This is a genomic window from Ignavibacteria bacterium, assembly GCA_025612375.1.
Lineage (GTDB): Bacteria > Bacteroidota > Ignavibacteria > Ignavibacteriales > SURF-24 > JAAXKN01.
This window is the reverse complement of the sequence record JAAXKN010000008.1, coordinates 57,672-115,342: the sequence shown is the minus strand read 5'-3', so window position 1 is coordinate 115,342 and position 57,671 is coordinate 57,672. Positions and strand designations below refer to the sequence as shown.

Genomic DNA, 57,671 nt, shown 5'->3' with positions numbered 1-57,671 from the left:
AGTCAGTAAATCCTTTTTCAATTATAAATACATAATTAGGGGTATTACATGTCAAAACTGATACTTTCCATATTTACTTTCTTTATCTTATCTGCCGTCTGCCTGGCGCAGACAACAAGCGAAAGTCCTTTCGGAAAAACTCCTGATGGAGTGAATGTTTCCTTATACACTTTAAGCAACAGCAAGGGTATGAAAGCCGATATCACGAATTACGGGGGCATAGTTGTAAGGCTTGTTGTGCCGGACAATAATAATAACTTTTCAGACGTTGTGCTTGGTTTTAACTCCATTGAGGGGTACACGCAGGATGAATACATAAAGAATTGCCCGTATTTCGGCGCAATCATCGGGCGCTACGGCAACCGCATTGCATACGGGACTTTTAAGATTGGGACAGAAGAATACAAGCTTGCAATTAACAACACTCCGGGCGGTATACCGTGCTCTCTTCACGGCGGAATTAAAGGCTTCGACAAGGTTGTCTGGCAGGCCGAGGCGTCCGTTCAGAACAACGTTCCGCAGTTAAAGCTTCACTATTTAAGCCGTGACGGTGAGGAGCACTACCCGGGAAACCTGGATGTTACTGTAACTTACTCTCTTACGGATGACAACGCACTTAAGGTAGAATACCTTGCAACTACAGACAAGGCAACTCCCGTAAACCTTACAAACCATTCCTATTTCAATCTGAAGGGCGAGGGCTCGGGCGACATCCTGGATCATGAGCTGATGATAAATGCAGACAAATTTACTCCTGTAAACAAGGGACTTATACCGACTGGTGAGCTTAAGGAAGTAAAAAATACTCCTTTTGACTTTACAACGGCGCACAAAGTTGGCGAAAGGATAAATGATAAGGACGAGCAATTGGAGTTTGGAAGAGGCTACGACCACAACTGGGTTCTCAGCACCACAAATGACGGCGAGTTAAAAACAGCGGCAACGGTTTACGAGTCAACAACAGGGCGTTTTATGGAAGTACTGACCACAGAGCCGGGCGTTCAGTTTTACTCGGGCAATTTCCTGGACGGCACACTTAAGGGTAAAAGCGGCAGCGCCTACGGATTCCGCAACGCGTTGTGTCTTGAGACGCAGCACTTCCCCGATTCCCCGAATCATCCTGAATTCCCAAGTACAATTCTTGAGCCCGGGAAAGAGTACAAGTCGACCACAATGTACCGTTTCAGCGTGAAATAAGCTGTTAAACAGAATGATCAGAGCATCTGGCAAAGTATGAACAGGAAAGCCCCGGATTTTTAATTCGGGGCTTTTTGTTTTACTTCATATGGCTTTATTCTCCTACTGATACCGGTTATGGATTCCTCAGAGAGGGAATTTAAAGAGTGTTGACAAAAACAACTATTTATGCTAAATTGTCAACATAAGGGAGGTTATATGTTTGAAGAATTATTTGGAAATCGTCTGAAATCGGCCAGAATAATGGCCGGGCTGTCTTTGGAGGATCTGGCAGCTTCAATAGGCAGAAAAGTAACCAAACAGGCTCTGCAGAATTACGAGAAGGGCCTGAGGAAACCGGATAGTACTACTTTAATTGCATTGTCAAGGGCGCTTAATGTTAAAACTGATTACTTTTTCAGAAGAATTGATGCTCCGGTAAATGAATTTGAGTTTAGGAAAAAGTCTAAACTGACGGTTAAAGAGGAAAAATCGATCAAGGAAATTGCCAAAGATTATCTGGAAAGATACCTGGAATTGGAATGTTTGCTGGGTATGGATAAAAAATTTGTAAACCCGTTAAAGGACATTAAAATAAAAAGTCTGGCCGATGCAGAAGCTGCTGCAGTTAAACTCCGTGAAGAATGGAAGCTGGGGTTAGATTCCATGCCAAACCTGATTGAAACGCTTGAGGATAATGAATTAAAAGTTTATGAAGCTGATGCTCCTGAGACTTTTGACGGCCTTGCAGCAAGGACGGAAGATTATTCTTTAATAGTTGTAAATAAAAATATTCAGGACCTGACGCGCAAAAGGTTTACGGCAGCACATGAGCTGGCCCATATTTTATTAAATATTGAATCCGGTGATGCAAAAGAAAAAGAACGGCTTTGCCATAGTTTTTCAGGTGCGCTGCTGCTTCCAAAGGAAGTATTATTCAGGGAATTTGGACAGAAAAGAAATTATTTCCGCCTGGACGAACTGTGTGCCATAAAGGAAGAATATGGCATCTCACTACAGGCAATAATCAGGCGGGCATATGAGCTGGAGATTATAACTGCCTCCAAATATAAGGAGGTATGTATAAAATTCTCAAAGCACGGATGGACTAAAAATGAACCCGGTAAGTATGCAGGAGAGGAAAATCCCAAAAGGTTTAAAAAACTATTGTCCAGAGCACTTGCTGAAGGCATAATCACTATAAGTAAAGCCGCCGTTTTAGCAAATGTTGGAATAGATAAATTTGATCTGGAGCATAATCCGATATTATGAGAATAATAGTTAAAGATGCCAATATAATTTTCAGCTTATTGGATTCTGAACTGATGGATTTATGCCTAAAGCTGGATTATGAATTCTGGACAAGTGATTTTGTTATTAATGAGATTGAGGATACAGGGCAAAAAAGAAAAATCGGCAAGTACGTCAAGGATAAAAGGATAAATATCTATTCATACAACGGCGAGGAAGTTGCCCAAATATTTGAACTCTCTGAGAACAGGTCACTTTCTGATGCCGATTGTTCAGTATTTTTACTGACCCAAATAAAAAATGGAATATTATTAAGCAGTGACAGGGCCTTAAGAGCGTTTGCTACGAGGAATGGGATTGAGGTAAAAGGAATGATCTGGATACTGGATGAACTGGTAAAGAATAAAATTATGGATCCGTCTGCTGCTGCTGAAAAGCTGGAGTTTATAGCTGAAAATAGTATGTGGCTGCCGGCTTCTGAAGTTGAAAGCAGGATAAATAGATGGAAGGGGATGAGCAAATAATATCGGGGAAAAGGCCAGGTAAACATTTTACTTAACAGCTTACGCGCGAAGGAATTTTGATTATTTTATTATAACCGGAAAGAGGCTGTCTTACCCCTTCCCGGTTAAACACATTTCTCTGTCTCTTAGTAGTTCAGCCAGTAGGCGAACTTGAGGAGGAATATGTTGTCGGGCTGGGCATTCAGGAGGTTTGTAAAGTCGCGCCTGAAGGACATATCGCCCGGGTTGTCTTCGTTTAATTTCGACTGCGTCCATACGAGGTATAATGACGATCCCGCCATGAATTCCCACCTTAGGACCACGTTGCCCCTTAAGGACTTAAAGTTAAAGTCGGGGTTATCGAACGTGAATGCCTCGGCATTCTTATCCGGCTTTACAGTATACTGATTATTCTCTTTATCGTAGCTTACCTGTGAGGCTTCATAGGTTCTGTAGCTTAATGATCTTGGGGCCGAGAGCTCCTTGAAATCAGTAAATTTTCCCGTTGATATCAAAGGCTGCATGAACACCTGCAGGCTGAGCGTTGGGGTAAACGTCCAGTTGAGCCTGATGTTGGCTGAAATGGTTGTCTGCTTCATCTTTCCGAACACGTATCGCGTGCCGTATGTATTTACGGCCACGGGGTCGCTGAAGTTATCTATCCACTGCAGGTTCTCACTTACCGTGCTTACAGAAGGACCTATGCTGAAGGTTGCCTGCGTGGCGGGCCTCCACTCAATATCGGCCGATACGTTGCGGTAGAGGCTTTTCATTTCATCGCCCGAATAAGAGCCGGAAACGTTAAGCACCACATTTTTCCTGCTGTCTGTCGATCCGCTCAGATCTATTTCATAGCCCGCGGGGTTACTTACAATGGGGCCTCCCCGCGTAAGAGTGTTGTGATAGCCCCGCTGGAAATAGATGGCCTGCACATTCATTCCGTAGTAATTCAGGAACTGCAGGTCTGACATTACAAAATAACCCGATACAAGGGCATCGCCGTCAAAATTATAGCTTCTGAAGTGTGCCGCATAGAGCTGTTTATTTCTAAACATAAAATTGTCGGGATCAAACCACCTGTAGCCCACAACAACGTGTGAGTTTATAACGTCAGCCCTCCACTGGTAGCCGAGGTCATTTACCTCAAAGCCCGGGGACACGGCGCCAAAGGCCGCATTTACATAGAAATTTCCTTTCTGCTTATTCAGCGTTACCCTGCCCAGAAAGCCCGCCATGGAATTTATATTGCTGTCCAGAACCGCGTACTTTGCGTCGGGCCTCTGCATATAGCGTACGGGGGATTCCTGCATGCTTATCATATAGTCTTTTGTTCCGTGCACGTATGAGCCTGCCATATAGCCTGTAAGGACGTATGTATTATTCTCATCCAGCATTGTCCAGCCGTCCAGCCCGAACACATATGAATGATCGCTTAAGCGTTCTTTGAGACCTTCATCCTTAAGGCTGCGCATGACTGAGGTAAACATAAATCCAAGGGCCTGGTTTCCTGAATTAAATTCCTTCTGAGATCTTAAAGCCGTATAGTTGGTAAGGGGTTCAACTTCCTGCTGTGTTCTTACCCCGCCTAAGTCCAGTTCGGCAAATGTCCTTTGTGTTACGGCATTTACCGCGCCTACCGACCAGCCGCTTCCGATTTTGCCCGTAAGCTTAGCCGCGCCAATAATTCTTGTCTCATTCGGAAAGTCGGAGTAGTCGTTATCATTTGCCTCGCCCTGCGGGGTGCGGCCTATCCGGCGTGAGTAGAAAAGGTTCGGGTTTCCCCAGTTGAAGCCCCAGTTATTGTTTGATCCGCCAGATCCGAAGCTGAATATGTTGGATCCCTCTATAAAGAAGGGGCGTTTTTCGTCATAAAAAGTTTCAAAGGCGCTAAGGTTAACTACCGCGGGATCCACTTCCACCTGACCGAAGTCCGGGTTAAATGTTGCATCCAGCGTAAGGTTGCTCCCCAGGCCCACCTTCATGTCGCCTCCCAAAGAAACCTTGTACTGGTTTTGTTTATAGAAGGGGTCCTGTGCATCGTGCACGAGATACTGAGCTCTTGAGACCACATAGGGGAGGATTTCGAGCCTCTGCTTTTTTTCCACTCCCGAAAGTCCTATAAGCTCAGGGAAGTGGGAAACGAAGCCGCTTTCCTTTTTAGATACCATCTGGAAGTAGTCTTCTTCGTTTTTCCGCTGTATGTTCCTGTAGAGGTTAATTCCCCAGGTCATCTGTTCAGAGTATTTATACCTCAGCTGTGAAAAAGGAATTTTCATCTCCACGTTCCAGCCCTGGTCATCTCTTCTTGCGGCATAGTACCACACGCCATCCCAGGAGTTATCCTGCCAGCTGTCGTTATAGAACACCCCGTCGACGACGGTTTCAGAAGGATTGATGAGGAAGAAATAGCCTGTTCTTTTATCCAGATAGGGGTCGAGCCCAACGCCGAACCAGTCGGAATCTATCTGGTTATCACGTCTTGCCAGGCGGCCTACAATGGAATCGGGATGTGAGTCGTAAAGTTTTGCAGCTATATAAAGATAGGATTCGTCGTAAGCTATCCAGGCATGAGTTACTTCCGAGGCCTTTTCCCCTTCTTTAGGATTTTTTTGTGTAAAATCCTGAATGGCCTGGTTCTGCCATATCTGTTCGTTCAGGTATCCGTCAATTACAATTTCTCTGGCTGCCTTAAAAGCCCTGACCTGCTTTGGTGTTCCCGGCAGGGCGCTGAGGCCGGATTGGTACAAAAAACAGAACAATAACAGAACCGTAAATTTTTTCATGCCTATTCCCTTCTTCCTTCTGAAAATTTAGACGGCGAAAAATAAGAAAGGTTCTGTTAAGTAAGTACCAATTTTCTTCCCCGGCGAAGAAAATATTATACTCTCAGCCAAACAGCGCAGTATTTTTACTTAAAGCAACTATCAAAGCAATGAGTAAAAGAATGCCCATGAAGGTGCCGGATAATAAAGTTATCTTCCTGCGGCTTTTCTTCTTCAGATTTCTTTGTTCGATGAGGGTGCTTTTAATATAGTCGCCCTTTGAAGGATTCCAGTTTGTGTAGTTGGCGTAATCTTTCATTTATTTGTCCTCAAGAGAGCTTAATTTGAAATATTCTTTAATGGGAAAGTAAATTTCTTCCAGAGGTATTCGGCGCTGAGTTTAATTGTCAGCTTATTTTCCTTTTCGATATCAGGAAGGGATTTCAGGAACAGTCTTCCTTTTTCCTCCTCCGCGGCAAGAAAATCGCAATGAGAGCCCTCCGGCACAGAGCATTCGGTCAGGAAAGTTATTCTGTTATTTCCTCCGAACCAGATCCTGCAGCTGCTTACAGCAGTACCGTTCAAATATACAGATGCCATAAAGTGGCTTTCGTCAAGGGAGCAAAAGGCGGTTTCAATTTGGGGAAATTCCAGGTGCAGTTTTCTTAATGAGTCGTTAAAATAGTCGGCAGCATATATGTATGCAGCGCGGATAAAATCGTTTTTGTTCTTCTTACTGAATATTATGCTCATGCCCGGCCTGAAGCCGGCGGAGCTTATAAGGTACTGATCTTTTATAATCATTGTTTTTTAAGCCTCTCCTGCGAGTTTCAGTTCAGGAAGTGACGAGCCTCTAATTTCCTCTACCGCGGCACAGATTGCAGAGGTTATTTCACGAAATATGTCGCCGTTGGCCTCAGGATTTCCGGGGAACAGTTCAAGCATCGTTTCACCGGTTGGTGTCCCCTGCCAGTGTCCGGGATCCAGAATAACAGGTATCACCCTGGCCTCGCCGTTTTCATGCTTTCTCATGGCTCTTTCCATTTCATAGTTGTACCTGCTGTCGGAAGCAACAAAATAAGGTCTTACCAGAAGCAGTATTATATCGGCAGTTTCAAAGTAGAGGTTAGTTGCTTCATTATTTGCGCTGCAGGCAGGGTCGCGGCTGTCGAACCACTCATCAATAATTCCCTGGCTTTTGAGTTCCGAGAGGCGGATTTCCATTTCATCTCTGAGGAGGTGGTCTTTATGCGAATAAGAAAAATACAAGCTTACCATTGAGGCACCTGTTTATTTTACAGTTTCATGTTTAATTTTTTAAGACGGGAAGCCTGATTTCCTTAGAAAAAGAAGGGGGAAACCGTCTTTTAATTACCTGTGGCAAAGATAAGCTATTACTTAAGGTCTGTCAATCAGTATAAATACTGATTTTTAAGGGGGGTGACTCAGTATTTTTACTGAGTTTAAAAGTATACACTTTTAAAAAGCGCAATAAATTTGTGTGAATTCAGCTTGTTTTCAAAGCTTTTTAAAGAACTCAGTATTTTTACTGAGTCACCCAATCCTGAAAAAAAATTTTTCACTTTTTTCAGGCCCGGCAGCAAGAAAAAGCAGTAAACCTATAAAGGATAATCAAAGAGAATCAGATTTTTCCGCCAGTCAGTAAAAAATACTGATTTAAGAAATAACGTTGGGAAAAGGGCTAAATTCGCACAAAGCAAGTAAAAGTGTATACTTTTAAACTCAGTAGAATTACTGACCCTCAGTAATTCTACCGATTGATTTTCTCACAGGAAACTGTATGTTTGCATTCTGATATTGGAATGTTTTGATGAATAAGCAGAAAATGAAAAAAGCCCTGCGCGAAATCCTTGAAGGACAGTACTTCGACTGTGCACAGTATCAGGACAAGTACTATCTGTCAAAAGAAATTCAGGAAAAAATCCCTGAACTGGACGAGGTTTCCGTATATGAGGCAATCGACTACGCCGGCCAAAATGCAGATACGTCAAAAAAAATCAACAAGTTCATTGACGCTTTCGTTGAAAAGGTGGTAAGTTAAACTCAAATGAAGTTAGCTTTTTACATTTTGCAAAGTAATATTTTTGACGAGGTAAAGGAGTATCTTAAGCTCCTGCAGGATTACCGCAACCCCGTCAACTTTTCACTGCTGATTACAGTCCTGGTGCTGGTAATACTCTATCTTACCGCCCGGTATGTAGTTATACCACAGCAGAGAAATTACTCCAATATGGAAAAAAGGCTGAAGATGCAGAATGTACGCCTTATGGCGCTTTTTGCAGACCTTGACCCCGACCCACTTTTGAGGATTGATTCCACGGGCGAAATAATTTTCACCAATCCCGCGGCAAACAGCAAAGGCTTTAATGAGTTTACCGGAAAACATATAAGCACCATACTTCCATCTTTTCATCCTGAACTGAAAAATTTTATTGAAAAAAATGAAAGCTTCCTGTTCTATGAAGAAACCATGGGAAAACACTACTCCGTCCAGATAAATGGTATTGGCTACTTAAATATCGCACAGATCTATCTGCACGACATCACACAGCTTAAGACTCAGCAGGAGGAGCTGGAAAAATCTCAGAAGGAGCTGGAGGAGTTCTCAAATCACCTGCAGAATAAAATTGAAGAAGAACGCCAAAGGATCTCACGCGAACTGCACGACGGCGTAGGACAGAACCTTATTCTCCTGAGGCTCTATCTTCAGAAAAGACTCACGGACCTTACGGGAAATGAAAATTCACCCGAATACCTGGAAATCTCACGCATATTAGGACAGATTACAAACGACCTGAAGGAAATTTCACATTCCCTGAAACCGATTATACTGGTGGAAATAGGACTTATACCGGCTTTAATAACGCTTGTGGACAACATAAAGCGGAAGAGCAATATGCAGGGAAACATAAACTTTATAGATATGGAAGAAAGGCTGGACTCGGGCCTTGAAACCACGATCTTCAGGATAGTACAGGAAGCCTTAAGTAATATTATCAAATATTCAGGCGCCCGCGAATTTAATATTCAGCTCCTTAAAAAAAACTCTTCAATCCGGCTCATTATTTCCGATGATGGTATAGGGTTTGACCTGAATAAACCCCGCAATAAAAAAGGGATGGGAATCAGGAATATGCAGGAGAGGGCAAAAAGCCACAACGGAACTTTCAGAATAACTTCTTCTCCTGAGGACGGAACAATTATATTTGCGGATTTCCCGCTGGGAGCGAATTGAAATGAGTGAAGGACCTGTAAGAGTACTTATTGCAGATGATCACAACCTGGTCAGGGGCGGAATAGTAAGCCTGCTGGACAGCATTGACGATATTTATGTCGTCGGCGAGGCGGATAACGGGCGTGATCTTATTAATAAATACACCGAGATACATCCCGACGTAGTTCTGACGGATATTTCAATGCCTGTAATGTCAGGTATTGAGGCTGTAAAACAGATAACAAAAAAAGATCCTGCAGCAAAAGTACTCTTTGTATCAGTTTATGAGGGTGATGAATATGTCTATCAGGTGCTTAATGCAGGTGGAAAAGGACTTGTGCATAAAAGTATTGTAAAAGGCGAACTGGTGCTCGCCATTAAGTCTGTCTACCAGGGGGACCAGTATTTCGGAAAGGGTTACACCGAAAGCAGGCTGGATGAAATTGTTAAAAAGTATTCTGCAGCAAATAACACAGAAACCGTTAGCCGTGAGGATGTGCAGTTGAGTCCCAGGGAGCTGGAAGTCCTCAGGTATGTCTGTGAAGGCCTTAGCAGTGCTGAAATAGGTTCAATACTCGGTATCAGCAGGAAAACTGTTGAAACGCACAGAGGCAGTCTTATGAAAAAGCTGAAAGTATCGTCTTCCTCCCAGATGATTAAATATGCTATTTTAAATAAGATTATTTAGCCTAAATATTTTAACTTAAGGACAGGATTTTTTAGATTTATTTTGCTTATTAATTCTTTTATGCGTTTTTTCGACGCTCCGCATTAAAGTGATGCGGCAAATAGTTCCGTATTTTTTCGTACTAAAATCTGGAAAAGAGATGAAAACCCCAATACTTAAAACTTTATTATTTTTCTCATTTTTTATGTTTTTTGTCCCAAACCTTCTTTCCGCACAGGAAGTCATTGGAAAAATATTCACAAAGGCCGAGGCCGACCAGATGTTCGGTCCCGTGCTTAAGAAGTTCGATATTGACGTTAATGCAGTAAAGGCTCTTCTTGATCAGGCAGGCGACTATGTTATGTTTAATTACGACAGCGACGACCTTTACATTGCTAACGGCAAAAAAAAGGTGATATTTAATTATGGGCAGATGAAAAATTCTTTTCCTACCGAAATATTCAGGAAATTCAGTGTCTCGGTAGTAAGGGACCTGCTCAGCAGAGGAAGCGAGGATAAGGTACACATTGAAAAAAGAGCGGACGTAGTTACTCTTACATACGCCGAAAGCACCATGGATATGGCCAAATTGTGTCCTCCTAATTGCTTCTAAATATGATTATTGCAAAACTGATAACTTATTTATCTGTAATTATCTGGATTTTCCCGCCCCTGAGGCAGTTCAGGGGCAGGTTTTTTTATTACTTCCTGATACTTGGCCTTTCTGACCCGGTCACAATGGCATTGGGCTATTTTAACCTGGAATGGTCAATTCCACTGTTTATTTTATTCTCGGCAGGTCTTTTTTTATCTCTACCTCAGCAAAACAGGTATTTAAGACTCCTTTATCTCATTCCTGCTTTTATACTTTACATAGCTGCAATATCTTTCCTGCGGGCTTCAGACCTGATAATCTTAATAGGTATCATCCACCTCATGATCGTCTTTGTTCTTTTCAAGTACACGGTAAGTTACGTTTATAAAAACGGAATGATTCAGGTTTTTCATCTGTTGCTGCTTACATATGAAACATCCATGATGCTTAAGTTTATCAATGTTATATTTGAATGGAATAGCGGAATAGTTTATTTTAATTTTATTACCGGCTTCCAGATAATACTGGGCATACTGTTCTGCTTCATCAGAGAAGACAACCCCAGGCTGGCACTTAAATTCAGGTAATCACTCCTTCTGCCCTCTGGTGCAAAATGAAAGCCACCAGAATTGTTTCATTGATATTATGCGGCATTTTAATTATATTTAATGTCAGAATTTTGCATAAATTTTAACCGGCAGTAAGGATATTGGAAATTACTTTTTATAGAAATACAAAGGAATTTAATACAGGAAACTTTCCAGAAGCTTATTTTTCCCCTTTCAAAAAGGGGCCCGGGGTAAATACTTCACAGGATGAAGGAAAAATAGTTTTTTAAAGAAGCCACTTTTTGAAGTGGCTTTTTTTTTGGCAATTTGCATAATTATACAATCTGCGGCCGGATTTAAACAGATTGTATAATAAAGGAACTAAATTGGCGGATTTTGGCTTAATATTTTTTAGCTCTGTTTTGTACTTTAAGATTTTAATAACCAGGCAATCATATAAATGAAAAATAAAGTTAAACTTGTACTTCAGGACGGATCGGAATTCAGCGGGTATTCCTTCGGGAGCCTTAAGAATGCCACGGGCGAAGTGGTCTTTAATACCGGTATGGTAGGTTACCCTGAGACCATGACAGATCCCTCCTACCGCGGACAGATTCTCGTCTGCACCTATCCCCTCATAGGCAACTACGGCGTGCCGGATGACACGAGGGAAAACAACCTCTTAAAGCATTTTGAATCTGAACAGATTCACGTAAGGGGACTAATCGTATCCGACTACTCGGAAAACTATTCGCACTGGAACGCCTCGCGCTCACTATCCGACTGGATGTGCCAGCAGGACATTCCCGGCATCTACGGCATAGATACGAGAATGCTCACCAGGAAACTCCGTGAAAAAGGAACCATGCTGGGCAAGATTGTAACTGAAACGGGCGAAGAACAGGATTTTGAGGATCCGAACCAGACAGACCTCGTAGGTGAAGTAAGCGTAAAAGAACCCGTCTTTTATGCAAAAAGCCAGAAGAAAATTGTGGTTGTCGACTGCGGGGCCAAGAACAACATCTTCCAGGCATTCCTCAAAAGGGATATCTCCGTTATGAGGGTGCCTTACGATTATGATTTTACAAGGGAAGCCGCAGACGGCGTGGTGATCTCAAACGGACCGGGAGATCCCAAGATGTGCAAAGTTACAATTGAAAATACAAAGAAAGAAATTCAGAGCGGACGCCCTATCTTAGGCATCTGCCTGGGAAGCCAGATACTTGCCCTTGCAGCAGGAGCCGATACATACAAGCTTAAATACGGCCACCGCGGCCATAACCAGCCCTGCAATGAAGCCGGCACAAGAAGATGCTATATAACGAGCCAGAACCACGGCTACGCAATTAACACAGAGACACTGCCCGAGGACTGGAGAGAATGGTTCAACAACGATAACGACGGCACTAACGAGGGTATTATTCACATTTCCAAACCGATATTCGGCGCCCAGTTCCACCCCGAGGCTTCGCCGGGACCGGATGATTCGGAATTCATTTTTGATATGTTTGTGAGGTCACTTAAATGATTATAAAAAGAAAAGCAAATAAAGTTTTAATTCTAGGCTCCGGGGCCCTTCAGATAGGCCAGGCAGGAGAATTCGATTACTCGGGAAGCCAGGCCATTAAGGCCCTTAAAGAAGACGGCGTACAGACTGTCCTCATAAACCCGAACATAGCAACCATACAGACCTCCGAGCAGTTTGCAGACAAGGTTTATTTCCTTCCGATCAAGTCTGAATTTGTGGAAAAGATCATACAGAAGGAACAGCCCGACAGCATTCTTTTGGGCTTCGGAGGGCAGACGGCCTTAAACGTGGGCGTGGAACTTTATGAAAAAGGGATACTGGATAAGTATAACGTGAAGGTACTGGGAACCCAGGTAGAGGCGATAAAAAATACAGAAGACCGCCTGCTCTTTGCAAACAAGGTAACTGAAATTGGCCTTAAGGTAGCCAAAAGCCGCACCGTAAATTCATATGAGGAGACTTTTACCGCTGCTGAGGAGATCGGATACCCCTTGATGGTCAGAATCGCTTACGCTCTTGGCGGGCTGGGTTCAGGCATAGTAAAAAATAAAGAGGAACTGGCCGAGAAAGCAAAAAGGGCTTTTTCATTCACAAACCAGATACTTTTAGAAGAATCCCTCTACGGCTGGAAGGAAGTTGAATACGAGATTGTACGCGACCGCTACAACAACTGTATTACAATCTGCTCCATGGAAAACGTCGACCCGATGGGTATTCACACCGGAGACAGCATTGTTGTTGCTCCCGTTCAGACGCTTTCGGCCAAGGAGAACTTCAAGCTCCGCTCAATCGGAATTAAGCTCATACGCCACCTTGGAATTATCGGCGAATGCAACATACAGTACGCGCTTGATCCCAATTCGGATGACTACAGAATTATTGAAGTAAATGCCCGCCTCAGCCGCTCAAGCGCCCTGGCCAGCAAGGCAACGGGATACCCCCTGGCATTCATTGCAACAAAGCTTGCATTGGGCTACGCGCTTAATGAGGTTGAAAATATTATTACACAGGAAACAAGCGCATGCTTTGAACCGGCCCTGGACTATATTACGCTTAAATTCCCGAGGTGGGACCTTCAGAAGTTCAGCCAGGTGTCTACACTTTTAGGAAGCGAAATGAAGTCTGTGGGTGAGGTAATGTCCATCGGGCGCAGCTTTGAAGAGGTGCTTCAGAAAGCCATACGCATGCTGGACGTGGGTATGAACGGCTTTGTATGCAACGAAATTGAATTAGGCGACCTGGATAAGGCAATTGAAGCTCCGACAGATAAAAGAATGTTTGCAATTGCACGGGCACTGCAGGAAGGATATTCTGTAGAAAAAATTCATGAGCTTTCAAAGATCACCCCGTGGTTCCTCTACAAGATGAAGAACATTGTGGAGGTTGAAAAGGAACTCTCAAAGAAAAAGCTTTCAAAAGTTTCCGGAGACCTTTTAAGGGATGCCAAGCAGAAAGGCTTCTCTGACAAGCAGATTGCTCTTATATTGAAAGAAGAAGAGCTTTCTGTGCGCAAGAAAAGAAAAGACCTTAACATTATTCCTGTTGTAAAACAGATTGACACTCTTGCAGCAGAATACCCGGCAAAGACAAACTACCTTTATATGACTTATAACGGTCAGGAAGATGACATTAAAACGGGTGAGAAAGAACAGATCGTTGTCCTTGGAAGCGGAGCCTACAGAATCGGCTCCTCGGTTGAGTTCGACTGGTGCTGCGTCAACTCGGTACAGACATTAAACAAGCTCGACTACCGCACAATTATGATAAACTGCAATCCCGAGACTGTAAGCACGGATTATGACATCTGCGACAAGCTTTATTTTGAAGAGCTTACCTTTGAACGCGTGCTCGATATATATGAAAAGGAAAATCCTGATGGCATCATCGTCTCCATGGGAGGCCAGATTCCAAATAACCTTGCAGTAAAACTGCACGAAACGGGAGTTAAGATTCTTGGCACTTCCCCAAGCCAGATCGATAACGCCGAGAACAGGCATAAGTTCTCGCAGATACTGGATGAACTTAAAGTGGATCAGCCGCAGTGGAGTGAGCTTACAGACCTTAAGGAAGCAAAGGAATTTGCCTCAAGAGTAGAATACCCTGTACTCATCAGGCCCAGCTACGTCTTAAGCGGCGCTGCAATGAGTATAGTGCTTGATGAAGATGAGCTTGAGTTCTATCTCGACAAGGCTTCCGAGATCAGCAAAGAGCACCCTGTTGTAATAAGCAAATTCATCACAGGCGCTCGTGAAATTGAAGCCGATGCCGTTGCCGACCAGGGAGAAGTTTTCTGCTACGCAATTTCAGAGCACGTGGAGAATGCCGGTGTGCACTCCGGGGACGCCACACTGGTGCTTCCGCCGCAGAGGACTTACCTTGAAACGATGCGCCGCGTAAAGATAATTACAAAACAGATTGCCGAGGCGCTTGAGATAACGGGACCGTTCAACATTCAGTTCATAGCAAAGGATAACGACGTAAAGGTTATTGAATGCAACCTGAGGGCATCCAGAAGCTTCCCCTTTGTATCCAAAGTGCTGAAAATAAACTTTATAGATATTGCCACAAAGCTCATTATGGGCGAAAGGGTCAACAGAATTGACCGCTCGTCCTTCGATCTGGATTACGTGGGTGTTAAGGCCTCGCAGTTCTCATTTACGCGTCTTAAAGGCTCGGATCCGGTCTTAGGCGTTGAAATGTCCTCGACAGGAGAAGTTGCCTGCCTGGGAGACGACTTTAACGAAGCCTTCTTAAAGAGCTCACTTTCCACCGGGCACCGCGAGCCGAAGAAAGCCGTAATGCTTTCAACCGGAACCTTAAAGGATAAGGCTGAACTTCTTGACAGCATAAAGATGCTCCATGAACGCGGCCTAAAATTCTATGCAACAAAAGGTACGGCTGACTTCCTGAAGGAAAACGGCATGGAGGCCGAAGTGTTATACAGGCCTTATGACAACGTTGAACCGAATATTGTCACCTACCTTTCAGAAGGCAAGATAGACCTAGTTATAAATATCCCGAAGACAAATGAGAAAAACGAGCTTGACAGCGATTACGTCATAAGAAGGAAAGCTGTTGATATGAATGTACCGCTTATAACAAACACGCAGTTTGCAAAGCGCTACATTAAATCTCTAAGAATGTACTCCCCGGCAACCCTTGAAATAAAGAGCTGGGACGAATACAACTGAAAAATAAATAAATGAAACGGAATAAGGGGCAGAGGAATTAAAAACTTCTGTCCCTTTTTCTTTTTAATCCCTTACAATCCCGCCTGAATTACCTTGTCGTATTCCGACTTAAAAGATTTTATGGCCTTAAAGATCGATTCAGCAATATTGCCCTGCCCCTGTTTGCTCTTTAAGTATGAGGCGTCTTTTCTGTTTGAAAGAAATCCCGTCTCCACCAGAACGCTCGGCATGGATGCCCCAACAAGCACGTAGAAGCCCGCCTGCTTGACGCCGTTGGATGAGACTTCAAGGTCATGGTTAAACTGTTTATTTAACATATCCGAGAACTGTTCTGAATAGCGCATATACGAGGAGTGAGCCATTGTAACAAGTATAAAGTTCTCGTCCGTCAGTTTCTGGTAGTGCGAGCGGTTGTCCTCATACTGAATTACGCTGTTTTCCCTTTCGGCTATCGATATGGCCTCTTTTGTTCTTCCGGGTCTTAAAAGGTAAATCTCAAAGCCGTTTGCGCCTGAAGGTTTCTGAGGCGTGGCATTGCAGTGGATTGAGATAAAAAGGTTTCCGTTATTCTCGTTTGCTATTTTACCGCGCTTGTAAAGCTCAACAAAGTTATCCTTCGAGCGTGTATAGACCACCTTAACGTCTTCCATGTTCTCCTGGATCATTTTCCCGAGCCTGAGTGCAATTGCAAGATTGATCTCCTTTTCCTTTACGCCGTCAACGCCAATTGTACCGGGATCTTTTCCGCCGTGGCCGGCATCAATTACAACAGTGTTAAGAGTCCATCTCTCCTTCTGCTTTTCCTGCGTGGAAGACATTTTGGAGAGAAGTTTGTTGTGAATTGTAATAAGGAGTGCCTGGCCGTTCTCACCGGGGAATGTTTCCGACTTTGAATACCCGTCGGCTAAAGAGAACTCCATCTGTGTGTTTGATCCGACTTTTTTTACATTGATCTTTTTTACGAGCCCTTCCGGTTTCAGGCTTTCAATTTTATTTTCATCGGCGCTCAAGCCAAGTATATTCAGATACAACGTGCCGTCTTTTATTGTGCTGCTGTAGCGTCCGATCTTTTTCTTCGATTTTATATTTATTAAAGTTCCGTTTGATTTAGTCTCTATAGAGACCATCTGAATATCGTATTTTGAATCTAAACTTTCTGTTTCAGTCTTCTTTTCAGTCTCAGTTTTCTTTTCAGTTTTGGTTTTCTTTTCAGTCTCAGACTTCTTTTCAGGCGTTTCTTTTTTAGTTTCTTCTTTTTTAATCTCTTCCTTCTTTTCATTCTCGTTTTTTACAAGAAGAGGTTTTTCTGTTTCTTTGTACTCAGACCCCTTACTCCCCTCGGTAATTTCACTAAGCTTTGTATTGAAGGTCAGATTGTCCTTGCTTGCAGATGAGAAGATAGCGCTGCAGAATTCAAAGGGAACGAACAAGTCGTTATTTTCCTGAATGACGGGAAGAGGGATCTGTTTTACTTCCTGGCTGCCGTCTGATTTATTAATCAGCACAATGAACTTGCTGCCGGAGGTCAGTTTTAGTGTAGAGCTGCCGAACCCGACTTCAATTTTTCCGTTTGAGGGATTAAAGAAAACCGTGGCTTTAAGTGCCGAGGCAAGATCACGGACAGAAATAAATTCAACGCCTTTTTTATTAATTGATTTAAGGTCTTTTACCTGTCCCTGGCGGGAACTGAAGGTAATACTTCCCTGCGCGAGTATGCTCTGGGCAGCAATAAGGATAGAAAATAACAAAAGCCTCATTCTCATCGGTACGTATTCCTCATTTTATCCAATAAAAGGAAGCAGAAATCCTGTCTTTTTTCTGTAGTCATCATATTTTTCCTTAAAGTGTTTAGCAAGCAGCCTGTCTTCTTCTCTTGCCCTTAGTATAAGAAGGGGGACCTCCAGAAAAAGCACCAGCGGCAGAACAATATAGCTCAGAAGTGCAAGGGCTGCCCCCAGGTCCGTAAGTATCTGTCCCAGATACTGCGGGTGTCTTACAACCTTAAAAGGGCCTTTGGTTACGAGCTCATGATTTTTAGTAATTAAAATATCCTGTGAATAGCTTTCACCCATCGACTTATAAGCCCATACCTGGAACCATGAGAATGCCACGTTAAAAAACAGGCCGAAAAGGCGAAGCGAGTTAAGCGTGGGGTACTTTCCGTAAGAAAGCGTTCCGATCTGAAAAATTGAGACGATTGTAAAGACGAGCACAATGAGCGAAACGTTCGGAGGCAAGTTCTGAAGGAATGTCTTCGGGCGTTCCTTTACAACCGTAATGGCGCTTCTGAAGCCTTTTTTTGCCCCGCCCATATTTGCCCCTAAAGTGGCAATTAAATTCAGTCCCAGGAGTATATTTATTGGATCCATCCGTCTATCTCTTAAGATATTAATACATCATAAAATCAAACCTGAATATAATGAAGAGCAGTCAATTAGCCAAACGCATATAAGCTTCTCAATGGAGCCCGGGGTGGATTCGCGCACATTTTTATTTCATTAATTTATGGATTGTAAGCGTCGATTAGATTATTTTACTATGGAACGTTATTAATAGTTTGCCGCATGCTACGACACAAAAAGCCATGAAACCTAATTTAATTTTATGATAATTCCAGAGCACAAGATAGAGGAAGTCCGTTCCTCTATAAGCATAGTAGACGTAATTTCAGAATTTGTTCAGTTAAAGAAGAGGGGTAAAAACTATCTGGGCCTCTGCCCTTTTCATCAGGAAAAAACCCCGTCCTTTATTGTCAGCAGCGAAAAGCAGATATACCACTGTTTCGGGTGCCATGCCGGCGGCAACGTATTTAAGTTCCTCATGGATTATGAAAGCATCTCCTTCGTCGAAGCCGTGCAGGAGATTGCCAAACGCTCAGGAATTATACTCGATACCAATGAAAATGTCCATACCGAAAAGCAATCGGAAATGGAGGTGCTTTATGACATCAACACCCTGGCGGCAAAGTTTTTCTCCGGTAACCTCCTTCATAGCCCTCTGGGTGAAGCCGCAAGGAAGTACTTTGCGGGAAGAAAGATAAATTTACAGACTCAGCGTGCCTTCGGCCTCGGTTACGCCCTGCCAGAATGGGACGGATTCCTTAGGCATGCAAAGAGCAATAATGTTGAGCTGGAAAAAGCGCAGCAGCTGGGACTTATAGATAAAAAAGACGGGAGCAACTATTACGATAAGTTCCGTGACAGAATAATATTCCCGATATTTTCTCCCAACGGGCGCGTAATAGCATTCGGCGGGCGCATTATGGAGAAAAACCCCAACCTGGCCAAATACCTCAATTCTCCTGAATCCCCCGTTTATTTTAAGAGGAAAACGCTCTACGGGCTCTATCATTCCAAAGACGAGATTAGAAAGCTCGACAAGGCAATCCTGGTGGAAGGCTACCTGGATTTGATCTCCCTTTTCCAGCACGGGGTTAAAAACGTTGTGGCTTCCTGCGGCACGGCCCTTACAGAAGAGCAGGCACAGATGCTCTCACGCTACACGAAAAACATCGTTGTTTTCTACGACTCGGATCCCGCAGGCGTAAAGGCCTCCCTTAGAAGTATTGAAATCCTGCTAAAACAGAATTTTGAGGTCAAAATAGCCGAGCTTCCCGACGGAGAGGATCCCGATTCCTATATTCACAATATGGGGCGTCAGGCTTTTGAAGAGCAAATGAAAAGAGCGCTGAACTTTCTTGAGTACCAGACTCTTCAGTATGAAAAAAAAGGGATGTTCAATGATCCCGAAGAGCAGACAAAAGCCCTCCGGGAGCTCGTTCAGTCGGCTTCTTACGTCAACGACGAGCTGAAGAGAAACCTCCTTATTAAATCCATAGCAAAGAAATTCAACCTGCGTGAAAAACTCCTGGAATCAGAGCTGGAAAAGCTGAAAAAAAGCTCTTCCTCGCCTTCAAGAGTTCATCAGGCCTCAAGGCAGGCTCCGCAGGATAGTTTTCAGCATAATAATTCCACGCAGGAGAGTTTTCCCGAGAGTTATTTTTCACAGGGTGAGTTTTCCCAGGATGATTACTCTCCCGCGGATAATTTCCCTCAGAGCAGCCTGCCGGAGGCCCTAAGGAAAAAGCAGGAACCGGCAGCTCCCGAGGCCTCACCCGTGGAAAAAGAGATCATAGGGCTATTGTTTGAGGGAGAAAAGAAGATAATTAAGTATATTTTTAACCATCTTACACCTGAAGATTTTACCGAACCAATGTCGCAATACCTGGCAGAGCTGGTCTACGACACCTTCCAGAGCGGTGAGGATGTACTTCCGGGCGCCCTGATTGACAAGATTGAGGACGAGAAGACAAAACAGTTCGTAATTAATATGTCCATGGAAAAGCATTCTATAAGCAGAACCTGGGAGGAAATCAACCCTGGGGACGATGAAAGCCAGAACCTCATACGTTACGCCAGGGATACTATAAAACAGTTCCGTCTTTTCAGGATAGATAAAGAACTTAAAATAAATTATAATAACATTAAGAACTCTGCCGATGAAAATGAAATTCTGCGCCTGATGAAAGCCAGGAATTACCTGCTTGAAGAAAAAAAGCTGATTCAGAAAGAAAGCACATAACTAAGGCAGAGTGTTTTAGACCGATAGCGTGAATAATCGGGCTTTTCTTAAAGTCAGATTACTTAATTGAGAGGAATACAAGAGATTTGCATAATCCTAAACTTTACGAAATAAATACTCGCGTTTGGATTAAAAAGTTTAACGGCCAGGAAGGGAAAGCCCCCTTAGAGAGCATTCCCGAAGAGGTGTGGAGTAACCTTTCCGAAAAGGGAATGGACATAGTATGGCTGATGGGTGTATGGAAAACCTGCCCCTCGTTAATCCCCAGGTGCTGCTTTAAGGATTTTCTCATCCGGAACTACGACAAGGGTCTCAGAAACTGGAAAGAAAGTGACGTCATAGGCTCGCCATATGCACTTGACGATTATACCATAAGCCCTGAACTTGGACGTGAGGACGCCCTCATAAATTTAAGGAAAAAGCTGAACAATATGGGCTTAAAGCTCTTTCTGGACTTTATTCCAAACCACTTCAGCGCAGATTCGCACCTTCTGGACACGAACCCGGAAATTTTCCTGCAGGCCGACGAGGATATTTTCGGGCGCGACAGCCACACCTACTTTAAGCCCGAGGGGAAAGACAGGATATTTGCACACGGGCGCGACCCGTTCTTCCCGGCATGGGAAGATACGGCACAGGTCAACTATTTCAGTCCCGAGGCAGTTGAATTTATGACGGAACGGCTCTTGAAAATTGCCGGCCTGTGCGACGGCGTCCGGTGCGACATGGCAATGCTCCCACTGGAGAATGTTTTCTATAATACCTGGCGCGGCACACTGAGTAAAATGGGGTTTCAAAAACCTGCCCGGAAGTTCTGGAAGTATGCAATTGAAAAAGTAAAGGAAAAGTACCCCGATTTCATCTTTATGGCTGAGGCCTACTGGGATCTTGAATGGGAGCTTCAGCAGCTGGGCTTTGATTATACTTACGATAAGAAGCTCACAGACCGCATTTTGTCGGGAAATGTGCCGGAGATAAAGCTGCACCTTATGGCTGAACCAGATTACCAGGCAAAATCGGTAAGGTTTATTGAAAATCACGATGAAGAACGTTCCTACGCTGTAATGGGCAAGCACAAAGCTCAGGCAGCCGCCATAATTATAAGCACAATTCAGGGAATGAGGTTTTATTTTGACGGCCAGTTTGAAGGCAGAAGAATTAAACTCCCGGTCCAGCTAGGGCGCGAGCAACAGGAGCGCCCGGTAGAGTGCATAGTGGACTTTTACGATAAGCTCCTCACAATTACAAAGTCAGAAATATTCCAGGAAGGCCAATGGAAGCTTCTGGATGTGCTTCCGGCCTGGAGCGAGAACGATACCTGCAGGAATATACTTGCCTGGCAGTGGACCATGGGGGAAGAAAAGCGCCTTGTTGTCATAAACTTCTCTGAATTCCACTCCCAGTCAAGAATAAAGCTGGACGTAAGAGGCTACGAAGATCACTTTGAGATTACGGACCTCCTGCACGACATGGAGTACTGGAGAAGTGCCGAGGAGGTCTTCCACACAGGATTATTTATAGACTTAAATCCGTGGCAGAGCCACATATTCAGCTACTAAGCTTCTGCTGCCAGACTTCAGATGCAAGACTACAGATAGCTTATCGTCCAGTTTCCCGGTGCCCAGAGAACAACAGGATATCCCAGAGTTATAAAAAGCCCGTCACCCGGGGCAGCCAGAACGCTTTTGAAAGAATACGTTGAGGTTGAAGCGCCCCCGAAATCCAGAGGTATCAGCTGGTAATTTGAATCGAAAATGGACACACCCGTGCCGCAGGTTCCGGCAAATCTTTTCCCGTCATTTGAGAATGTAACAGTAAGTGCTGCATTACTGCCGGAAGAAATGCTTCTGAGCTTATTGCCCGTAGAAGTCTCAAACTGGTAGTAGTTCATTCCTGCCGCGGCGGCAATTATCTGACCGTCGGGGCTGAATGTAAGACACTTTACGTTACTTTCACCCGTAGAAAATGTCCTTACGGCCGTCCAGTCGGAAGTATTCCAGAGGATAACCATTCCGTCGGCGCTCCCGCTGGCCATGAGCAAACCGTCGGGACTGAAGCAAAGCGCGTTAACGTTGCTTGAATGCCGGCTCAGAGTATATGAAAGGGTCCAGGAGCTTGTGTTATATATCAGAATATCACGGCTCAGTAATGCCACGGCCAGGAATTTTCCATCCGGACTGAAGCCGATTGACGTAATTCCGCCCGTAATTCCTTTTATTGAATTATGAAGTGTCTTGGAGTTCATGTCGTAGATATAGACGGTGTAGTCATCAGGGCTGCCGCAGGCAAGCAGTTTGTCGTTGGGACTGAAGGACATCGTTTTTATAGGTTTCCCAGTATAGCTGATAAAATTATCGACTGTATACTGCGGCGCTTTCCAGAAAACGATCTGACCGGATTTATTGTTGTAATATGTGGCCAGAAAATTCTGGTTGTGTGAGAAAACCCCGGTGTTATAGGTTGAGCTTGAAATCGGTTTCATTCTTAATGCGCCTTTAAGCGGTGCCTGCAGCATTGCAACTCTGGAATATTTGCTTTCTGAGATGTCTGAAAACCTCTTTACCCTGTAGGAGTAGTTTTTAGTCGTGTCGAGTCCGGAATCGACGTACTCAGTTGAAAATGCCGGCAGATCGGCAATCTTTTCAAACGATCCGCCATTGATGGATCTTTCCACAATGCATCCCTTTTCATAAGTCCATACAGAGCCCCATTCCAGGACCACTTCCGTAGAGCTGCGGAGAGAGGCCATAAGAGCAGAAGGTACAGGCACAGGATAAGAAGCCAAGAGTGGATCGCTGGCGTTATTAAATTCAGGCGGAGTAATTTCAGTGCAGCCCGAGACTGCAAAGGTCAAAATTAAAACTGCTGCAGTAAAAAAATGTTTTCTTTCCATAGTTGTTTTTTCAGCTTATATAAAAATCTTTTTTTAATGTTAAAGCGCCATGCTCAGGCCGATATTAAACAAATTTCCCTGGGGTTTTTCCTGTGTTATTATCAAGCGCTGCCCACTGGAATGAAAAATGAGTGCATCGAGAACGTTATACGCATATACGGCAATAAAAGCGCCCATTGTAATATTTTTCATGTTGTTTGACTTTTTTACGGCATCGTAAGTGCTTAAGAGCCTGTAATGAGCATCAGCGGTTTTTGCCGTGGAATTTGACTTTGAATATTCATCCCTGGTGTCATTATACTCTTTCAGCTTTTTCGAATTGGAAAGCTCTGAACTGAGCCACAGCATACCGGAAAGGAGTGTTCCGGAAAAGACTGAAATTCCCTTAAGCTTTGCGTTATCCTTATACTGCCCTAATCCCGGCAGTAAAAGCGATCTGAAGAATGCTTTTAATGAAAAATAGCCGGATTCAATTTTCACGTTGTTTCTTGTCTCGCTGCCGACAAGAAAATCTTCTTCTGCGGGAATCCTGAAGGAGGAGTGGTTAACTTCAATTTTGTGCTCACCCATTCCGAGCTTATAATTGTTAAGCTCTGAGGCGTCCACTTTCTTGCCGTCAATAGATACCTGAGCTCCCTCCAGGCTTTTGTCCAGCGACAGGTACCCATACATATAATTCATGACTGCCTTGAAATTGTACTGTGTGGGGGAAGCATTTATCTCCGCGGTCCAGTCGAAATAATCTTTTGTTTTAGCCCGAATAGCATGCCTGCCCAAGGGAATGCGCACGTTCAAGAGGGGTGCCGTGCCGAGGAGTGAGTCCCCCAGGAAAATTTCGGCACCCGAGACTGATGATTCCAGGTTTAATAGGGCATATTTCCCGCTGAGGACGCTGAACACCTCTTTGTAGCCCAAAGCGGGGCATTCCACTTTCTGTGTAAAAGTGCTAAACGGCTCTTTTTTGATCCGGACTTCATATGTACCAGGCGCAAGCCCCTTGACGCTTAAGGGTGTAAGGCCGTATAACTTGCCGTCGACATAAACCTCTGCATCAGCAGGATCGGAATCAACTATCAGTTTAACTTCTGAAGACTTGTCTTCGGTTATTAAGTCCTGCGCATAAGCAGGGACTAGGGATAAAATAGAAATGATAAAAAGAAGCGCTCTCATAAATGGACCCGGATTTTAGTTTTTTTTTAATTCGGACATCTTTCTGAAAAACAGAAGAACAAAAAAAAGGCCTCTGCGGGGCGTAAAAAGCAGACGCGTAAATATATCAGATTTTCCGGATGCTTCCAATATTATTGTCCGGTAAAAACATTGCAGATGGAATTTTATGCAGTCAGAGCGCCGATGCCCTGCCGGCAATAAAGCCGGTGGACCAGGCCCACTGGAAGTTGTAGCCCCCGATAAAGCCGTCGACGTCCAGTATCTCGCCTGCAAGATAGAGCCCATTCTGAATGCGCGACTCCATAGTCTGAAACCGCACTTCCTCAAGCGGGACGCCGCCTGCAGTTACCTCCGCCTGCTTAAAGCCCTTGACGCCGGTAAATTTCAGTTCGTATGCTGTAAATGTATTGCTGAGTTTCCTGATCTCTTCTTTTGTTAAAGAGTAGAATCTTTTGTCCAGCGGGATTTTTGACATGCCAAATAAAACATTACAGAGGTTTACAGGGAGCATTTCCCTGAAAACGTTGAGGACGGATTTTTCAGAATTCTGCCTGATCTGGTTTTTCAGAATGGCGCTAAGGCTTTCTTCATTATAAGTGGGAATAAAATTAAGCTTCAGCTTTATGTTTTCATTCTGAAGCCTTACAACCTCCCGGCTGATGTTTAAGGCCGCGGGACCGCTTATGCCGAAGTGAGTAATAAGAAGCGAGTTTTCAACTTCCATGTGCTTCTTTTCATTCAGCGTAAGCGTCAGACGTGCAGGAATTGTAATGCCCGAAAGAGAGGTAAGCGCGGGCTCATTTAGAAGAACAGGAGTAAGTGCCGGCATGGGTTCTTTTACCGTGTGGCCGAATTTCTTTACGAGCCTGTAGCCCGTTCCGTCACTTCCTGTTGAAGGATATGATTTCCCTCCTGTAGTTACTATTACCTTCTCAGCCTCAAACTGACCTTTCCTTGTTGAGAGAATAAAACTTGTCCCGTTAAAATCAATGTCTTCAACTTTGGATGAAAGGTAAATTTTAACGTTTTGTTCACCTGCTTTTCTTAAGAGCGCATTCAGGACTGAAGCGGCACTGTCATCCTCAGGAAAATATTTTCCTCCCTGCTCCAGTTTCAGTCCTACTCCAAGCCGCCTGAAGAAAGCAAGGGCATCCTTATCGCTGAAGGCCCTCAAGACATTCTTTATAAAATTTCTGCTTCCGCCGAAAAAGTTTTCGGGCCTTACAGATTCATTTGTAACGTTGCAGCGTGAACCGCCCGACATAAGGATTTTGGTTCCGCACCTCGGGTTTCCTTCTAGAATGGCTGCACTCTTCATACCGGCCCCGGAGGCAGAAATTGCCGCCATAAGTCCTGCTGCCCCGCCGCCTACTATCACTAATTTATATTTTTCCATTTTTAAAAATTCTTTTTTACAGAAGCCGCACAATTCAAATAAGTTATAAAAATAATTTGATTAAATTATCAATTTATCGTAAGATTTACATTAAATATTCTTTAACAAATTTTATTAAGTAAGATGAAACAGATCAACGGCCTTCAGGTCTTTGAAGACGGCCATAAGAATAACAAACCCGTAATATTTATTCACGGCTTCCCTTTTGACCATACGATGTGGCAAAACCAGGTTGAATTCCTGAAACAGAACTATTACTGCATAACTTACGACGTGCGCGGACTTGGGAAAAGTGAAGCGGGCGACGGACAGTACACAATTGAAAGCTTTACAGACGACATGTTCCAGATAATTGATGAGCTGAAGCTGATGAAACCGGTCATTTGCGGGCTTTCAATGGGAGGCTACATTGCCTTAAGGGCCGTGGAACGAGATCAGGAACGCTTCAGCGGACTGGTGCTTATGAATACAAAAGCCGCAGCTGATGACAACGAAGGAAAGCTTAAACGTGCCGAAGGGATTAAAAAAATCAATGCGCAGGGAATTGAAAAGTTTATCCGGGGCTTCGTGCCCAACTGCTTTAGCGACATGGCGCTTAGCGAAATGAAAGATATGTATGAGGACACGCTTAATAAATCAATAAGATCAAACCCCACGGGTGTAAAAGGCTGCCTGCTTGCAATGGCAGGAAGGACAGATATGGATCTTTTCTTAGAGAAAATTAAAATCCCAACGCTTGTCCTTTGCGGATCGCTGGACAAACTAATTCCCCCTCCCGTAATGCGTGCAATGGCAGAAAAAATCAAGGATTCGGAATTTGCCGCAACACCAAGAGCCGGGCACCTGACGCCCCTTGAAAATGCGGAATTTGTTAACGACGTCTTAGCGGGATTTTTAAGCAGAAGGATCAAATAGGTTCGACGTTCAACGTTCGACGTTATTAAAGGATATTGGCGGCACAAGTGCAGCCATTTATTAGAACATATTAGTCTAATCCTTTGATATATCTTTTCCTGACGTTGAACGTTGAACGTTTTAGTGGAACACGACGCTGTAATCCGTGAGGTGACCTTCTTTGTAGCTGAATTTTGCACTGAAGAACCTGCCCTCAAGCATCCACCCGATGAAGGTTTTATCCCCTTCCCAGAGGTTCAGATTAAAAAGCTCATTGTCGGGAATCCATTTCAGGACGCCTTCGTTTGAATCTATCAAATCCCCTTCAAAACTGTCTGTACTGTAGACAAAAACGTACCAGTCTTCAACTCCGTCAAAGAGAGGGAATGTTATAAATCCGTGCAGCCTGGGGGAATTGATCTTAAGACCCGACTCCTCCTGAACCTCACGAATGACGCATTCCTCGGGGGTTTCTCCTTTTTCAAGCTTGCCGCCCAGGCCGTTCCATTTGCCTTCATGCATGTCGTTTTTTTTCTTGATCCTGTGCAGCATCAGTGTGCTGCCGTTACGCTTAACGTAACACAAAGTAGCAAGTTTCATCTTTCACCGGTTTTGCTGAAGGGATAATGCCTTATCCCCTTTTTAACAATTTTCTTACCTGGTCAGGTCGTTACCCAGATACTTACCTTCCTTCAGGTAATTAATTACGTAATCCTTAACCCCGTCTTCAAGCGAAGTCAGAGGCTTATTATAGCCTGCTTCAGTTATTTTACTGAGATTAGCCTCTGTAAAATACTGATATTTATTTCTTAAGACTTCCGGCATATCGATGTATTCAATCTCGGGCTTCATATTAAGCGCGCTGAAGATGGCGTTGACAAGGTCATTCCATGTTCTTGCCCCGCCTGAACCAACGTTATAAATTCCGTTTTTGTCCCTGTTCTCAAGGAAGAAAAGCGTCATGTCAACAACGTCCTTAACATAAACAAAGTCGCGCATCTGTTCGCCGTCTTTGTACTTTTCATTGTATGATTTGAACAGTTTTACTTTTCCGGTTTGGAGTATCTGCCCGTAAGCCTTATGTATAACGCTTCTCATATCGGCTTTATGGTATTCATTGGGGCCGTAGACGTTAAAGAACTTCATGCCCGCTATTTTGTCCAGCACCTTCATCCTCTTTGCCCAGAGGTCGAACATGTGCTTGGAGTATCCGTACATATTAAGCGGCTCGAGCCTTTCAAGTTCATTTTCATTATCGTTATAGCCGTGGCTTCCCTCGCCATATGTTGCGGCAGATGAGGCATAAATAAATCTTGCCTTACGGGGAAGTGAGTACTTCACCAGTTCAGTAGTATATCTGTAGTTATTTTCCAGGAGGTAATCGGCATCTTTTTCCGTAGTGGAACTGCACGCCCCCATGTGTATAATAGCTTCTATATTAAAGGGAACGTTTTCCTCCATTACCCTGTGCAGGAAATCATTTTTATTAAAAAAATCGCGGTACTTTAAGCCCACAAGGTTCTTCCACTTCTCCCCTGTTCCAAGGGAGTCCACAATAATTATATCTTCATTACCCATCTGGTTCAGGCGCCATACGATTGCGCTTCCGATAAAGCCGGCACCGCCCGTTACAACTATCATAATAATCTCTCCGACGTTAAAATTCCGGATAATCTTTTCCGGAACACAATTGAACTTCCTGCCGGCCTTGTATATACCGGCTATTCCAAAATTCTGGTTTTTAATTGAGGTCTAATTTAACTATATTATTACACCTTTTCAAAAAAGATATATATTTTCACATTTAATTTAAGAAAGATAAATAAGAGCCTGATGCCTAATAATTTCAAGTATATTTCAGAACTGCTTAAGAAAAGAATACTTGTACTGGACGGGGCAATGGGAACAATGATCCAGCGTCATAAACTGGAAGAATCTGACTTCAGAGGAGAAAGATTTAAGGACCATCCCCACGACCTGAAAGGAAACAATGACCTGCTCTGTCTCACACAGCCTGAAATAATAAAAAATATACACAGGGCCTACTTTGAAGCAGGTTCCGATATTGTTGAGACCAATACATTTAACAGCACTTCAATTTCGCAAAGCGATTACAAAACAGAACACCTGGTCTATGAACTGAACTACGCCGCGGCCAGGCTGGCCAGGGAAGCAGCAGATGAATTTACACGGAAGGACCCTTCCAAGCCGAGATTTGTTGCAGGTTCCATGGGACCGACAAACAAGACAGCCTCGCTTTCTCCCGACGTGAACGACCCGGGCTACCGCGCAACTTCATTCGATGATCTGGCAAATGCGTATCTGGAGCAGGTAAAAGCCCTTTCTGAGGGAGGCGTTGACATACTGCTTATTGAAACCATCTTCGACACACTCAACTGCAAGGCTGCAATTTACGCCGTCGAGGAACACAGAAGACAGTCCGGACGGGAGCTGCCCGTAATGATCTCAGGCACTATAGTCGATCAGAGCGGCAGGACGCTTTCGGGCCAGACTACAGAAGCATTCTGGATATCGGTTTCACATACAAAAAATCTTCTCAGCGTGGGGCTTAACTGCGCACTCGGATCAAAACAGATGCGCCCCTTTATTAAAGAGCTTTCACGTATTGCAAGCTGCTTTATCAGCCTTTACCCTAATGCGGGGCTCCCGAACGAGTTCGGCGGATACGACGAAACTGGGCGCGACATGGCTTCCGTTCTGGAAGATTACGCAAAGGAAGGCTTCATAAATATTGTAGGCGGCTGCTGCGGCACTACGCCGGATCACATCGGGGCGATTTCAGAGGCGGTTGTAAAATTAAAACCGCGCGGAATACCGCAGACTGAACCGTATTTAAGACTGAGCGGACTGGAGCCCCTGGTAGTAAGGCCCGAGAGCAACTTTGTGAATGTAGGCGAAAGGACAAACGTTACAGGAAGCAAGAAATTTGCCCGCCTTATTCTTTCCGATGACTATGAAGCGGCACTCGCCGTTGCACGCCAGCAGGTTGAAGGCGGAGCTCAGGTGTTAGACGTTAATATGGACGAAGGGCTTCTGGATTCTGAAAAGGCAATGGTAAAGTTTCTTAACCTCTTGGGAAGCGAGCCCGACATTGCAAAACTTCCCATTATGATCGACTCCTCAAGGTGGTCGGTAATTGAAGCGGGACTTAAGTGCGTCCAGGGAAAATGCATCGTTAACTCCATCAGCATGAAAGAGGGCGAGGAAAAGTTCAAAGAGCATGCCCGCAAGGTCCTTCAGTACGGCGCGGCGGCTGTTGTAATGGCTTTTGACGAAAAGGGGCAGGCCGACACGCTTGAACGCAAGATTGAAGTCTGCACGAGGGCTTATAAAATTCTTACCGAAGAGGTAGGCTTCCCGCCGCAGGATATTATATTTGATCCGAACATACTCACCATTGCAACAGGAATTGAAGAGCACAATAACTATGCGGTTAATTTCATTGATGCCGTGCGATACATCAAGCAGCATCTGCCCATGGCCAAGGTAAGCGGAGGTGTAAGCAACCTTTCGTTCTCATTCCGCGGCAACGACCGTGTGAGAGAAGCCATGCATTCGGCATTCCTCTTCCATGCCATTAAAGCCGGCCTGGATATGGGAATAGTAAATGCCGGACAGCTTGAAGTATACGAGGAAATTCCAAAGGACCTGCTGGAACTGGTTGAAGACGTGATCTTAAACCGCAGGCCTGATGCAACAGAAAGACTGGTTTCATTTGCCGAACAGATCAAGCAGAAGGACAAATCGGAAGTAAAGGAAGAAGCCTGGAGGGAAAGCCCGGTTGAAGAAAGGCTGAAGCACGCTCTGATAAAAGGCATAGTTGACTATATTGAACAGGACACAGAAGAAGCCAGGAAAAAATTTACGAGCCCGCTTGAAGTTATTGAAGGCCCGCTCATGGCGGGAATGAACGTCGTTGGCGACCTGTTCGGCTCAGGCAAGATGTTTCTGCCGCAGGTAGTAAAAAGCGCACGCGTAATGAAAAAGTCGGTTGCATACCTGATCCCTTATATTGAAGCTGAAAAGGCTAAAAATCCGGGTTCCAGAGCGGCCGGGAAAGTCCTCATGGCAACCGTTAAAGGCGACGTGCACGACATTGGGAAAAATATTGTAGGCGTTGTGCTTGGGTGCAATAATTACGAGATAATTGATATGGGCGTAATGGTGCCCACGGCAAAGATTCTTGAGGCTGCAATTGCTGAAAAAGCAGATATTATAGGCCTGAGCGGACTTATTACGCCCTCTTTGGACGAGATGACGGAAGTGGCAAAGGAAATGGAACGCCAGAAAATGAAGCTCCCCCTTTTAATTGGCGGTGCCACAACCTCCAGAATTCATACGGCAGTTAAAATTGCACCTAACTATTCGGGCGCGGTTATTCACGTTCTGGATGCCTCCAGAAGCGTTCCTGTTGTAAACAGCCTTCTTAACCCTGAGGCATGCGGCTCCTACGTGGAAAAGGTAAAAAAGGAATATGAGCTTTTAAGAGAAGACCACCAGAAAAGACAGGAAGCTAAAAACTATATTTCGATTGGTGAGGCACGGGAAAACCGACTTAAATCCGACTGGCAGAAAATTCCTGTCAGGAAACCGAAGTACCCGGGAATTACTGTCCTTGAAGATTACAGCATCAGGGAGCTCAGAAATTATATAGACTGGACGCCTTTCTTCTCGGTCTGGGAATTAAAAGGAAAGTATCCTGCAATATTTGACAACCCCGACTACGGCGCTGAGGCGAAAAAACTCTTTGAAGACGCCAATAACCTCCTGGACAAAATTGTCGAACGGAATCTTCTTAAGGCACAGGGTGTATTCGGAATCTTCCCTGCCAACAGCTTAGGAGACGACATTGAAGTCTACTCTGACGAAAGCCGCTCGGGCGTACTTGCAGTTTTCCATACACTGCGCCAGCAGGGGCTTAAGACAGGCAGCTATCCTAATCTTGCACTGTCTGACTATATTGCACCTAAGGATTCCGGCGTTAAAGATTATATAGGATCATTTGCCGTTACGGCCGGAGTTGGAATTGAATCTATAATTGAGAAATTCCAGCATGAGCACGACGATTACAGCATTATACTCGTTAAGGCTCTGGCCGACCGTCTGGCTGAAGCCTTTGCCGAACACCTGCATGAACTGGTAAGGAAAAAATACTGGGGTTATGCCTCGGGTGAGGCTCTCAGTAACGAAGACTTGATAAAAGAAAAGTACACCGGAATCAGGCCCGCACCGGGTTATCCGGCACAGCCCGACCACACTGAAAAAAGAACTCTTTTTGACCTTCTTCAGGCTGAGGCAAGTACCTCTATACGCCTTACTGAAAATATGGCAATGTATCCTGCTGCTTCTGTAAGCGGACTCTACTTTGCACATCCCGGGGCAAAATACTTTAACGTGGGCAAGATCTCGCGCGACCAGGTACTGGATTACCACAAGCGAAAGGGTATGAGCCTGCAGGAAACAGAAAAGTGGCTTTCACCCATTCTTAATTACAACGGAAGCGCCGGTCAGTAAGAAGCTGGTAGTATGTAGTAGACAGTAAGAGGCCCTTTGAAAAAAGGGCCTCTTTTTTATTAAGCCGAATTAAGGAGCACCTCTTTCTGCAGAAGCCCTTCCTTTAGTATATTCAAAACCGCATTTTCTTCTGTGCTTAGGGCAAACCGGGAACTCTCCACATTTTTAGAGGCGCTTTCCATATGCTCAAAAAGACTGTTATCCATATATGCGGAAATTATTTCGGGATGGATATAATACTTTCTGCAGACCGAGGGCGTATTGTTCAGGGCTCTGGAGACCTTCTTAATTGCAAGGACAATGTTTTTCTGTTTATCTTTTTCGTCTTCAGCCATGCCCAGGTCGTATAATTCTTTTGCGGCACGCACCGTGCCGCCCCAGGTCCTGAAGTCCTTGGCCGTAAAATCCTGTTCAATAATTTCCTTCAAATAGCTGTTCACGTCGGCCGAATCAACCGTCTGGCGGTTTCCCTCTTCATCCAGGTACTGGAAAAGGTGCTGCCCGGGGAGTTCCTGGCACTGTTTAATAAGTTTTGCCAGGCGCTTGTTTTCAATATCCACATCCCACTGTTTTCCGCTTTTACCCTTAAAGATGAATCTGACCTTTGAGCCATCTGTTTCCATGTGTTTATTTCGCAGGGTTGTAAGCCCGTAGGAGTCGTTCTGCTTTGCGTACTCGTGGTTTCCTATACGGATTAAGGTTTCCTCAAGGAGCCTTACCAGTATGGCCATAACCTTTTCTCTTGGAAGGCCATGCTTTCTTAAGTCCTCATCGACTCTTGCGCGTATAAGAGGAAGTGTTTCCCCGAATCTTATCATTAGGTTGAATTTATTTGTATTGCGTATATCCTCCCATCCGGCGTGATAGATGTACTGCTTGCGTCCTTTCTGATCGCGCCCGGTAGCCTGTATATGCCCGTTTGAATAGGGACAGATCCAGACATTCGTCCACGCTGGAGGGATTACGAGGGCTTCAATTCTGATGACGTGTTTTGGATCAGTTAGTTTGTTATCGTTTTTTTCCAGGTATATGAAGCCTTTACCCTGCCCCTTCCGGCTGAAGCCGGGGTCCTCGTCCGAAACATAGCGCAGTCCTGCAGCTTCAGCCACCTCCTCCGGTTCAGTTACAATAAGAGCTTCGAGCTTTTCATTTATAATTGCATCGAGTGCGTTTTCATTTTTCATAAGGTCCGTCTCTTTTTTTCAAATTGGCATATATATTATAACGTCTCATATGGGTAATTAGGTTTCCAGTGGCGAAATTTGCGGGCTTTTAGCCCCCGATATTCCGTCCCCGGGAATCTGAATCGCGGCTATTGAATCTGTGGAGTATGTACCTTATATTAAATTCACAACCGCCTTAATAACTGAAAAAAGGGATAGATTTATGACTAAAACACAAATCTGGGTCGCAGCTTTCCTGGGTCTTTTTATTATTCTTTTTGGCATATCCCGCATTTCAAATAATAATGAGCCTGCAAGTTCAGCAAGTATGAATGGACAGATGGAAAGCCTTCAGCCCGCGGACAAGGAAGTCAGTGTCACGACTCTCATCAAAAACAACGGCTGCACAAGCTGTCACGGAAGCGACCTGAAAGGGACAAATCTTGCTCCTTCACTTGTAAACGTAAAAGAGAACTGGAAGCGTGACGAGCTGATTGCTTACCTGAGGAATCCTTCGTCATTCATGGATTCTGAACGGTTTGCCCGCTTCAGGCAGCAGTATTCTTCCGTTGTAATGCCGCCATTTAACAACCTGGACATTAAGGATCTGGGGAAAATTGCGGACTACCTGATGAAACTTTAATACTATAGAAGCCTTCAGGCTTTGATTAGAATAAAAGGCAAAAGTAAAATTTATGCGGTTTAGCCGGAGGTCGGTTTATCCTCTTCTTCCTGGCCGCAATCTCTTACCTTTGCCTTACTATTTCTCTTATCTTGAATGCCTTATGCAACTGTTATTTCCTTTGCCAGATAAACATCCTGTATAAGATTCAGCAGCTGCACTCCCTCTTTCATCGGGCGCTGGAACGCCTTGCGTCCTGAGATAAGCCCCATTCCGCCGGCACGCTTATTAATGACAGCCGTTCTTGCGGCCTCACCGAAATCGTTTTTCCCCGAGGCACCGCCGGAGTTTATAAGTCCTGCCCGCCCCATATAGTTATTGATTACCTGATAGCGTGTCATATCAATTGGGTTCTCAGTAGCAAGATCCGTATACATTTTTTCGTCAAACTTTCCGAATTTGAGCGCCTTGAAGCCGCCGTTATTTTCAGGCAGTTTCTGTTTTATTATATCTGCTTCAATTGTAACGCCCAGGTGATTTGCCTGTCCTGTAAGGTCGGCTGCCAGCGAGTAATCCTTGTCGGTCTTAAAGCCTGAATTTCTTAAGTAGCACCAGAGAACTGTTCCCAGGCCAAGCTCATGAGCGTAGCGGAAGGCCTCACTTACCTCTATTAACTGGCGCGCGCTTTCCTCACTTCCGAAATAAATTGTAGCTCCCACGGCGGCAGCACCCATATCGTAAGCCTGTGCAACGCTTCCGAACATGATCTGGTCATATTTATTCGGATATGTAAGGAGTTCATTGTGATTTAATTTTACGATAAAAGGAATCTTGTGGGCATATTTTCTTGACATCATACCCAGCACACCGAGCGTTGAAGCTACAGCGTTGCATCCCCCTTCCATGGCCAGTTTAATAATGTTCTCCGGGTCAAAATATTCAGGATTCGGCGCAAAGGATGCCCCTGCCGAGTGCTCGATCCCCTGATCTACAGGGAGTATAGACATATAGCCTGTTCCTGAGAGGCGTCCTGTCATAAAGATCCACTGCAGGTTTTTAAGCACATTAATGTTGCGGTCTGAATGATAATATATTCTGTCCACAAAATCGGGACCGGGCAGGTGAAGGCTTTCTTTCGGGAATTTTGCCTTATAAGAAAGCAGCTCATCTGCTTCTTCACCCAGGTACTTCCGGATCTGATCGATCATCTTAATTCCTCCTTTATTAATATCTGAAAGGCCTTTTGATTAAGATATACCTTTTATATTTAATATCAAGCTTCAAGCGGGGCTTTGCGGGTGGTTTCTGAAGTGCAAAAAAAGAGGGTGAAGTTTTTAAGGCTCCACCCTGCAAAAGTAAAGGTTAAAAGTTAAGGTCAGCCGGCTCTCCCAGCAAAGTCCTGGCCTGAGTTATATTGTTTTTGACCTGCTGCGACCAATCCTGCGCCCACTGTATGTTTTCATCACTAGAGTGGACTTCATGGGCAATACCTATTTTTGTCCTGTACTGGTACTGCTGAAAAGCCTTTTTGCATGCAATGGCCAGGTTTTTCTGCTCATACTTTCTGGCGGCCTGAATAACCGCCTGGCGCCAGTCGTCCGAAAAATCTACAGGCACCTTTTCGCCGGCATTTTTCAAAATTGCAATTGCCTGTTCAAGCTCATTATTTGAGTCGCTCAGTTCCCTCTCATAAAGCCTGAAGTATTCAAGAATTCTTCCTTCCTCGAATGTCTTTATGAAGTTTTCAATTGCCCCAAGGTCATGCGCGTGCAAAGGAGGCCTGGGATCGGGTTTTTGGAGCCTGCGCGGGCGGTGCTGCTTTTTCTCCTTTTCAGAGTTACTTTTTCTCCAGATGCCAAGGTAATACTCCTCTTTCTCACCTCTTATATCCGGAAGCATCATAAGAGAGCCCGTTGCCATGCGGTTATCATAAAATTCGTACCATGGGGGGATGTCATCGTTTGCATTCAGGCTTTCTTTTATCTCATTATAGCCCATCCACATATAATCCAGCTCAAAATCGCGGAAATTATCACTAAGTATATATTCATAATACAGGCCGAAATCCTCTTCAGAGATTGGCTCTATAAAGGGGCAGTTCTCGATGTTTTTCTCCCAGTATTCAAAGTCCAGTGTTATCTCTATACCTTTGATCTTTATCAGTTCGGCTCTCCACTGGCATTCTATGTTGAAAAGTTTCTTTCTCTGAATTTCCCACAAGCGTTCCTCAGCTTCCATCTGGCGCCTGAGGAATGCGTTTTCCTCATTTTCCTTCAGCATCTCTCCGTAGGTAAGGTAACGGGTTTTCTTCAGGGCATAGGTATCAATGAAGGAATCTATGCTGGACGGGTTATACCGGCCGAAGAACTCCCTGTAGGCCGGATTACTTTTCAGGTCCTTCTTAATCTCACTGATCATTGCCCCGAACTTTTTTTCCTTCTCAATATTCTCCAGTATAAATTCAGGTATATTGTCTTCAGACAGGTTTTTATTATTGCTTTTCATAAGGTCTTTAATTGCGTTTTGATTCACAGCCTGCATCCTTTTTTAATGAGAAATATTATTTTCAGAAACCATAACCAGGATAGAAGCATTATGAATACCGGTTATTATTCCGCTTTTCCCCCTTCCGGAGGTGCGGCCCTTTTAATAAGTTATAACATGAAAGAGAATAAGTCAATCTTTTCTTACAAAAAGACTTCTAAAAAGTCTACTTTTTTTGTAAGAAGTTATCCTACAAAAATTATATTAAATTTGTGAAACCCTTACAATCCCATTATATTTACCATATGAAGAACTACAGATTAGTATACTCGACAGACCCTGAGGTCAATAAAAAATGTCCCCGATGCAAGGAGCTTTTGTCTGAATGCACGTGTCCGAAAGAAGAAGACGCAAGAGTTATGAAATTTACGCCCGTCCTGAGGATTGAAAAGTCGGGCAGGCACGGCAAAACCGTAACTGTCATAGACAAGCTTCCATTAAATGAAGGTTACCTGAAGGATCTTACAAGCGAACTTAAGAAAAAGTGCGGTTCCGGGGGGACATATAAAACCCAGGAAGGACGCGGTATAATTGAGATACAGGGAGAAAAGAGGGACCTGGTGCGCACTTACTTTGAAAAGCAGGGTATAAAAGTAAAAGGTTAAAACCGGCAGATTTACCGGTCTTAACCTTTTTAATTCCATACTACTTGATATAAGCCATTTTCCTGATCATATTGACGCCGGAGCCCTGAGGCGTAATACAGTTTACCCTGTAGAGATAAATGCCTGAGGCTACCTGTCTTCCGGATTCATTCTGGCCATCCCACATTACATCGTGATAACCCGCAGGAAGCTGGTCAAACCTGTAGCTGCGTACCCTCTGGCCCTGAAGGTTTGTAATTAACAGCTCTGCACGTGAAGGTTCCTTTGCAAAAAACCTTATTTTTGTCATTCCGTTAAACGGGTTCGGATAATTCTGATAGAGCTCAAAATGATCCGGCTGCTCAGTGTTATCAGTAAGAGATGAGGTTGCGGCACTGGTAATCTTAAATGTCTGATTATCAATATCACCCTTGTCGTCTACAACTGCAATCGAAATACTGTCTACATCCGGAGCATCAGTGGGCGGAGTTCCGGCAAACGTGCCGTTTTCGGGATCGAATGTCATCCAGTCAGGCAAATGGTCTATCCTGTAGTGTACGCGTGCGTCTGTTCTGCTTGTTATTCCGGGCACATAAGTAAAAATCTTTCCGGGAGTGTAGTTAGCTGCCGGTCTGCTCACAATCCTGATATCCCCGGCGCCATCGATTACATTTACTTCCCATCTGATTGAGGCGGTATCCTGTGAATTGTAAGCAAAGGCTTTTATTACATTAAGTCCCTTTATGTGGTCACAAGCGTTAAACCTCAGTACCCTTTCGCCCGAGGCCTGCACGGTATCATTTACCGTCCAGTAATAAGAAAGATTCTGCTTATTTCCATCCACAGCAAAGGCGCTGAAATATGTTCTGCCTCTCTTCTGCAGCTCCATTTTCCTGTAATTAAAAGGCATAAACTTCTTCAGCCGCGTCTCCGCCTTTGCAGCATAAGGGAACCAGGAGACAAATTCAGGAGGGAAAGAGTTTTTAAGAAAATGCTCCAGTACATTTCTAGTCACAATGGAAACCTTTGTCGAATGGGATTGAAGCCCCCAGGCCCACCTGACTGTTGCGGCATTAAAGACATATCCGGCGTTGGGGTTCTTATCCTTGTTATACTTAAAAATTCCCATTGTAGCCCACTCTTCCGGCATATTGGCCGAAGCGTGGTTTGCGGGTGAAATTCCCAGTAATTTGAAGTTCAGCGGGGTTTTGTCGCTTCCCGTAACAACAGGCATACCGTTTCTGTAGGTAAATAACGCGGCATCTGTTTCATAGCCTACAATAGAGGAATCGGCATAGTATCCAAGCGTGTCACCTTCAGAGAGATCTGTATTATCATAGACCCAGTGCTGTGAGTTTCTGACAATGTAGCCTCCGAAGCCATCCTTCCACGGCAGACATGTGCCATAGTTTGTCTGGCCGCCATTTTCATAGCTTGTCCCGAGGAAAGGGTTTTCTCTGTCGATTGTGTACCATTCCTGTGTCCCTTTTTCCGTATTGAAAAACGGGTCAGACGGTTCATGCTTATAGCAGACAAATGTATGATAATTATTTTCATACCTTATCTGCCACCAGCAGGTATTTCCGCTCAGGCACATAAAGTGGCCGCCGTTATTCAGGAATGCCACAACATTATCCCTCATTTTACGGCTCCAGTATTCACTGTGACCTGTCAGAAGAAGAACCTTGTGTTTGCTGATATATAAGGAATCGCGGTCGAGGTCCGTGTCCGAAACAACATCCACGTCGTAGCCTTCCTCTTCGAGCCATTTAATCAGTTTTGAATCGTAAGCAGCAAAACTGCCGCGGTTCACATTAGTATGATTGTTTAAGTTAAAAGGTCTGAAAAAGGAGAGTTTTACCGAGTAGTTAAACCAGATACCAGGCCCGCCCTCGCTGCTGTATCCGGCATATGCGCTTTTTCCGCCAAACATATTATATGCCTGGTAGGTATTTGTGGCGCAAACTACAACGAGCCTGTTTGTTGTTTCTTTATCCTTGACGAAGAAAAGGACCGGATTTATGGTATCGCTAAGTGTCGGAAATTCTGCCAGGTAGGCCCCCGGCTTCCAGTCTTTCTGAATGACAATTTGTGCCGTTTCGGGCCATTTGCACCCGTTCAGGTATACAGCATCTTCTTCTTTTACCTGCCTGAGGCCCCCTTTTACATTCGGAATTGTGGCAACAAGTTCTTTTTCTTTGCCATACCTGTAAATTTTCAGGTCATATTCAGCGGCATGAGATGAAATATAAAATTTAAGTGTATCCCCTTTATAAGCGCTTAGATCGGAAGCATAGCCTCCTTCAAGAAAACCACAGCCAAAGCCGGGTCCATCAGTTATATTCAGACCCCCTTCTCCATTTTGCGCATGAATAGAAGAAGACAGTACTGCTATTGAGAATATAACAGCAATAAGACGGTAGATTTTTTGCATTTCCCCCCTGCAAGAATTATCTAGATTTATTTGATATAACTATATCCGGGCACAAGTAAGATTAAGAGCAACCAAAAGAACAAAGCAGGCCATATCGAATGAAAACCTTACTGTAAATCATCGGTGAGCAACAGCAAATACTTTAGCATAAAATCAGGGCACTTTTTTCTCCCCAAATCTAATTTGTGCAAAATCATTTTGCAAGCAAAAACTACCCGGGGGAAATATTATTTTATGTTTATAAGATTTATTAGGATATGAACACTTTAATTTTAATTAATAAAAGTTTAATAATTCCTGTTTCATAAATTTTTCAGGATTTATTCTTTTAATTTCTTATTTTCATCTTATACATTCACCATCCAGAGCGCTAAAATGAAAGCTGTTAAGTCCCTTGGGCATAAGGAATTAAAACCTGAAGAACTCAAACTCAGATGCAGCCCCGAAGTGTTTAACTTCGATTCCACGGGAGAGATTGCACCAATAAATGAAATTATCGGGCAGGAAAGGGCCTTAAAAGCCCTGAAGATCGGCGTGGAGCTGTGGAGTCCGGGCTACAATATATTTATTACAGGTCTCTCCGGAACCGGCAAGGCCACTACGGTAAAACAGATGCTGGAGACCATCAGGCCCAAATGCCCGGTCCTTAACGATTACGCCTACGTCAACAATTTTGAGGACCAGGACAATCCCATTCTTCTTATATTCCCGGCAGGTGAAGCTCAGAAGTTCAAGCACGACATCTCCTCTACAATTCAATACCTGCAGAACAAGATCCCGCAGGCACTTGAAGCTGAATCCTATAAAGTTGAAAGAAAGAAGATCCTTTCTGAGTTCAGCAGCCAGGAACAGGTTTTAATGAATTCCTTTGAGGAGAAACTGAAGAAGGAAAATTTTTCCTTAGGACAGGTAAAAGTCGGTGAGGCCTCGCGTCCCGAGGTGCTTCCCTTAGTAGAAAACCAGCCCATTTTCATTCAGCAGTTAGAAGAGCAGGTCCGCAAAGGCAAGATAAATAAAGAAAAGGCCATTGAAATTTCCACCAAATACGCCATGTACCAGGAAGAGCTTCAAAGCGTATTTAAAAAAGGGCTTAAGCTCAGCCAGGATTACCAGGAGAAGCTCCAGCATCTGGAAAAAGAAACCGTCAACGTTATTGTAAAAGGCGCCATCAGTAATATTAAGGACAAATACAGGGGCGAGAAAGTCGGCTGGTACCTGGACGCGGTGGAGGAAAACATACTCAACTCGCTTGACGTATTCAAGGGTGTCCGCCCGAAGACAGAGGAAACCGAAGAAGGGATTGTTATAGATTACTATAAGGAGTATGAGGTAAATATAATACTGGACAATACTCATACTAATGAATGCCCTATTGTTATTGAGACCACCCCTTCCTACAACAACCTTTTCGGCACTATTGAGAAGTTCAGCGACGGGCACGGCGGCTGGTATGCAGATTTTACAAAGATCAAGGCAGGATCTTACCTTAAGGCCAACGGCGGCTATTTGGTCTTAAATGCCATGGATGCATTTCAGGAGCCGGGAGTCTGGAAGACATTAAAGCGCGTTTTAATGTACGGAAAGCTGGAAATACAGGATTTCTTCAGCAACTACCAGTTCTCGCCAACGGTCTTAAAACCGGAGCCTATTGAATGCAACACAAAAGTAATTTTCATCGGCAACCAGTACATGTATTCCATGCTGGCGGCATATGAGGACGATTTTAAGAAGATCTTTAAGATCAAGGCCGACTTCGATTATGAGATGAAGAGAACTGACCATAACTTAAATGAATATGCGGGAGTTATTAAAAAGCTCATCGAGCACGAAAAGCTCATGGAGTTCGACAAGTCTGCCATTGGAGCCGTTATTGAATACAGTTCGCGCTACGCCGGGCAGAAGGAAAAGCTGACGACAAGGTTTTCCTTTATTGCCGACCTTTTAAGAGAATCAAATTTCTGGGCTAAAGATAATGGCGAGTCTATAGTATGTGCATATCACGTCCATCAGGCATATAGTAACAGCCGCGAGCGCCACGCACTTTATGAAGCGAAGATCTCTGAGATGATTGAAGAAGGAAGCATCTTAATTGATACCGACGGCCAAAAAACGGGCCAGATTAACGGGCTTGCTGTCTACGGGTCAGATTATTTTTCCTTCGGCAAACCGACCAGAATTACGGCTTCTGTTTCACTTGGAACCGGGAGCCTCATTAACGTCGAACGCGAGGCGGGCCTTAGCGGCAACACTCATAATAAAGGCGTACTTATAATTTCAGGATATTTCAGGGAGACTTTCGGCCAGAGGATACCGCTTTCTTTCTCGGCAAGCCTCGTCTTTGAGCAGGGTTACGGTATGATAGACGGCGACAGCGCCTCGGCTGCCGAGGTCTGCGCGCTCATGTCAACTTTTTCAGAGCTCCCTGTTAAGCAGTCCTTTGCAATAACAGGATCTGTAGATCAGAAAGGGAACATTCAGCCCATAGGCGGCATTAACGAGAAAATTGAAGGATTTTTTGACGTCTGCAAAAGGCGCGGCTTAAGTAAACATCAGGGCGTAATTATCCCCATACAGAACGTAAAGGACCTGATGTTAAGAGATGATGTAATCGATGCGGTAAAAAATAAGACTTTTCACGTTTACGCCATCTCCAGAATAGAAGAAGCCCTTGAGATTCTGACGGGCGTAAAGGCCGGGAAGCTGAATAAAAATGGACATTTTGAACAGAATACCGTATTCGGACTGGTGGAAAAGAAGCTTAAGGAAATGTACGCCAAAATTAAACCCGCAGCTAAGAAAAACGGAACCAACGGAGTAATGAAACAAAACGGACAGACGGAGGGGAAAAAGGATCCCGCCATTGTACCGGCCAGGACAAAAAAGAAAAAATAATCTTTAAGACCTGCTCCCTTAACGCCGGAGTTTAGAGATTGAGAAAGGCACCCGTTACCGGAACTACTGTTCCTTTACGGGTGTTTTCTTTTTTAAACCGCATAATCTTCCCCTAAAAATGACTACTATTAAATGGGATTTATTATCATTCAATTATTTTGCAATTTTTGGTTAGTAAAACATATTTAAACTTAAATTATCATAATGGAAACGAAAGAAAAATATAAATTAGCCCAATGGTGGGAAAAGACTGAGGACGGGAAAGTTCTCTGCACTTTGTGCCCGCGTTACTGCAAGCTTGGCGAGGGGCAGGCAGGTTTCTGCTTTATAAGGCAGAACATCGGAGGAGAGCTTTATTCCTTAGGCTACGGAAGGCCGACAGGATTCGGACTTGACCCGATAGAGAAAAAGCCGTTAAACCACTTTCTGCCCGGGACTTCCATTTTAAGTTTCGGCACGGCAGGCTGCAACCTTGGGTGCAAATTCTGCCAGAACTGGTCAATCAGCAAGGCAAGGCTTGACGATGAGAATTCATTCGAGGCCTCACCGGAAAAAGTTGTGGAGCTGGCAAAACAGTACGGCGCTCCTTCAATTGCTTATACTTATAACGACCCGACAATCTTCGGTGAGTACGTAATAGACATTTCAAAGATTGCGCGTGAGGAGGGGCTGAAATCCGTAATGGTTACGGCAGGTTATATTGACAAAGAAGCCCGTAAGGACGTCTATAAATATATTGATGCTGCAAACGTGGACTTAAAAGGTTTTACTGAGGACTTTTACCATAAGGTCACTTACTCACACCTGAACCCGGTACTGGATACTCTGGTCTGGCTTAAAAACGAGACTGACATATGGTTTGAGATCACAACGCTTCTTATTCCGGGAGAAAATGATTCCGAGGAAGAGCTTAAGAAAATGACGGGCTGGGTTGTAGAAAACCTTGGAGACTCGGTGCCGCACCACTTTACAGCTTTTCATCCTGATTTCAGGATGACGGATAAAAGCCGCACGCCATCATCCACACTTGATATGGCAAGAAGGATTGCCAATGAGGCCGGAATAAAATACTGCTATGTGGGCAACGTTCACAATACCGAAGGACAGACCACGTACTGCCCCAGCTGTCACACACCTCTTATTAAGCGTGACTGGCACAGCGTAATTTCAAACAGGCTTCAGGAGGGCAAATGCTATTTATGCGGCAGCCCGGTTGCAGGAGTATTTTCAATTAAAAATTAAAAATGAAAAATTAAAAAGTATAAGAAAAAGCCCGGAAGCCCAATAGATATCCGGACGTAGAAAAATGGCCTCATATCAAAGTTATTCAGAATTCCGGAGGAATGACTTGTCTGTAGAAATACGGATATCCACCCCCACCCATAGAGTTCCGGAGGAACGACTTGTAAATAGGGTATTGCCGTGTTCACCGGTCATACAAGTCGCTCTTCCGGAGCTCTGAAGAGGATATAGAGCATCGCTTTTTCTACAGATCGGCCGCGGCCGACTCCTCCGGAGCTCTCTATGAGTCAATTTGAAGCTTCAGTCCATAGTAGGACGGGTTCGAAGTTCGAGGTTAAACGAAAAGTAAATTATGAAAAAGCCCGGAATTGTGTTCCGGGCTTTTTTTTTGTGTGAAATGCTGCTCTATCTTAGTACCTGTAATACTCAGGCTTATAAGGGCCTTCAACCTTGACACCGATGTAGTCGGCCTGATCCTGATTTAAGGTATCAAGCTCGACACCGATCTGATCCAGGTGCAGACGTGCCACTTTCTCATCCAAATGCTTTGGAAGCATGTAGACCCTGTTTTCGTACTTCTCTGAATTCATCCAGAGCTCGATCTGTGCCAGGCACTGATTGGTAAAAGAGTTGCTCATTACAAACGATGGGTGGCCTGTAGCGCATCCAAGGTTTACAAGACGTCCTTCAGCCAGAACAATAATTTCCTTGCCGTCAATTGTGTACTTATCCACCTGAGGCTTTATGGTGTCTTTTGTCTGTCCGTAGTTCTTATTTAACCATGCCATATCGATCTCTGTGTCAAAGTGACCAATGTTGCAGACCACGGTCTTATCTTTCATTAAGCGGAAGTGCTCTTCCCTTACGATTGACTTATTACCCGTGCATGTAACAACAATGTTTGCCCTCGGAATGGCGTTCATCATCTTCTTAACCTCATAGCCGTCCATTGCAGCCTGAAGGGCGCATATGGGGTCTATTTCAGTTACAATTACGCGAACTCCTGCACTCCTAAGACTCTGAGCCGATCCCTTACCAACGTCACCATAGCCCGCCACAACGGCAACTTTTCCTGCCATCATGAGGTCTGTTGCACGCCTGATGGCATCAACCAGGCTTTCACGGCATCCGTACTTGTTGTCGAACTTGCTCTTTGTTACTGAATCATTGACATTGATTGCAGGAATTGGAAGCGTTCCTTTTTCAACTCTGTCATAGAGTCTGTGGACACCTGTTGTGGTTTCTTCAGACAGGCCCTTAATACCTTTAACGAGCTCCGGGTACTTGTCCAAGACCATATTTGTAAGGTCGCCACCGTCATCTAAGATCATGTTCAAGGGTTTTCTGTCCTCACCAAAGAAGAGTGTCTGCTCTATGCACCAGTCAAACTCCTCCGAGGTCTCCCCTTTCCATGCATAGACCGGTATACCGGCCTTGGCTATGGCTGCTGCCGCATGGTCCTGTGTGGAGAAGATGTTGCACGATGACCATGTGACCTCGGCTCCAAGTTCAACCAGTGTCTCAATTAAGACCGCCGTCTGGATTGTCATGTGCAGGCATCCGGCTATTCTTGCACCCTTCAGGGGTTTACTCGGGCCGTATTCACGCCTTAAGGCCATAAGGCCCGGCATCTCGGCCTCAGCTAAGAGGATTTCTTTTCTTCCCCATTCGGCAAGAGTGATATCCTTCACCTTGTATTTTACGTAATCTTTTTCTACTACTTCGTCCATTTCACACCTTTATTTCTTTATTTTTTTAGTAGATATTTACTTCTTTAAGACTATTACTTCTTTTTAGCTGCCTTAGCCTTAGCTGGAGCCTTAGCCTTTACCGGAGCCTTAGCCTTTACCGGAGCCTTAGCCTTTACCGGAGCCTTAACAGACTTGACTTCAGGAGTCTTCTCGGCTGCAGCTTTTACTGCTGAGGCCTTAACTGCAGGAGCTTTCACCTTTACTGCCTTGGGAACGTATTTCTTGAATACGGGTACTAAGTCCAGCTTCTCCCATGTGAAGTCCTTGTCATTCCTACCAAAGTGACCGTAAGCGCTGGTCTTCTGATAAATGGGTCTGCGGAGTTTCAGGCGTTCAATGATACCCTTAGGAGTAAGGTCAACTTCCTTCATTATTATCTTTGAAATCTCCTTGTCAGAAATGACACCCGTGCCGTTTGTCTCAATGAGTATTGAAACCGGTTTGGCTACGCCTATTGCGTAAGCCACCTGGACCAGGCACTCTTTGGCAAGCCCTGAAGCCACAACGTTCTTTGCAATGTGGCGGGCTGCATAGGTTGCGCTTCTATCAACCTTCGAGGGGTCTTTTCCACTGAATGCGCCGCCGCCGTGAGGTGCCCAGCCGCCATATGTGTCAACAATGATCTTGCGTCCTGTAAGGCCTGAGTCTCCGTGGGGGCCGCCAATTTCAAAGCGTCCTGTAGGATTAACAAAGTACTTTGTCTTATTGTCCAGGAACTTTGCAGGGATTACTTTCTTTATTACCTCTTCAATGACGTCTTCTTTGATTGTCTTCTGTGAGACGTCGCCGTCGTGCTGGGTAGAGATTACAACAGCATCCACTCTTAAGGGGTTGTTGTTGTCGTCATATTCAATTGTAACCTGGCTTTTGGCATCAGGCCTCAGGTATGGCATAAGCCCGTTATTCTTCTTTCTGATCTCGGCAAGCTTCAAAACGAGCTTATGAGCATAAACAATCGGCATAGGCATAAGTTCCTCAGTCTGGTCGCATGCATAGCCGAACATAATGCCCTGGTCGCCTGCTCCACCTTTATCGACACCCATTGCGATGTCGGGTGACTGTGAGTGTATGGCGTTAAGGACTGAACAGGATTCACTGTCAAACTTATAGTCTGCACTTGTGTAGCCTATCTTCTCAACAGTTTTCCTTACCACGTCCTGTATATCTACATAGGCTTTAGTTGTTATCTCGCCGCCTACTAAGACAAGTCCCGTTGTAACGAAAGTCTCGCAGGCTACTCTTGCATTTGGATCAGTTTTGTAAATGGCATCTAATACTCCGTCCGAAATAGCATCGGCTACTTTATCCGGATGCCCTTCTGATACGGATTCAGATGTGAAAAAATATGACATTTTCTTCTACCTTTGTTTATGATTGAAAGTAACTGTTAATAAATTTTATTTTGCCTCATTCCAAAGAGGCCCTGTTTTTATTAGAAGAATTCTATTTCTGAAGAATCCCCGGCATTCAGTCTCTTAAAATTTCCTTTTACCTGAGTTGAATTGCCTATAAGCGAGTGATCGAGTATTGCACATTTTACTGTAGCGCCGGAACCCACAATGGAGTTTTTAATTATGCTGTCTACAATAGTGCATCCTTCTGAAATAGTTGCATACGGGCCGATAACGCAGTTTTTAACCACGGCTCCCGGGGCAATAAAGACCGGCTCGTTTATAACAACAGACTTAATATCGTGTCTGACTGCATCCCTTTCCAGAATGAACTGGTTTGTAGAAAGCAGCGTCTCCGGTTTTCCGCAGTCGTACCATCCTTCAACAGGAAAAGTAGTAATATTCTCGCCCGACTCTATCATTATCTGAAGAGCGTCAGTAAGCTGGAGCTCTCCTTTGGTTCTTATATCGCGCCTAATCAGCTCATTTAATGAATTAACCAGCTTTTCAGCGTCAGAGATATAATAAAGCCCCACAAGAGCAAGCTTAGAAACGAGTGTCTTCGGCTTTTCAACAAGCCTTACGATCTTTCCATTTTCACATACTGCAACGCCGAAACGGCCCGGGTCTTCCACAGTCTTAACGCCAAGAGCGGTCTGTTTGTTCCTTAAGACATCCTTCAGGTCGACGTCAAAAATGGTATCGCCCAGGATTATAAATATCTCTTTTTCATCGAAAGTAGGAACAGCCATGTGAATTGCATGGCCTAAACCCAGCATCTCTTTCTGCTCAACAAAGTCGGCCTGCAGTTCCGGGTAGTTATCCGTAACATAATCTTTAATCATCTCCCCCAGATGGCCTATAACAAACGTGGCTTTGGTAATATTCTCGCTTAATATCTTGTCAATTATGTGACCTATTATCGGCTTGCCTCCCACGTTCAGTAACACTTTGGGTATTGAATACGTGTGAGGTTTTAATCTGCTGCCGAAACCCGCAACCGGAATAATCGCCCGCATAATTCTCCTTGCAACAACTTTGTTTTTAGCACCTAAAACTAATAAAAAAGGCCGCTAATATCAAACCACTAAAAGAGATAAAATAGTGCCCTTTTCTTTGAAACCGTGAGCTTTGAGAACAATCAGATGAAATGTAAAAGCGAGCTCTCTATTGCTGAACTTTCATGCAATGAAGCTTTTACTGCAGCTTACGTCCTTAACCCCTCACGCTTCTCCACACCCTTTTACAGAGCTTAATAATATGTTGACTTTTGAGGCACCAGTTATATATTTTTACCTTTAATTAATTTAATCATCTTGAGGCATTAATGAAAAAATTTCTTTTTGCTGCTGCAATGTTTTTAACGGCTGCATCAGTAATATACCCGCAGCAGAAGCATGCCCTTACGGTCGACGACCTGTGGGCAATGAAAAGAGTCACCTCCCCCGTAATCTCTGCAGACGGGAAGACAATTGCATTTGTACTTACATCCTACAGCATGGATGAAAACAAGGGCAATGCGGATATCTGGATCGTTAACAGCGACGGTTCAAATTTAAGAGTTCTTAAAAATTCAGATAAAAATGAAACCGAGCCCCGCTTCCTTCCCGACGGGAAAGGAATTGTTTATTCTGTCGGAGGACAGCTCCACGAATGCAGCCTTGACGGCTCAGGCGATAAGGAACTGACAGATATATACTCTGCGGCCGGCGGAGAAGTTATCTCTAATGACGGCAGTAAAATTGCATTCGTTTCTTCTGTTTACCCGGAGTGCACCACTCAGGAGTGCAATAAGCAGAAAGACGAGGAAAAAGATAAAAGCAAGGTTAAGGCTTCCATTTTTACTGAACTCATGTACAGGCATTGGGACAACTGGAGAGGCGACAAAAGAAGCCACCTGTTCTTAATGGATAAAGATAAAAAGGAATATACCGACCTGACACTAAACAGCAAAGCTGACGTGCCGCCTATTGCCTTAGGAGGCTCAAACGACTACAGCTTCTCGCCTGACGGACAGGAAATTGCATTCACAATGAACGAAGCTGAAACTTTAGCCGTAAGCACAAACAATGATATTTTTATAGTTAAGCTTAAAGACGCAAATAAGGATGGGAAAACACCTTATACAAAAATTTCCATCAGCCGCGGCAACGACAACAGCCCCGTCTACTCCCCTGACGGAAAGTACATTGCCTACTGCTCCATGGAACGGGCTGGCTTTGAGGCAGACCGCCAGCGCCTTATGCTCTACGACAGGAAGACCGGATCAACAAAGGATTTGACCAAAGGCTTCGACCGTTCCGTTGGCGACATAACCTGGTCACCCGATTCAAAAGCAATTTATTTTGATTGTGCAAACGAGGTTTATAACTCAATTTACAGGCTGGATGTTGCAACCGGCAAAATTGACATACTCTTGAAAGATCATATAAATAACCTCTTCGGAATTTCTCCCGACGGCAAAACTGTTTATTTCAGCCAGATGAGAACGAACCTCCCCACAGAAATTTTTTCAATGAACTCAGACGGCTCAAGTGTTAAGCAGCTCACCTCCTCAAACACCGAACTCTTAAGCCGTCTCGAGATGAATCCTATTGAAACCTTCTGGAGCAAAGGCGCCGCAGGTGCAAAGGTTCAGTCTATTCTGGTTAAGCCCCCGTTTTTCGATCCCAACAAGAAGTATCCTTTAATGTTCTTAATTCACGGCGGACCGCAGGGGCACTGGGAAGATGACTTCCACTACAGATGGAACCTTCAGATGTTCGCTGCCCAGGGCTACGTGGTTGTTGCTCCGAACCCGAGAGGCTCAACAGGATACGGGCAGAAGTTTACAGATGAAATCTCAGGCGACTGGGGCGGCAAGCCTTATGTTGATTTAATGAATGCCTATGATTATGTTATTAGTAAATACAACTTTATTGACAGGAAAAATACCTTCGCAGCCGGTGCATCATACGGCGGATACATGATCAACTGGATTGAAGGCCACACGGACCGCTTTAACGCACTGGTATGCCACGACGGGGTGTTTAATCTTGAAAGCATGTACGGCACTACAGAGGAACTCTGGTTCCCCGAGTGGGAGAACAAGGGCAAACCGTGGACAAACAGACCCCTTTACAGAAAGTTTTCCCCTCATGAGTACGTGGAGAATTTCAAAACCCCGATGCTCATTGTGCAGGGAGGTATGGATTTCCGCGTGCCTGAAGAACAGGCTTTCCAGAATTTTACTTCTCTGCAGAGAAAAGGGGTTGAAAGCAAATTCCTCTATTTCCCCGAGGAAACTCACTTTGTTGTAAGACCCCAGAATGCCCGTTTATGGTGGAATACGGTTTTTGACTGGTTTAATAAACATTATAAGAGGCAAGGAATATGAGTGACTACCGCCCGGATCTGGATGAACTGGAACGCCCCTACACCAGCGAAGAGGAATACCGCAAGGGAGAAGAATTCGTAAGTGAAGAGCTGTGGACAAAACTGGAGAAAGTGGGAAAAAGAATCTCATTTACCAGGGATATTAAAGCACTGTTCAGATATATGCGCGACCCGTACGTATCATGGCACCGCAAGGCGATCGTAGTGGGAGCACTTATATACTTTATTTCTCCTATTGACGCCATCCCGGATCTGGCCCCTTTAATCGGGTATCTGGATGACCTGGGTGTAATAACTGCCGTGCTGAAATTTTTAGGCAGCGAACTCATCCCGTACTATGAGAGAAGATTTGTATAAAACTTAAGTTAAAATTTAGAGTAATCCGTTTGGGCAGGATACACTGTTAATATTATTTAACTTTTATCCTGCTCTTTATTTTTAAACAAGGACATTTAATGAAAAATTTCAAAGTAATTAAAAGCGAAACTTTATTCAGAGGCAAAGTATTTGACCTTCAGGTAGATCAGATAGAGTACAATAGCGGCAACCCCGGAGTCCGCGAAATAGCAATCCATCCGGGAGGAGCTGTTGTGGTTCCAATAAAAAATGACGGCAAAATAGTTTTTGTAAAGCAGTTCCGCTACCCTCTTCAGAAGGTTCTTCTTGAACTTCCGGCAGGAAAACTTGAGGTGGGCGAAGACCCCATGAAATGCGCCGTACGCGAGCTCGAGGAGGAAACAGGCTACAAGGCTGAGGAAATAACAAAGCTCGGCGCCATCTATACAACTCCCGGCTTCTGTACCGAAGTGCTTCACATATACCTTGCAAAGGGACTTACCCCCGGCAATCACAACCGCGAGGAAGGTGAACACGGCATGGAAGTGCTTGAGCTTACAAAAGAGGAAATTGAGGATAAAATTAAAAACGGTGAACTGGTAGACGCCAAAAGTCTCTCGGGCATACTGATGGCGAAAGTCAATTAAAAATTAAAAATGAAAAATTAAAAAGTAATGAAAGAAAGGTGCCAGGAAGTGTTCCTGGCACCTATAAAGCTTTCTATTTCAATTCTGGCTTTACCATAGCCAGGCTTTCAGGATCTATTCTCTTTATATACTGAAGCTCCCGCCCCATAAAAAGTTCCGCTATCTCCTTAAATTTCTGCGGTATATCGCTGACATAAAAGTCCTGAAGACCGTTGGAATATGAGTTTGTACAGAAGCCAATCCTTTCCAGCTCGCTTTTTACTACCGCTGCTGCTGCAATACCTGAATCTATAAGTTTTACGTCAGGTCCCATAACTTCCTGTATCACCTTGTAAAGGATCGGGTAGTGCGTACAGCCGAGCACGAGGGTGTCTATCCCAGCCTCTTTTAATTCCTTTAAGTACTCTTCTGCAATAAGGTAAGTTGCCTTGTGCTCTATCCACCCTTCTTCTGCCAGAGGTACAAACAGGGGGCATGCCTTTTCGAAGACCTCAACCTCAGGATTCAGGCGGTGTATTGCTTTTGAATACGCCTGGTTATTTATCGTGGTGTTTGTACCGATAACGCCAATTTTCCCGCTTACTGTATTTTTCAGCGCAAATGAGGCACCGGGCTCAATCATGCCTATAACCGGCACATTAAAATATTTTCTCAGCTCATCCAGAGCAACTGATGAGGCCGTATTGCAGGCAACAACAATAACCTTGACGTTTTTGCTCATAAGGAATCCCGCATCCTGCAGAGAATAATCCACTACGGTTGCATTGGATTTTGAGCCGTAGGGCACGCGGGCAGTATCCCCGAAATAAACTATGTTTTCTGTGGGTAAAATTGAAGAAATTCTTTTTACAACCGTCAGTCCGCCGATACCTGAATCAAATACACCTATCGGCTTTTCTTTTTCCATGAAATTCACTTTACTTGATCCTATAATTCTTATAACATCTGTTCTATGGCAGAGGTCAGCTCAGCCTTAATAAATTCATAATCGTTCTGAGACACCTTCTTTCCGTTGCGGTCCAAAAGGTAGAAGGAATCCACCACATCATCTGCCTTGGTGGAAATTTTAGCGAAGTAGATTGACAAACCCAGTTCGGAAAGTTTTCTTGTGATCTGATAAAGCAGCCCCAGGCGGTCGGGTGAGAATACGTCAATAATTGTAAATTTATCGTGCTCTTCAAATGCAATTTTAACCTTGCCAGAACGCTTGAAGAATTTGTTTTCTATACGCCACCACTTGGATTTCATGCGCTTGAACTCCTGCACCAGCTGGAAGCTTCCCTCAATAACCGCTTTTAAGTCGCTTTCAATTTTCTCATACCTTTCGGCTTCAACCAGCTTATGGGTCCTGAAATCCGTCACATTAAAACTGTCTATAACTATTCCGTCTTTGCGCGTAAATATCCTTGCGTCGTGTATATTCAGGTCGTTAATTGAAAGCACGCCGCAAAGCCTTGAAAGCAGTGACGGTGAATCCTTTGCTATTATCGTAATATTTGTAAAAACGTTAACCTGCTTGAAGAAAACAGAAAGGCTTAAGCCCTTGCTGATCTCTTTAAGGTGGCTTAATATCTCCTCTTCTGAAAAGTGCTGAATGTAGCCTATGTCGTCAATTGATTCTATATGCTTCTGCATCGTCGGGTCGGCCTCGGCCTGCGGGAAGCTGATTGTGCTTGAGAACAAAAGCTCCTCGCCCGTAAGCTGCTCAACCAGCATGGCCTTGGCCTTGCGGTAAAGCTCGGCCAGAAGGTCGCTTTTCCATTCTGTCCAGACCACAGGATTTACGGCCGACAAGTCGGCATACGTAATAAGATACAAAAGGTCCAGATCCATCAGAGAAGAAAACTTTGCCGTAAAGTTATTCAGCGTCACCGGGTCGTTCAGGTTACGCCTGAAAGCTATCTGTTCCATTACGAGGTGGTTTTCAACCAGGAAGCTTACCTGTTCGGCTTCCTTTTCATCATAGCCAAGGCGGTACATAACCGATGAGGCGATTTCGGCGCCAATGATCTCATGGCCTGAGACGCTGACGGGCTTTGCAATATCGTGCAGGAGTATTGCAAGATATAAAATTTCTTTTTCCTTGAGGCTGGTATAGATCCTTCCCAGCTCACTTTCCTGCCCAAAGAGGCTTTCCACGTTGCTGATTGCAATTAAGGTATGCTCGTCAGCCGTATAGTTATGATATACTCCTGCCTGGAAAAACCCTATAAGGTCGCCGAACTCCGGCAGTATGAGCTGAAGTGCGCCCAGCTCATTCATGTTTATAAGCGTCTCGCCGACGTTCTTGGGAAGTCTTAAAATTTCCCTGAAGAATACAGAAGAGCGCGCTTCGCTGCCCGAACTGTTTTCAGTCTGCCCTATGTGCTCTATGCTCTGAATTACCAAAGAGCGCAGGCTCTCGTCAAACCTTGCGCTGTAAAGCCCCCTGTAATAAAAAGCCCTTAAAATGTCAGAATGAGAAAGGCTGCGGCTGTCCTTAATTGAAAGCGTGGAGCCCTTCAGCGTAAAATCCTCATCAAGTTCTACGGCAAGGAAGTTTGACAGAGGATATGCAATTTCCTCCTCGTAGCGCCTGATCATAGTTTTCGAAAAACGGTTTACAGTATTTGCCGCCTGGAAATAGTTACGCATGAAGTTCTGTACGGATGAATCCCCTTTGTAATTCAGAATCTTCGCAATTTTTGTCTGTGCCCTGAATTCGAGGCGGTCGTTTCTGGTTTTGCTGATCAGGTGAAGCATATTGCGGACGTTCAGAATGAAGCGGTAGCTTTCCAGCACGCTCTTGCACTCGTTTGCCGAAGTAATCTTCTCTTCCCTCAGGCGGTGTATGAAGCTCTCGGCCTGTGTAATTTCCGACTGCTCTGTAAGAAGCACCCTGTTTTTCAGCGAATACATCCATTCTACCGCGTGCAGGTCCCTTAAGGCACCGGCAGACATTTTAAGGTTGGGCTCCAGAGTTTTTGCGGATTTCCCGTATTTGCTATACCGTGATTCAATGTCCCTGAAAAATTCAAAAAGGATCTCCGGCATATCCTGAGATTCTATGGAAGAGAATATCTGCCCGTTCCACTTCTGATAAACTTTTTCATTACCCAGAAGGAAACGCGTTTCAAAGAACTGTGTAAAAGTGTGCAGGTCCTTGTTCAGGAATTTTTCAATATCATAGAAATCGCGCGTTGTGTGTGAGACCTCAATTCCGCAGTCCCAGAGCAGCCTAACAAAGTCCCTGATCTGATTCTCATTGTCCTCAATCTTTTCGGCAATGAACATTATGTCTATATCGGAATACGGTGAGAGTTCCCTGCGGCTGAAGCTTCCGGCAGAGGCGAGGGCAAAGTCAGACTTTTCCTGCCCGGCAATCATGAAGATGTGCTCTTCGACCAGGAGGCTGTACGCCACGCAGAACCTGAAGGCATCTTTCTGAAGCTGGGGGTTGCGGAAAAGCTTATCCCTGCTTTTAATGAATTCCTGTTTTATTTCTGCCGGATTGATCATATTAAATTCTTTATTTTTCATTCAGCTTAAAAAAGGGGCAGGCAGCCCGCCTGCCCCTCTAAAAGCATTAATCATTTAAGTTTGTCGAACCTGGCCTGGAAGAACCTTAAATACTTAGGTTCATAAACCATCTTAAGGCCTTTAATGGATTTTCTGTTTTCATAAACCTCAACAATCGACTCGGTTGCCACGTCTATGTGAGCCTGTGTATAAACTCTTCTGGGCAGCGTAAGGCGTACGAGTTCAAGTTTAGGCAGGTTATGTTCTCCTGTAACCTTGTTTCTTCCTGCCGAAACGATGCCTCTTTCCATTGCGCGGACACCAGAATCGATATATATTTCATTACAGAGCGTCTGAGCCGGGAAATCGGTCTGCTTCAGATGGGGCAAGAATTTCTTTGCGTCAAGGAAGACTGCATGCCCGCCTATTGGGTGAACTATAGGCACTTTGTATTCCATGAGCCTGTTTCCAAAATACTCAACCTGTCCGATTCTTGCCCTGATTGTATCGAAGTTAACCATTTCCTCAATTCCGCGGGCCATGGCTTCCATGTCGCGCCCTGCAAGACCTCCGTAAGTATGTAAACCCTCATATACCACCACCAGGTTCCTTGCTTCCTCAAAAACCTTCTTATTTCTTGTAGCAAGAATGCCGCCGATATTAACCATAAGGTCTTTCTTTGCGCTGACCCAGATGCCCTCAAAGTGAGAGACCATTTCCTTTAAGATCTGTGCTATGGTCTTATCCTTATAGCCTTTTTCGCGCAATTTGATAAAATAGGCGTTTTCAACTGCACGTGTAGCATCCATCCACATTTTAATGCCGTGCTTCTGGCAGTACTTTTCAACCTCAACAATATTAGCCATGGAGATAGGCTGTCCGCCCGCCATGTTTACAGGTCCTGCAATGCTGAGATAAGGAATTTTTTTTGCGCCTACTTCCTTAACCAGTTTATCCAGCTTGTTAAGGTCTACATTGCCCTTGAAGGGATGTTCGCTTGCCGGGTTGTGTGCTTCATCAATAATAACGTCAACAAAAGTAGCGCCGGCCAGTTCCTGGTGAAGGCGTGTAGTAGTAAAGTACATATTACCGGCGACATAATCACCGGGTTTAATGAGTATCTTTGATACTATATGTTCGGCGGCTCTTCCCTGGTGAGTAGGGACAAAATAAGGAAGTCCGTAATATTTTTTTACGTTATCCCACAGGTAATAAAAATTTTTGCTTCCGGCATAGGCCTCATCGCCAATCATCATGCCGGCCCACTGATAGTCACTCATAGCGTTTGTACCGCTATCTGTGAGCAGATCGATATACACATCGTCTGATTTGAGCAGGAAAGTGTTATATCCGGCCTCTTTTGCGGCTTTTTCCCTGTACTCTCTTGTGGTCATTTTAATCGGTTCAACCACTTTGATTCTAAAGTTCTCAGCCCAGGATCTTTTGACTATCTTTTTTGCCATAACTTCTCCAGTTTAAGATTTTGTTTAATGAGAGTTTTCCCCATCCGGGATCTTCCGGCATGAGGACAGATTTATTTAACAATTAAGATAACTGACACTGATACTGTTACTAAAGGATGGCTCTTAAGTGCGTGCACTTTCATAATGGCGCCTTTGCAGAAAAAAGAGGGCATCCCTGCTCCTGACAAAAATTTTCCTTTTACTTCCCTATGGATCCTCTTACAATTAGTTTTCCCCCCAGTAGCTTTCCTTATAGTCGTCGCTCTCATAATCTGCTTCAATTACAGAAGAGATTCCGCCGCGCACCTTAAAGGCCGCGGTTATATGCATGTAGCGCGGCTTTGTAGCCTCAACCAGGTCGTCAAGAATTTTATTTGTTACGCTTTCATAAAATATCCCTTCGTTCCTGTAGGACTGCAGATAGAGTTTTAAGCTTTTAAGCTCGACGCAGAGTTCTTCCGGTATATATTCAATTGTAATTGTTGCAAAGTCAGGCTGTCCTGTCTTGGGGCAGAGCGATGTAAATTCGGTTGCCTCGTGTATAATAGTGTAATCCCTGTTGGGGTACTGGTTCTTAAACACTTCCAGGATCTTTACTCTTTCTTCCATTTATATCTCCTTAATAAAATTCCAAACTGATTCAAATAGTTTTTAATATGCCGGTCTTATCTTATAGCGGATCGGGTCTTCACATCCGGCTATCTTAAATCCCCTGAGCCTGAGGGCGCAGCTGTCGCACACTCCGCAGGCCTCGTCCTCGTTCTGGTAGCACGACCATGAAAGGTTCAAGGGGGCATTTAGTTCAATACCCTTTTTTACAATTTCTGCTTTAGAAAAATGGATTATCGGTGTTTCAATTTTAATTCTGGTTGAGGGTTTAGTACCCAGATCCAGCATCTTTTCAAAAGCGGCAAAAAACTCCGGGCGGCAGTCGGGATATCCCGAGGAATCCTCATATACTGCGCCTATAAAAATAGCCTCAGCCCCGAGGACTTCGGCCCAGCTTGCGCAGGCTGAAAGTATATTGCCGTTTCTGAAAGGGACATAAGACATAGGCACATCGGTTCTGGTGAGGTCCGCTTTTTCTATATCAATCGTTTTATCTGTAAGGGATGATCCGCCAATTTTAGCCAGGTGAGTATAGTCAATAATAAGCCTGTGTTTTACCTGGTAGTAATCCGCAATGTCCAAAAAAGCCTTCAGTTCACGTTTTTCTGTTCTCTGTCCGTAATTGAAATGTGCAAAGGCCACTTCATAGTCCCTCATTGCAATAGCGGCAGTAACCAGGCTGTCCATTCCTCCGCTTACGGCAACAACCGCAAGTTTTTTCCCGTTCATAATGCTCATAATATTTTTCTAAAAATGCAAGACAAGATACAAAAATAAAGCATGAAAATGAAAGGGCAGAAATGCGCAGCGTGTTAATTGTTTTGAAGTGATCTTTGGGCGCGGTAAATGCAGAAAATAAAAAAACTTGTACGAGGATAGCCATCTCCCCCAAGGCTCCCCCGTACAAGTCTATCATCTGGAAATGGAATATTAACAGTGCTAAAATACGACTCCGGGGTCGACTGAAAAATAACAGAATATATGAAAGTTTTGTAATAGATTTTGTTACAGGGATTTTGGGAGGGATTTTTCTATGACTAACCACGACCTTTAAGGCCTACGGTGTATACACATTTTAGAGCATAAAGCAATCCCCCCGTATATGAAATGTGAGCATCTGGAATAACGCAATCACTAAGCCCGCCTCGGGCGGGCGCTTTGTCTGTAGCCGGGGGTGACAAAACCCCGGAGGGGT

Annotated in this window: 44 protein-coding genes; 21 read left to right on the top strand and 23 right to left on the bottom strand. The window is 44.4% G+C overall.

Translation table 11 applies throughout. The features are described from left to right. The first annotated feature begins 48 nt into the window (after positions 1 to 48). The 3 genes from HF312_07945 to HF312_07935 all read left to right on the top strand — a co-directional run bounded on the left by HF312_07945 (position 49) and on the right by HF312_07935 (position 2,951). Complete coding sequence (locus HF312_07945; protein ID MCU7520138.1) at positions 49 to 1,197, top strand: galactose mutarotase; 1,149 nt, start codon at positions 49 to 51, stop codon at positions 1,195 to 1,197. Between the two features lie 198 nt (positions 1,198 to 1,395). After that, positions 1,396 to 2,448: an ImmA/IrrE family metallo-endopeptidase gene (locus HF312_07940; GenBank protein MCU7520137.1), complete on the top strand. Its 1,053-nt coding sequence runs from the start codon at positions 1,396 to 1,398 to the stop codon at positions 2,446 to 2,448. After that, a complete protein-coding gene (locus HF312_07935; GenBank protein MCU7520136.1) occupies positions 2,445 to 2,951 on the top strand; it encodes a PIN domain-containing protein in 507 nt (168 codons plus the stop codon). The genes HF312_07940 and HF312_07935 overlap by 4 nt, the downstream gene beginning before the upstream one ends. Positions 2,952 to 3,076: 125 nt before the next feature. On the opposite strand, the gene HF312_07930 is transcribed toward HF312_07935, so the two are convergent. From HF312_07930 to HF312_07915, 4 genes are all read right to left on the bottom strand, one after another. Then, the gene (locus HF312_07930) at positions 3,077 to 5,713 is read right to left on the bottom strand and encodes a carbohydrate binding family 9 domain-containing protein (GenBank protein MCU7520135.1); all 2,637 of its coding nucleotides are present in this window, start codon (positions 5,711 to 5,713) and stop codon (positions 3,077 to 3,079) included. Positions 5,714 to 5,816: 103 nt separating this feature from the next. Then, the gene (locus tag HF312_07925; protein MCU7520134.1) at positions 5,817 to 6,011 is read right to left on the bottom strand and encodes a hypothetical protein; all 195 of its coding nucleotides are present in this window, start codon (positions 6,009 to 6,011) and stop codon (positions 5,817 to 5,819) included. A 20-nt stretch (positions 6,012 to 6,031) separates the two neighbouring features. Beyond that, positions 6,032 to 6,496 (bottom strand): hypothetical protein, encoded by a 465-nt coding sequence (locus HF312_07920; GenBank protein MCU7520133.1) that lies wholly within the window; start codon positions 6,494 to 6,496, stop codon positions 6,032 to 6,034. Positions 6,497 to 6,502: 6 nt separating this feature from the next. Then, a complete protein-coding gene (locus HF312_07915) occupies positions 6,503 to 6,970 on the bottom strand; it encodes a TIR domain-containing protein (GenBank protein MCU7520132.1) in 468 nt (155 codons plus the stop codon). Between the two features lie 553 nt (positions 6,971 to 7,523). Here HF312_07915 and HF312_07910 point away from each other — a divergent pair. The 7 genes from HF312_07910 to carB all read left to right on the top strand — a co-directional run bounded on the left by HF312_07910 (position 7,524) and on the right by carB (position 15,456). Next, positions 7,524 to 7,754: a hypothetical protein gene (locus HF312_07910; GenBank protein MCU7520131.1), complete on the top strand. Its 231-nt coding sequence runs from the start codon at positions 7,524 to 7,526 to the stop codon at positions 7,752 to 7,754. A 6-nt stretch (positions 7,755 to 7,760) separates the two neighbouring features. Next, positions 7,761 to 8,948, top strand: a complete 1,188-nt coding sequence (locus HF312_07905) for a sensor histidine kinase (GenBank protein ID MCU7520130.1) — start codon at positions 7,761 to 7,763, stop codon at positions 8,946 to 8,948. A gap of 1 nt (position 8,949) precedes the next feature. Beyond that, complete coding sequence (locus tag HF312_07900; GenBank protein MCU7520129.1) at positions 8,950 to 9,615, top strand: response regulator transcription factor; 666 nt, start codon at positions 8,950 to 8,952, stop codon at positions 9,613 to 9,615. A 139-nt stretch (positions 9,616 to 9,754) separates the two neighbouring features. Beyond that, entirely contained in the window at positions 9,755 to 10,207 is a 453-nt protein-coding gene (locus HF312_07895) for a hypothetical protein (protein MCU7520128.1), read from the top strand. 2 nt (positions 10,208 to 10,209) lie between these two features. Next, on the top strand, positions 10,210 to 10,776 hold the full coding sequence (locus HF312_07890) for a hypothetical protein (protein MCU7520127.1): 567 nt from the start codon (positions 10,210 to 10,212) through the stop codon (positions 10,774 to 10,776). Between the two features lie 421 nt (positions 10,777 to 11,197). After that, complete coding sequence (carA, locus tag HF312_07885; protein ID MCU7520126.1) at positions 11,198 to 12,265, top strand: glutamine-hydrolyzing carbamoyl-phosphate synthase small subunit; 1,068 nt, start codon at positions 11,198 to 11,200, stop codon at positions 12,263 to 12,265. Beyond that, positions 12,262 to 15,456, top strand: coding sequence for a carbamoyl-phosphate synthase (glutamine-hydrolyzing) large subunit (gene carB, locus HF312_07880; GenBank protein MCU7520125.1), 3,195 nt, complete (start codon positions 12,262 to 12,264; stop codon positions 15,454 to 15,456). Before carA ends, carB begins: the two co-directional genes overlap by 4 nt. Before the next feature lie 71 nt (positions 15,457 to 15,527). Here carB and HF312_07875 read toward each other — a convergent pair whose 3' ends face one another. Beyond that, positions 15,528 to 17,213 (bottom strand): hypothetical protein, encoded by a 1,686-nt coding sequence (locus HF312_07875; protein ID MCU7520124.1) that lies wholly within the window; start codon positions 17,211 to 17,213, stop codon positions 15,528 to 15,530. A gap of 24 nt (positions 17,214 to 17,237) precedes the next feature. Then, positions 17,238 to 17,825 carry an isoprenylcysteine carboxylmethyltransferase family protein gene (locus HF312_07870; GenBank protein ID MCU7520123.1) on the bottom strand — a complete coding sequence of 196 codons (588 nt, stop codon included), beginning with the start codon at positions 17,823 to 17,825 and terminating at the stop codon, positions 17,238 to 17,240. A gap of 235 nt (positions 17,826 to 18,060) precedes the next feature. On the opposite strand from HF312_07870, the gene HF312_07865 reads away from it, so the two are divergent. Continuing rightward, complete coding sequence (locus tag HF312_07865) at positions 18,061 to 20,037, top strand: DNA primase (protein ID MCU7520122.1); 1,977 nt, start codon at positions 18,061 to 18,063, stop codon at positions 20,035 to 20,037. A 65-nt stretch (positions 20,038 to 20,102) separates the two neighbouring features. After that, positions 20,103 to 21,596, top strand: coding sequence for a glycosidase (locus HF312_07860; GenBank protein MCU7520121.1), 1,494 nt, complete (start codon positions 20,103 to 20,105; stop codon positions 21,594 to 21,596). Positions 21,597 to 21,625: 29 nt separating this feature from the next. Here HF312_07860 and HF312_07855 read toward each other — a convergent pair whose 3' ends face one another. From HF312_07855 to HF312_07845, 3 genes are all read right to left on the bottom strand, one after another. After that, positions 21,626 to 22,930 carry a hypothetical protein gene (locus HF312_07855; protein MCU7520120.1) on the bottom strand — a complete coding sequence of 435 codons (1,305 nt, stop codon included), beginning with the start codon at positions 22,928 to 22,930 and terminating at the stop codon, positions 21,626 to 21,628. A gap of 39 nt (positions 22,931 to 22,969) precedes the next feature. Then, positions 22,970 to 24,100: a PEGA domain-containing protein gene (locus tag HF312_07850; protein ID MCU7520119.1), complete on the bottom strand. Its 1,131-nt coding sequence runs from the start codon at positions 24,098 to 24,100 to the stop codon at positions 22,970 to 22,972. Between the two features lie 172 nt (positions 24,101 to 24,272). Then, positions 24,273 to 25,496, bottom strand: coding sequence for an NAD(P)/FAD-dependent oxidoreductase (locus tag HF312_07845; GenBank protein ID MCU7520118.1), 1,224 nt, complete (start codon positions 25,494 to 25,496; stop codon positions 24,273 to 24,275). 123 nt (positions 25,497 to 25,619) lie between these two features. Here HF312_07845 and HF312_07840 point away from each other — a divergent pair, with 123 nt between their 5' ends. Continuing rightward, on the top strand, positions 25,620 to 26,411 hold the full coding sequence (locus HF312_07840) for an alpha/beta fold hydrolase (protein ID MCU7520117.1): 792 nt from the start codon (positions 25,620 to 25,622) through the stop codon (positions 26,409 to 26,411). Positions 26,412 to 26,531: 120 nt separating this feature from the next. On the opposite strand, the gene HF312_07835 is transcribed toward HF312_07840, so the two are convergent. Then, positions 26,532 to 26,990 carry an 8-oxo-dGTP diphosphatase gene (locus HF312_07835; protein MCU7520116.1) on the bottom strand — a complete coding sequence of 153 codons (459 nt, stop codon included), beginning with the start codon at positions 26,988 to 26,990 and terminating at the stop codon, positions 26,532 to 26,534. Positions 26,991 to 27,044: 54 nt separating this feature from the next. After that, the gene (gene rfaD / locus HF312_07830; protein ID MCU7520115.1) at positions 27,045 to 28,031 is read right to left on the bottom strand and encodes an ADP-glyceromanno-heptose 6-epimerase; all 987 of its coding nucleotides are present in this window, start codon (positions 28,029 to 28,031) and stop codon (positions 27,045 to 27,047) included. A 192-nt stretch (positions 28,032 to 28,223) separates the two neighbouring features. Here rfaD and metH point away from each other — a divergent pair, with 192 nt between their 5' ends. Beyond that, positions 28,224 to 31,925, top strand: coding sequence for a methionine synthase (gene metH, locus HF312_07825; GenBank protein ID MCU7520114.1), 3,702 nt, complete (start codon positions 28,224 to 28,226; stop codon positions 31,923 to 31,925). A 59-nt stretch (positions 31,926 to 31,984) separates the two neighbouring features. Here the strand turns inward: metH and HF312_07820 are convergent, their stop codons facing one another. Beyond that, a complete protein-coding gene (locus HF312_07820; GenBank protein MCU7520113.1) occupies positions 31,985 to 33,109 on the bottom strand; it encodes a DNA topoisomerase IB in 1,125 nt (374 codons plus the stop codon). A gap of 202 nt (positions 33,110 to 33,311) precedes the next feature. Between HF312_07820 and HF312_07815 the strand changes: the two genes are divergently transcribed. Continuing rightward, positions 33,312 to 33,731 carry a cytochrome c gene (locus HF312_07815; protein ID MCU7520112.1) on the top strand — a complete coding sequence of 140 codons (420 nt, stop codon included), beginning with the start codon at positions 33,312 to 33,314 and terminating at the stop codon, positions 33,729 to 33,731. A 140-nt stretch (positions 33,732 to 33,871) separates the two neighbouring features. On the opposite strand, the gene HF312_07810 is transcribed toward HF312_07815, so the two are convergent. Together HF312_07810 and HF312_07805 are read right to left on the bottom strand one after the other, a co-directional pair. Next, entirely contained in the window at positions 33,872 to 34,918 is a 1,047-nt protein-coding gene (locus HF312_07810; GenBank protein MCU7520111.1) for a class I fructose-bisphosphate aldolase, read from the bottom strand. 154 nt (positions 34,919 to 35,072) lie between these two features. Then, the gene (locus HF312_07805; GenBank protein MCU7520110.1) at positions 35,073 to 36,242 is read right to left on the bottom strand and encodes a hypothetical protein; all 1,170 of its coding nucleotides are present in this window, start codon (positions 36,240 to 36,242) and stop codon (positions 35,073 to 35,075) included. A gap of 257 nt (positions 36,243 to 36,499) precedes the next feature. On the opposite strand from HF312_07805, the gene HF312_07800 reads away from it, so the two are divergent. Further along, positions 36,500 to 36,859 (top strand): translation initiation factor, encoded by a 360-nt coding sequence (locus tag HF312_07800; protein MCU7520109.1) that lies wholly within the window; start codon positions 36,500 to 36,502, stop codon positions 36,857 to 36,859. A 40-nt stretch (positions 36,860 to 36,899) separates the two neighbouring features. Here the strand turns inward: HF312_07800 and HF312_07795 are convergent, their stop codons facing one another. After that, entirely contained in the window at positions 36,900 to 39,272 is a 2,373-nt protein-coding gene (locus HF312_07795) for a hypothetical protein (protein ID MCU7520108.1), read from the bottom strand. A gap of 375 nt (positions 39,273 to 39,647) precedes the next feature. Between HF312_07795 and HF312_07790 the strand changes: the two genes are divergently transcribed. Together HF312_07790 and amrS are read left to right on the top strand one after the other, a co-directional pair. Continuing rightward, positions 39,648 to 42,164 (top strand): AAA family ATPase, encoded by a 2,517-nt coding sequence (locus tag HF312_07790; protein ID MCU7520107.1) that lies wholly within the window; start codon positions 39,648 to 39,650, stop codon positions 42,162 to 42,164. 204 nt (positions 42,165 to 42,368) lie between these two features. Beyond that, positions 42,369 to 43,406 carry an AmmeMemoRadiSam system radical SAM enzyme gene (gene amrS, locus HF312_07785; GenBank protein ID MCU7520106.1) on the top strand — a complete coding sequence of 346 codons (1,038 nt, stop codon included), beginning with the start codon at positions 42,369 to 42,371 and terminating at the stop codon, positions 43,404 to 43,406. A 410-nt stretch (positions 43,407 to 43,816) separates the two neighbouring features. Here amrS and HF312_07780 read toward each other — a convergent pair whose 3' ends face one another. From HF312_07780 to HF312_07770, 3 genes are all read right to left on the bottom strand, one after another. Further along, on the bottom strand, positions 43,817 to 45,136 hold the full coding sequence (locus tag HF312_07780) for an adenosylhomocysteinase (GenBank protein MCU7520105.1): 1,320 nt from the start codon (positions 45,134 to 45,136) through the stop codon (positions 43,817 to 43,819). 53 nt (positions 45,137 to 45,189) lie between these two features. Continuing rightward, positions 45,190 to 46,509: a methionine adenosyltransferase gene (locus HF312_07775; protein ID MCU7520104.1), complete on the bottom strand. Its 1,320-nt coding sequence runs from the start codon at positions 46,507 to 46,509 to the stop codon at positions 45,190 to 45,192. Positions 46,510 to 46,589: 80 nt separating this feature from the next. Further along, positions 46,590 to 47,567 (bottom strand): NTP transferase domain-containing protein, encoded by a 978-nt coding sequence (locus tag HF312_07770; GenBank protein MCU7520103.1) that lies wholly within the window; start codon positions 47,565 to 47,567, stop codon positions 46,590 to 46,592. A gap of 308 nt (positions 47,568 to 47,875) precedes the next feature. Here HF312_07770 and HF312_07765 point away from each other — a divergent pair, with 308 nt between their 5' ends. From HF312_07765 to HF312_07755, 3 genes are all read left to right on the top strand, one after another. Beyond that, a complete protein-coding gene (locus tag HF312_07765) occupies positions 47,876 to 49,924 on the top strand; it encodes a S9 family peptidase (GenBank protein MCU7520102.1) in 2,049 nt (682 codons plus the stop codon). Further along, positions 49,921 to 50,280 carry a DUF1232 domain-containing protein gene (locus HF312_07760; GenBank protein MCU7520101.1) on the top strand — a complete coding sequence of 120 codons (360 nt, stop codon included), beginning with the start codon at positions 49,921 to 49,923 and terminating at the stop codon, positions 50,278 to 50,280. Before HF312_07765 ends, HF312_07760 begins: the two co-directional genes overlap by 4 nt. Before the next feature lie 98 nt (positions 50,281 to 50,378). Then, complete coding sequence (locus tag HF312_07755; GenBank protein MCU7520100.1) at positions 50,379 to 50,906, top strand: NUDIX hydrolase; 528 nt, start codon at positions 50,379 to 50,381, stop codon at positions 50,904 to 50,906. A gap of 73 nt (positions 50,907 to 50,979) precedes the next feature. Here HF312_07755 and HF312_07750 read toward each other — a convergent pair whose 3' ends face one another. From HF312_07750 to queC, 5 genes are all read right to left on the bottom strand, one after another. Further along, positions 50,980 to 51,813, bottom strand: a complete 834-nt coding sequence (locus HF312_07750; GenBank protein MCU7520099.1) for a glutamate racemase — start codon at positions 51,811 to 51,813, stop codon at positions 50,980 to 50,982. 29 nt (positions 51,814 to 51,842) lie between these two features. Then, complete coding sequence (glnD, locus tag HF312_07745; protein MCU7520098.1) at positions 51,843 to 54,404, bottom strand: [protein-PII] uridylyltransferase; 2,562 nt, start codon at positions 54,402 to 54,404, stop codon at positions 51,843 to 51,845. Positions 54,405 to 54,475: 71 nt separating this feature from the next. Continuing rightward, positions 54,476 to 55,867 carry a tyrosine phenol-lyase gene (locus HF312_07740; GenBank protein MCU7520097.1) on the bottom strand — a complete coding sequence of 464 codons (1,392 nt, stop codon included), beginning with the start codon at positions 55,865 to 55,867 and terminating at the stop codon, positions 54,476 to 54,478. A gap of 225 nt (positions 55,868 to 56,092) precedes the next feature. After that, complete coding sequence (gene queF, locus HF312_07735; protein ID MCU7520096.1) at positions 56,093 to 56,476, bottom strand: NADPH-dependent 7-cyano-7-deazaguanine reductase QueF; 384 nt, start codon at positions 56,474 to 56,476, stop codon at positions 56,093 to 56,095. Positions 56,477 to 56,518: 42 nt separating this feature from the next. Further along, positions 56,519 to 57,205: a 7-cyano-7-deazaguanine synthase QueC gene (gene queC, locus HF312_07730; GenBank protein ID MCU7520095.1), complete on the bottom strand. Its 687-nt coding sequence runs from the start codon at positions 57,203 to 57,205 to the stop codon at positions 56,519 to 56,521. Positions 57,206 to 57,671: the final 466 nt, after the last annotated feature.

Excerpts from the sequence above, each read along its gene's own strand:
- HF312_07760 (MCU7520101.1), top strand. The coding sequence starts at position 49,921 with ATGAGTGACTACCGCCCGGATCTGGATGAACTGGAACGCCCCTACACC.
- HF312_07895 (MCU7520128.1), top strand. The coding sequence starts at position 9,755 with ATGAAAACCCCAATACTTAAAACTTTATTATTTTTCTCATTTTTTATG.
- HF312_07875 (MCU7520124.1), bottom strand. The coding sequence starts at position 17,213 with ATGAGGCTTTTGTTATTTTCTATCCTTATTGCTGCCCAGAGCATACTC.
- HF312_07780 (MCU7520105.1), bottom strand. The coding sequence starts at position 45,136 with ATGGACGAAGTAGTAGAAAAAGATTACGTAAAATACAAGGTGAAGGAT.
- HF312_07790 (MCU7520107.1), top strand. The coding sequence starts at position 39,648 with ATGAAAGCTGTTAAGTCCCTTGGGCATAAGGAATTAAAACCTGAAGAA.
- HF312_07945 (MCU7520138.1), top strand. The coding sequence starts at position 49 with ATGTCAAAACTGATACTTTCCATATTTACTTTCTTTATCTTATCTGCC.
- HF312_07870 (MCU7520123.1), bottom strand. The coding sequence starts at position 17,825 with ATGGATCCAATAAATATACTCCTGGGACTGAATTTAATTGCCACTTTA.
- HF312_07890 (MCU7520127.1), top strand. The coding sequence starts at position 10,210 with ATGATTATTGCAAAACTGATAACTTATTTATCTGTAATTATCTGGATT.
- carA (MCU7520126.1), top strand. The coding sequence starts at position 11,198 with ATGAAAAATAAAGTTAAACTTGTACTTCAGGACGGATCGGAATTCAGC.
- carB (MCU7520125.1), top strand. The coding sequence starts at position 12,262 with ATGATTATAAAAAGAAAAGCAAATAAAGTTTTAATTCTAGGCTCCGGG.
- HF312_07765 (MCU7520102.1), top strand. The coding sequence starts at position 47,876 with ATGAAAAAATTTCTTTTTGCTGCTGCAATGTTTTTAACGGCTGCATCA.
- HF312_07815 (MCU7520112.1), top strand. The coding sequence starts at position 33,312 with ATGACTAAAACACAAATCTGGGTCGCAGCTTTCCTGGGTCTTTTTATT.
- HF312_07750 (MCU7520099.1), bottom strand. The coding sequence starts at position 51,813 with ATGGAAAAAGAAAAGCCGATAGGTGTATTTGATTCAGGTATCGGCGGA.
- HF312_07795 (MCU7520108.1), bottom strand. The coding sequence starts at position 39,272 with ATGCAAAAAATCTACCGTCTTATTGCTGTTATATTCTCAATAGCAGTA.
- HF312_07905 (MCU7520130.1), top strand. The coding sequence starts at position 7,761 with ATGAAGTTAGCTTTTTACATTTTGCAAAGTAATATTTTTGACGAGGTA.
- HF312_07935 (MCU7520136.1), top strand. The coding sequence starts at position 2,445 with ATGAGAATAATAGTTAAAGATGCCAATATAATTTTCAGCTTATTGGAT.
- glnD (MCU7520098.1), bottom strand. The coding sequence starts at position 54,404 with ATGATCAATCCGGCAGAAATAAAACAGGAATTCATTAAAAGCAGGGAT.
- HF312_07850 (MCU7520119.1), bottom strand. The coding sequence starts at position 24,100 with ATGAGAGCGCTTCTTTTTATCATTTCTATTTTATCCCTAGTCCCTGCT.
- HF312_07840 (MCU7520117.1), top strand. The coding sequence starts at position 25,620 with ATGAAACAGATCAACGGCCTTCAGGTCTTTGAAGACGGCCATAAGAAT.
- HF312_07865 (MCU7520122.1), top strand. The coding sequence starts at position 18,061 with ATGATAATTCCAGAGCACAAGATAGAGGAAGTCCGTTCCTCTATAAGC.
- HF312_07755 (MCU7520100.1), top strand. The coding sequence starts at position 50,379 with ATGAAAAATTTCAAAGTAATTAAAAGCGAAACTTTATTCAGAGGCAAA.
- metH (MCU7520114.1), top strand. The coding sequence starts at position 28,224 with ATGCCTAATAATTTCAAGTATATTTCAGAACTGCTTAAGAAAAGAATA.
- HF312_07910 (MCU7520131.1), top strand. The coding sequence starts at position 7,524 with ATGAATAAGCAGAAAATGAAAAAAGCCCTGCGCGAAATCCTTGAAGGA.
- queC (MCU7520095.1), bottom strand. The coding sequence starts at position 57,205 with ATGAACGGGAAAAAACTTGCGGTTGTTGCCGTAAGCGGAGGAATGGAC.
- queF (MCU7520096.1), bottom strand. The coding sequence starts at position 56,476 with ATGGAAGAAAGAGTAAAGATCCTGGAAGTGTTTAAGAACCAGTACCCC.
- HF312_07775 (MCU7520104.1), bottom strand. The coding sequence starts at position 46,509 with ATGTCATATTTTTTCACATCTGAATCCGTATCAGAAGGGCATCCGGAT.
- HF312_07800 (MCU7520109.1), top strand. The coding sequence starts at position 36,500 with ATGAAGAACTACAGATTAGTATACTCGACAGACCCTGAGGTCAATAAA.
- HF312_07940 (MCU7520137.1), top strand. The coding sequence starts at position 1,396 with ATGTTTGAAGAATTATTTGGAAATCGTCTGAAATCGGCCAGAATAATG.
- amrS (MCU7520106.1), top strand. The coding sequence starts at position 42,369 with ATGGAAACGAAAGAAAAATATAAATTAGCCCAATGGTGGGAAAAGACT.
- rfaD (MCU7520115.1), bottom strand. The coding sequence starts at position 28,031 with ATGATAGTTGTAACGGGCGGTGCCGGCTTTATCGGAAGCGCAATCGTA.
- HF312_07900 (MCU7520129.1), top strand. The coding sequence starts at position 8,950 with ATGAGTGAAGGACCTGTAAGAGTACTTATTGCAGATGATCACAACCTG.
- HF312_07810 (MCU7520111.1), bottom strand. The coding sequence starts at position 34,918 with ATGATCGATCAGATCCGGAAGTACCTGGGTGAAGAAGCAGATGAGCTG.
- HF312_07845 (MCU7520118.1), bottom strand. The coding sequence starts at position 25,496 with ATGGAAAAATATAAATTAGTGATAGTAGGCGGCGGGGCAGCAGGACTT.
- HF312_07820 (MCU7520113.1), bottom strand. The coding sequence starts at position 33,109 with ATGAAAAATGAAAACGCACTCGATGCAATTATAAATGAAAAGCTCGAA.
- HF312_07925 (MCU7520134.1), bottom strand. The coding sequence starts at position 6,011 with ATGAAAGATTACGCCAACTACACAAACTGGAATCCTTCAAAGGGCGAC.
- HF312_07915 (MCU7520132.1), bottom strand. The coding sequence starts at position 6,970 with ATGGTAAGCTTGTATTTTTCTTATTCGCATAAAGACCACCTCCTCAGA.
- HF312_07855 (MCU7520120.1), bottom strand. The coding sequence starts at position 22,930 with ATGGAAAGAAAACATTTTTTTACTGCAGCAGTTTTAATTTTGACCTTT.
- HF312_07740 (MCU7520097.1), bottom strand. The coding sequence starts at position 55,867 with ATGGCAAAAAAGATAGTCAAAAGATCCTGGGCTGAGAACTTTAGAATC.
- HF312_07930 (MCU7520135.1), bottom strand. The coding sequence starts at position 5,713 with ATGAAAAAATTTACGGTTCTGTTATTGTTCTGTTTTTTGTACCAATCC.
- HF312_07920 (MCU7520133.1), bottom strand. The coding sequence starts at position 6,496 with ATGATTATAAAAGATCAGTACCTTATAAGCTCCGCCGGCTTCAGGCCG.
- HF312_07770 (MCU7520103.1), bottom strand. The coding sequence starts at position 47,567 with ATGCGGGCGATTATTCCGGTTGCGGGTTTCGGCAGCAGATTAAAACCT.
- HF312_07835 (MCU7520116.1), bottom strand. The coding sequence starts at position 26,990 with ATGAAACTTGCTACTTTGTGTTACGTTAAGCGTAACGGCAGCACACTG.